The sequence below is a fragment of the Candidatus Binatia bacterium genome (assembly GCA_029248525.1).
Taxonomy (GTDB): domain Bacteria; phylum Desulfobacterota; class Binatia; order UBA12015; family UBA12015; genus UBA12015.
This window is the reverse complement of record JAQWJE010000039.1, coordinates 1-57062: the sequence shown is the minus strand read 5'-3', so window position 1 is coordinate 57062 and position 57062 is coordinate 1. Positions and strand designations below refer to the sequence as shown.

Sequence of the window (57062 nt, the reverse complement as noted above, 5' to 3'; positions counted from 1 at the left end):
GCGTGCTGCCACCCTGCCGAATCCGGCCGGCTTCCCAGTTCACCTTCATCGCTCGCAGCATGGACTTCAGGTTCACTCCGGGATGATCCAGAAAGTGAGCGTCTTCGGCTGCCAGAAGCGCATCCACGACCACAGGCGGCACATCCTGCAGAGGGAGAACCTCTCGCGGCGCCCAATGGCCCGAAAAAACCCCCTCCACCGGCAGTGGCGAAAGAGCGACTTGCTCAAGGCGAGCGCCTGTCCCGACATCTCGAATCAGCCGCAGAAGATCGCCGCGGAAGACCAACCGAAGAAGCTGAGCCGGTCGGTCCGCAAATCGACCCGCCTGCGGACGTGCTCGCAAAAACACATCGAAAAACTCTCGGTCCCCGCGGAATTCTCCAGGTCTTAGTTCAGAAGATTCCGCCTCGACGTAGCCATGCTCCCGCAGCAGCTTCAGAAGGCCTCGGACGCGGAGAGAGGCGCCCGACTGCAGAACCACCGGGGCGGCCCAGAACTGGACCCGTCCAGACCAGGCGCCTTCCGCAAAGCCACGTCGGACACGGAAGTCCAGATAACCTGCGCCACCGACGAAAAGCACTACCAACCAAACGAGCAGGCTTCGTCGCCTTTTCCTGAACCACCCGAACACATCATCCTTTTACGTGGCCGGAACAAACTCTGCGAACGCTGGTGCGACGGGCATAGCGCAGGTTTATCGACGACACCCGAGCACCCGCTCGACAGCGACGGCTCGACTTGCGATTCTCGAGCATGGATATACTCCCCGACCCCTCTCGTTGTGCTGTCCTCGTCGTCGAACTGCAGAACGATATGGTGCATGAATCGCAGGCCGAGCAAAAGGGTTTGGGGGGTGCCCTCGCCGCCCAGATCCAAAGGCGGGGCATTCTGCCCAAAGTGGCAGAATTACTCGCCACAGCGAGGGAATTGGAAGTGCCGGTTTTTTATATCAACGTCGCGAATCGACCTGGGGTCCCCCGCCCTCGCGCACGGATCTATCAGATAGCCGAGAAGCGCGGCCCGACTCTGGTCGCCGGCACCTGGGGCGCCGAAACGCACGTAACCGTCCAGCCCGGCCCCGATGACTTCGTCCTCGAGCGCACACTCTCGGTGGATGGCTCGCACGGAACGCCTCTCTACCCTCTGCTGTCTCGACTGAAGCGCGACCAGCTCATTCTGACCGGAATCTCCACGACCCTGGCCGTCGAAGGTTTGGTGCGAGCGTCCCTGAATCGCGGCCTCGAATGCTGGGTCGCCGAGGATTGCTGTGCGTCCTTTCCCCACGAATGGCATGAGTGGTCGATTCGCAATGTACTCCCCTTGCTGGCCACGATCGGAAGCTCTGCCGAACTGGGCTCCGCCCTCCGGGCGCAACCTCAGCCGGCCCCATGAGCACGCTCAATCTGGCGAAACTCTCCAAAACCGTAGAAAATTCGATCCTTTATCGGCCCCGCCAGAATGCTAGAGTCCTCGTCCATGAAGCACCGTTGCTGGTTCCAATGTATCGCGCCCGAATGTGGGGCCACCTATGATGTATTCGAAGTCGTATACCGTTGTCGCGAGTGCGGAGAACTTCTGGAGGTCGTGCATGACGAGAACGTTCTGGCACGCCAATCCCCGGATACCTGGAAAAAAACCTTTGATCACCGGCTTCGCTCAACGCAATGGCCCTACGGTTCCGGCGTCTGGTCCCGAAAGGAAATGGTCCTTCCGCAGATCTCCGATGACAATGTGGTGAGCATGTACGAAGGCGGCTCGAACCTCTTCTGGGCCGAGCGCTTCGGGGCAGAGATCGGTATTCCGGACCTCTGGGTCAAGCAATGCGGCAACTCGCATACAGGGTCGTTCAAGGATCTGGGAATGACCGTGCTCGTCAGCGTCGTGAAGGAAATGCGCGAACGTGGACTCAACATCCCTGCGGTGGCTTGCGCCTCGACCGGAGATACCTCGGCTGCTCTCGCCGCCTACTGCGCTGCGGCCGACATCCCTTCCGTGGTTCTTTTACCGCGCAACAAGGTCTCGCTTGCACAGCTTGTGCAGCCTATTGCGAACGGAGCCGTGGTGCTCGCGCTCGACACCGACTTCGACGGATGCATGCGGACAGTGCAGGAACTGACCTCCCGCGAAGAGATCTACCTCGCCAACTCGATGAACTCCCTTCGGGTCGAAGGCCAGAAGACTGTCGGCATGGAAATCGTCCAGCAGTTCAATTGGGAAGTGCCGGATTGGATCATCATTCCGGGAGGAAACCTGGGCAATGTCAGCGCACTCGGCAAAGGCCTTCTCCTGATGGAAAAACTTGGCATGATCGACAAAAGGCCGCGCATCGTAGTTGCACAGGCCGAGGCAGCGAACCCTCTCTACCGTGCCTACCTCAACGGGCTCGGGGAACTCGAACCGGTGGAAGCCAAGGAAACCCTCGCGAGCGCCATTCGTATCGGCAACCCCGTGAGCTACCGCAAAGCCGTCCGCGCACTCCGCGATTTCGACGGGATTGTCGAACAGGCCAACGAGGAAGAACTCGCCAATACGGCTGCGTGGGCCGATCGGACGGGGATGTTCAATTGTCCCCATACCGGTGTGGCACTCGCAGCCCTTCTCAAGCTCGCCCAAAAGGGAGAGATCACCAAAGACCAGCGCGTGGTCGTGATCTCGACCGCCCACGGCTTGAAATTCGCGGACCAGAAAGCCGACTACCACGCCGGGAAACTGTCCGATATCGATGGGCGTTGGGCGAATCAGCCCCTCGAACTGGCAAACGATCCCGGAGTCGTTCGCGACGCCCTCCTGCGAGAACTCGACCGTCGCCAAAAGACGAGTCAGAGTGCGGGAGGCATGCCATGAGCAAGTCAGGTGCTCATAAATCGCTTCGACGCAGTCTGGCGACACAGGCTGTACACAGCGGCGAGACGGAGTCTCGCCAGAGCAACGCGATCACGACGCCGATCGTTCAAACCTCGACATACGTTTTCCGCGACACCGCAGAATTGATCGAGCATATGTCCGGCCAGAAGCCTCGCGAGGAGTATGGCAGGTACGGCAACCCGACCCAGAAAGTCGCCGAAACCAAATGCGCCGCGCTCGAAGGTGCCGCGGCCGGTCTCGCATTCTCCTCCGGGATGTCGGCGATCACCACGACTCTGTTTGCCATGCTGCGACAGGGCCAGCATATCGTCATGACGGACGACTGCTATCGCCGCACTCGCCAGTTCTGCCGCGGCACACTCAGCAAATTCGGCATCGAGGTCAGCATCGTCCCAACCGGAGATTATGCCGCTCTCGAAGAGGCGATTCGACCCGGGAGCACGCGGGTCCTCATCAGCGAAACCCCCACGAACCCCTACCTCAAGGTCGTCGATATGGAACGCCTGGCCGATATCGCAAAGAAGCATGGCCTCATCTCCATCATCGACTCTACCTTCGCCACCCCGGTCAATCAGAGACCGCTTGAGCACGGCATTGATCTCGTCTTGCACTCGGCGACCAAATACATGGCTGGCCACAACGACATCATGGCGGGCATCATCCTTGGATCCGAACCTCTGATCGACGCAATCCGCGAATGCCAGGGGGTTCTCGGCGGGGTTCTCGACCCACATGCGGCATACCTGCTGATTCGAGGGCTCAAAACGCTACCGATTCGCGTCGCCCAACAGAACGCATCCGCCTTGCGTATCGCGCATATGCTCGAAGCCCATCCAAACGTCGTGCGAGCCTACTATTGCGGACTGCCGAGCCACGAGGGCCACGAGATTGCGGCACGGCAAATGACCGGGTTCGGAGGTGTCGTCAGCTTCGAATTTGCCGGTGGTCTGGAAGAGACATCCGCTGTGGTCGACAAGGCTCGGATTTTCCAGATTGCGCCTTCTCTCGGAGGCGCGGAATCTCTGATCGAACAACCGGCTTTGATGAGCTTCTTCGAGCTCAGCTCCGAGGAGCGTCTGGCAATCGGCATCAAGGACAATCTGATTCGAATCGCCGTTGGCCTCGAAGATTCCGACGATCTGACCGCCGACCTCCAAGAAGCCCTCGACTGACCCTGCGATCAGTCGCCCACAGTCTCCCAATGCACTTCCCAGAACTCGGGAACAGGCGGGCGCAACTCCAGATGCCCCCCAAAACACTCGAAGCTCGGGCGATGGGTCAACCTCTCGCGAAGCAGGTGCAAATGGTCTTCGAGGGTAGTGCCCGCAGCCGGCGTCCCGATGGGCATGCGTTTTCGTTCCCCGCATTTTCGGCAGCTGATATCGACATTCATGAATAATCCACCCTTTCGAGAAACAAACCCTGCGGCGGGGCCGCAGGAGCGGCATGACTGCGGTCCCGTTCGGCCAATAGCCCGGCCATGGAAGACACCGGAGCTCGTCCCCTGCCAATCTCAACGAGTTGCCCGACAAGGTTACGGACCATCCCCCGGCAGAAGGCGTTCGCGGTGATCTCGACCTCAACCAGGGACAATTCCCGGTGAACCTCGGCGACCATCAATTCACGCACGCTTGGCCGCACGATGTTATCGGCAGTTTGAAAGCTGAAAAAATCATGACGTCCGGGGAGCGCGCGTGCCGCCTCCCGCATGCTGTCGATCTCAAGCAATTCGCGCACGTGCCACGACGTACGCACTTCGAATGGCGAGCTGAACGGTGCGTTCCAGATCCGATACCGATAAGTCCGCCGCACGGCATGACGCCGCGGATCGAAGTCCGGATCCGCTTGCCTGAACTCGTAAACCCGGATTTCGGACGAAAGAATCGAGTTGATCGAATGGAGAGCTCGCGGGACGTCCTCGATTGATTCCGCGTGGTCGAAGGCGATGACCTGTCCGCGAGCATGGACGCCTGTATCGGTGCGTCCGGCTGCCTCGACACGAATCTCTTCTCGCAGCACGGTACTCAAACAGCCTTCGAGTTCCTCCTGAACCGTCCGACCGTTACCGCTTTGAGTCTGCCATCCGACAAAGCCGGTCCCGTCATAAGCCACTACTGCCCGCCAGCGCATTCAGGTCAATACTCCGGGCCGTACCGACCCCAGGCCCGTTCGAACACGCTGGCAACTCCGAGCGCGACCCCCTTGCGCATATCATCGAAGGCAATCCACATTCCGAGACAATCCGAACGCAGCGGATCGAGCCGCAAACGTGCCACATGGACGGCACTCGATCCGGCGACGTCGAGCGGACCGGCCTCCTCATCCGCCAGCACGAGTTGCGCCTCCTCGTCGGTAGCCTCGGGAAGCTCGTCTCCAGCGACCAGAATGCTCGGTGCGCCGCGCAACGCCTCCTGAACTTCCTCGAGCGAAACGTTGCTGTCGAATTCGACCCAAAGTGACTGGGCGGCTCCGACGAAAACCGGCACGCGCGTGATCGTCAGAAAAACGTCGAAAGCGGGTTGCGGGAAAAGCGACTCGATTTCCTGACACACCATCCGCTCATCGAAAGCCCAACCTTCGCCCTCTGGTCCCGCAGCCTGTGGTCGAACATTGAAGGCGAAGGTCTCGGGATGTTTCTCGCGATCGACCCCCTCACCGGAGACCATCGCTACCGACTGCCGTGACAACATTTCGATTCCCGCGGGCCCGCGTTGGGAGGCTGGCTCGAAAACAGTCGCCACCACTCTGCGAATCGCGGCAAATGCGTGTAGAGGGGCCAAAGCGATCGCCAATCCCACCGTCGTCGCCATCGGAAACGCAAAGAGTTGGGAACGACCCTCCGCTCCCAGCAACTCCCCGTTCACTTCGGGTACGACAAGCGTGCCCAGCCCCATGCGACGCGAGTAGGGACTCGCATCCACCACCAGAGTTCCCCGCTCGGCCAGGAGCGGGACAAAATCCTTGGCCAGAAGCCCGTCACCCAGAAAGATAGCCGCTTCTGCCTCTTCCAGGGCTTCTTCGCTCGCAAGCTCCACGCGAAACCTGGTCTCGCCAACGGCAACAAATTCTCCTGCTGTGGCGCTGTCGTGGAGCAACCGGAATTGCTCGGGATCATGGCCACGAGAGAGCAATTCGCCGAGAACCTCGGCCGCGAGATCTTCGCTACCCCCGATAATAAAAATGGAAGCCACAGCGTATCAGCCGATCTGTTCACACACGGCTTGGCCCATTGCCGTCGTCGATATTGGAGATTCGCCCTCGATGGCCATATCGGCTGTCCGGAGACCTGCAGCGAGCACTGCATCCACCGCACCTTCAAGTCGCGCCGCGGCCTCATCCTGCCCCAAAGAGAATCTGAGCATCATGGCCGCCGACAGAATCGCTGCCAACGGATTCGCCAACCCCTTGCCGGCGATGTCCGGCGCACTTCCGTGAATCGGTTCATAAAGTCCGAAAATCGTCGGACGCGTCTCCCCGGCCACCTGAACCTCGCCTCGCCTTGTACCGAGCGAAGCGGATGGCAAAAGTCCCATTGAGCCCGGAAGCATCGCGGCCTCATCCGTCAGAATGTCTCCGAATAGATTCTCCGTCACCACGACATCGAAATCGCGAGGGCGCCGGATCAAATGCATCGCCATCGCATCAACCAGCAGATCCTCGTAATCCACATCCTTGTTTTCCGCAGCGACTTCGTGAGCCACCTCGCGCCACAAACGCGAACTCGAAAGCACGTTCGCCTTGTCGACCGAAGTCACTTTCCCACGGCGCTTGCGAGCGAGATCAAAGGCGACTTCCACCACGCGGCGAACCTCTCCTTCCGTGTAGAAAAGTGTGTCGACGGCTTCGCGTCCGTGGGGACCATCTCGACGTTCACTCGGCTCGCCGAAGTAAATGCCGCCGGTCAGCTCCCGGATCACCAGGAGGTCAACCCCGCGAACAACCTCGGGCTTCAGCGTTGACGCATCGAGGAGGGCCTCGTTCAATGTCACCGGCCGAAGATTCGCGAAAAGCTCCAATTCCTTGCGAATCCCGAGCAAGGCTTGTTCCGGACGCACCTTCGCCCGAGGGTCATCCCATTTCGGCCCACCGACTGCGCCCAGAAGACATGCGTCGGAGTCCTTGGCCAGTGCCACGGTTTCTGGCGGGAGAGGAATCCCCAGAGCATCAATCGCGCAGCCCCCGAGAAGAGCCTCTTCAAATTCGAAACCGATACCGGCTGATTCATCCAGTTTCCGGAGACAGGCCACCGTCTCCCGGGTCACTTCTGGTCCGATGCCATCACCGGGGAATACCGCAATCTTGGCGCTCAATGCTCTCTCCTCAAGTTCTCGGGCCTCGACTTGATCGCTGCCAGCCGACCGTGCCCCTCAAAAAATGACTGTTGCCGCTTGCGCTGTGGGCAGGAACCTCTCAAACTGAAAGAACCTAGGGTTCGCCAATGAAAATCAGCAGTTAGCAGGTAAAACGAACTACGGTGCGGCCAGACGATAGTCAAGATTACCGCCGCATGCGACAAATTGTACCACCGGTGCCCGTCTGGTAGCGAAACAAGGTGCGGCATCGTGCCGGACCGACCGCAAGATGCATTGGTTGCGGCGCTTCAAACTGAATGAACTGCTCCTGTGGCAAAAAACCTGCAATCAGGGGCCGCAGCAAAACGTGAAGCATAGAGCTTCACGCGAAATCGGAAGGATCATTGTGAAGACCACGTTCGGAAAAGCTTTGGGAATCTTCAGTGTTGCCGCCCTCGCGGGCCTCCTCATGCTGCCGCAGGCCTCCAGCGCTGCGGGCAAGGTGGAAGGCAAAGTCACCCTCGATGGAGACGCGCCGAAGCGCAAGAAGCTCCGCATGGATGCCGACCCTCAGTGCGCCAAGCAGCACAGCGCGCCGGTGCTTTCAGAAGAAGTCATCGTCGACGATAACGGCGGCCTCTCCAACGTCTTCGTTTTCGTGAAAACGGGTCTGGAAGGTCAGAAATTCGACGCTCCGACGGAAGCTGTCGAGATCAACCAGGTGGGCTGTCTTTATCAGCCTCATGTCACCGGCGTCATGGTCGGCCAGCCGGTGCGCTTCCTGAACAGCGACAAGACTTTGCACAACGTGCACGGCATGCCCAAGGTCAACACCGGCTTCAACTTCGCCATGCCGAAGTTCGTGAAGAAGAAAGACACCTCGTTCGGCGAGGAAGAGGTTCTGTTCGCAGTCAAATGTGACGTCCACCCGTGGATGAGCGGATACGTCGCCGTCATGACGCACCCCTTCTTCACCGTCACGGCCCCCGATGGCACCTTCAGCATCGACGGGCTTCCCGCGGGCACCTACACGATCGAAGCTTGGCAGGAGAAGCTCGGAACCAAAGAAGGCTCCGTCACCATCGCAGCTGATGGGACCGCCACGATCGACTTCGCCTACTCAACTTCCTGATATCCGTCTCCGGGGATCTGGTCGGTCGATTCCGACCTGATCCTCAGCTTCGGGGAGAACCCCTTGCAAACTAAGATTTTCTGGATTTGTGGCGTTATATTTTTCGCGGTGCAAATCCAGATTCTGCTGAACCTGCTGCGACAGCGGCGACTCGCGGATGCAGCGCGGTCCGAGGCGATCCACGCGGAAATCATCTGGACTCTGGTTCCCGCGGCGCTGGTCACCGCTATAGCCTTGATGGCCTGGCAACAAGGACCACTCGAGCGAGCCGCAAACCCGCCCGTCACGATCACCGTCCCCTCATCGCTCCCGACGCGGGGGTCATGAGGATGGAGACGCAAACACTCCGCAACCAAGCGGTGGACGCAACCCAGACGTGGGCCACCGACCTGATCGAGTTGACCAAACCTCGCATCACCCTGATGGTTCTGATCACGACCGCAGCCGGCTTCTGGCTGGGGGCCTCGACGATCGAGATCCTGCCGTTTTGGGGAACCCTGCTGGGCACGGCATTGATCGCGTCAGGTGCGAGCTGCCTGAATCAGGTGATCGAAGTTCGCACCGATGCCTTGATGGAGCGAACCCGACGCCGCCCGCTCGCCGCCGGGCGAATGGATCGAATGCAAGGTGCCATATTCGGCGTCCTCCTCTCCATAGCCGGCACGGCGCTCCTCGCAGTCGCCGCCAATCAGCTCACCGCGGGTCTCGGCGTCCTGACACTCTTTCTCTACACGGCGGTCTACACCCCGCTCAAGCGCGTCAACTCCCTCTGCACCGTGATCGGCGCCGTACCCGGAGCCATTCCGCCGATGATGGGCTGGACCGCCGCGACGAATCAGCTCTCAATCGAGGCCTGGGTCCTTTTCGGGATTTTATTTTTCTGGCAAATGCCCCACTTTCTCGCGATCGCGTGGATCTATCGAGAGGACTATGAAAAGGGCCTGCAGCCCATGCTGCCTGTGCACGACCAGCAAGGGTCGGCCACCGCCCGACAGATGCTGCTGTACAGTCTGGGATTGCTTCCGGTGAGCCTGCTCCCCTCGATTCTCGGCATGTCTGAACCAGCCTACTTCTGGGGGGCTCTGCTTCTGGGCCTGACCTTCCTCGGCTCGGCGGCCTACACCGCCCAAGTCCGCAACAAAACGGCCGCTCGGATCCTTTTGCGAGTTTCCGTAATCTACCTACCCGCCCTCCTTCTCCTTCTCAGCAGCACCAAAGCATGGAGCGAATGAGATGAACGAGGACAGGAACATGATTCTCGAAGTCCACGAACTGGCGCATCGCTACGGAGACACCGCAGCGCTTCAGGGACTCTCGTTCGGAGTCAAGGCAGGCGAGATCTTCGGGCTCCTCGGGCCTAACGGAGGCGGCAAGACCACCCTGTTCCGGATTCTCTCCACCTTGCTCAAACCAGATGCGGGACGTGCTTCAATCCGGGGGCATTGCGTGGTCTCCGAAAGCGAGGCTGTGCGTCGTCAAATTGGGGTCGTATTCCAATCTCCCAGCCTCGACCTCCAGCTCACCGTGCGCGAAAACATGCGCCATCAGGGGCACCTCTACGGAATTCGCGGCGCGGACCTTGAAACCCGCATCGACGAAATGCTCGATCAAGTCGGCGTCCGTGACCGCGAGGGCGAGCTTGTGCGGAACCTCTCCGGCGGGCTGCAACGACGAATCGATCTGGCGAAGGGATTGATGCACCGTCCCTCGCTCGTCTTGCTCGATGAACCCACTACCGGCCTGGACCCGGGTGCCCGCCTGGACCTCTGGAGCTACCTCGAGAGGGCGCGCAGCGAGCAAGGCCTGAGCGTTCTGATCACAACACACCTGATGGAAGATGCCGACCGCTGCGATCGACTCCTTTTTCTGGATCGCGGTCAGGCGGCAGCGCTCGACAGCCCGGAAGCGCTGCGCCAGAGCCTGGGCGGCGATGTGGTCACCATTCGGGCCGGCGACCTGGACAATCTCGCCTCGGAACTCTCGACCAAGTTCGGACAAAGCTCCGAAAAAGTGGATGACACTCTGCGGGTCCGACGGGCAGGAGGCCCTGAATTTGTCCCGCAACTCTTCGAAGCCTTTCCAGGTCAGATCGATGCCGTCAGCGTCGGTCGACCGACGCTCGAAGATGTCTTCATGCAGAAGACCGGTCATCGACTCTGGGATCGCGACGGCGACTGAGCTAGGACAAGTGTGTGACTCTGGCAATCGCGACTCTCTGGCGACGAGAAATCGTTCGCTTCTACCGACAACGCAGTCGGATCATCGGAGCGCTCGCGACGCCGATCCTGTTTTGGCTGGTGCTCGGTTCAGGCTTCGCCGGCTCCTTTGAGGCCGGAGAAGGCCTCAGCAGCCTCGGGTACTCTGAATATTTCTTCCCGGGTACGATCGTCCTGGTGATTCTCTTCACTGCAATTTTCTCGACCATCTCGGTAATCGAAGACCGCAAGGAAGGTTTTTTACAAGCCGTCCTGGTAGCGCCGGTGCCTCGATCGGCGATCGTTCTCGGAAAAGTCCTCGGAGGCAGCACTCTGGCTCTCGGACAAGCGCTCCTGCTCCTGCTCGCAGCGCCTCTGGCTGGCCTTTCACCGACCCTGGGCGGTTTTCTCGGTGCCGTCCTCATGCTCGCTGTCATTGCCGTCAGCCTGACGACGCTGGGCTTCATGATCGCCTGGAAGATGGAATCCACCCAAGGGTTCCACGCCGTCATGAACCTTCTTCTGATTCCCATGTGGCTCCTTTCCGGGGCATTCTTTCCCGCGGCTGGCGCCTCGCCATGGATGGGATTTCTGATGCGCCTCAATCCGCTAACTTATGGAATGGCCTCGGTTCGCTGGGCACTTGACCCGAACTCGATCGGTCCCGATTCCAGCATACCGTCGATGGCGATCTCCATTGCCCTAACCTTCGCCTTTGCCATCGCCGCCTTTGTTGCAGCGACGCGCATGGCTTCAGCACCTCTGGACCCGGATCTCGTATGAAACAATCTCGCAGCGGCTTTCTCATTATCGCCGGACTCGTCACAGTCGCCGGTCTGGCCGTCGTAGCTGCCCTGTTGGGGGGACGAACGCGCCCTCCCCTCAGCGTGATTGGGAACGTCCCCGAATTCTCTCTGGTGGATACATCAGGCGAGCCCTTCTCGAACCAGAAACTTGCGGGCAACCCCTACGTTGTGGATCTGATCTTCACCCATTGCGCAGCGATTTGCCCGCGGATGACCAGCGCCATGAACAAGCTGGAAAACGAGACTCGCTCCGTTGAAGGCCTGAAGTTCCTGTCCATCAGCGTCGATCCCGAGCGGGACACACCGGAGGTCCTCGACGCATATGCCGACCGGGTGGGCGCAAATCGCGACCGTTGGTTTTTTCTGACCGGCGACAAACCGGAGATCTGGAACCTCGCCAGCGAGGGCTTGCTGCTCCCACTTCTGGAGGGGAATCAGGAACTGGGCGATGATGAGATCATCCACAGCCAGTATTTCGTCCTGGTCGACGGTGAGGCGCAAATTCGGGGCGTCTACGATATGCGAGATGCCGAGGCGATGCTCCGCCTGCGAGGCGACGTTCGCAGCTTGTCGCCCTGATCCGAGCCAGCATCCGGATCCCGGTCGTCCTCAGAGCAGAAGGCGGCGCGGGAACCAGCAGAAGTCCCGGCCCCTAACAGAATAAGGGTCAACCCTCTGGCTGGTCCTCGGACGCCTCTCGCTCAGCGAGCAGCGACTCGTTGCGTTTGACGGAGCGATAGATCGCGAAGCTGGCTCCGAGAACGATCGCCGGGGGCAAGCCGAGCATCACCACGGTCCCCGACACAAAAGCAGCAGTCCACTCGGTCTCTTCCCCGCCAAAACAGACGAAGCAAGCCCGAGCGACCGAGGGAATCAATGCCCAGAATACAACCCCTAGAGTGGCCAAAGCCGTGCTGATTCTAACGATAGTCATCGCTCAGTGCCCACCTTCCGCGGCTCCGGAGTGATCCTGAAAACCACTGTAGTGAGCGTGTGCCGCAGCCTCTCGCTCACGGATACTGGTCAGTTCCTCTTCGACGAGTCCCAGGTCAGGCATCACGAATAAAAGGAGGACCATGACCAACATGACACAGACGCCGAGAGAGAAGTTGATAAACTTCCCTTCGTCTCTCAAATGCATGAAGAAGGCCCCGATCAGGGTTGCCTTGGTCACCGCAATCAGAAGCCCGATGATGACCCCCATGGAACCCGGCAGGTTCATATAGGCCACACCGACAGTCATGCCCGTCAGCACGAGGAGACTTGCAAAAACCGCGAGGTAACCGCGGACTTCCTTATCGTGTTCGTCGCTCATCGTCGCTACTCCAGTTTCTCACAGCAAATAGAGGATCGGGAACAAGATCACCCAAACCAGATCCACGAAGTGCCAATACAGGCCCACGCACTCGACGCGGTCGTAGTTATCGGGACCGTAACGTCCCTTGGAGCCTTCGTAGAGAATGTACAAAAGAACGCCCACCCCACCAATGATATGAATCGCGTGGAGGCCCGTGAGTGTATAGTAAAAGGAGCCGAACAGGTTGCTCGAGATCGTAATACCCTCGTGCCATTTGTGGTTGTACTCGTAACTCTTGATCAAGAGGAAGATGCCCGCGCCACCAATCACGCAGTACATCCATTTCTTGAATTGATCGACGTGATTTTGTTTGATCGCCGACAGAGCCAGAACCATGGCTACCGAACTGGAGATCAGCACGAAGGTGTTGAAGGTGGCCAGAGGGACACCCATCATGGAACGAGGCGGTGTTACCATATGCGCCGAGCCCGTATTCAGGATGACGTAGGCGCTCAGGAGTCCGCCAAAAAGCATTACTTCCGATGCCAGAAAGCTCCAGATTCCAAGTTTGGCATTCGAGATGCCGGTGGCTGTATTCGCAGGTGCGTGGCTGCTCACGATGTTTCTCCTATCCGTTTTCCAGCCGGTTCAGGCTATCTCGTCCTGGCGCCAGAAGTCGCTCTGACGTCCGGGGACGCTGTACTCATAAGGGCCACGATAGACCTGAGGCGGTGCGAGGAAGTTGCCATGTGGAGGCGGAGACGGGCAAGACCATTCCAGCGTCGTCGCTTCCCACGGGTTCTCGCCGGCTTCTTCCCCGTTCCAGATACTGTAGAAAAAGTTGAAGATGAACGGCAGCTGGCCGATCAGGAGCACCAGCGCTGCGGCCGAGATGACATAGTTCCAACCCTGCACGGGAAGGTTGTGCCACTGCAAGGTCGGATCTGCGAGTCGTCGCTGCATCCCCCACATGCCTTGGAAGAGCATCGGGAAGAAAACAAAGTTCATCGGGATGATGGTCATCCAGAAGTGGACCTTTCCGAGCTTCTCGTTCATCCGGCGGCCGAACATTTTCGGGAACCAGAAATAAGTGCCACCCATCAAAGCTGCAAGACTCCCGGGGGCCACAACGTAGTGGAAATGGCCGATAACGTAATAGGTGTCGTGCAGATAAAGATCTGTCGGGGCGAAGCCCAGAGGAAGCCCGGTCAAGCCACCGATGCCGAACATCGGCAGAAAGGCCAGCGCAAAGAGCATGGGCGTATTGAAGCGGATTTGCGCCCCTCGCAAACTGAGCAGCATACAGGTCAGGATCGCTACCGATGGAACTGAAATCGTCAGCGTGGTCGTCACGAATAGATTGGCCAGACTGGTTCGCATCCCGGACACGAACATATGATGCGCCCAGACCACAAAGCTCAAGGCGCCGATCAGAATCATCGAGCCAACGATTTCCTTGTAACCGAAGATCGGCTTACGCGTGTTCGTCGCGATGATTTCGCACACGATGCCCATCGCCGGCAGGAGAAGCACATAAACTTCGGGGTGGGCGAGGAACCAGAACAAATGCTGCCAGAGCAACGGGTTACCACCGCCTGCGGCGGGAAAGACCGTCGACCCGTACATCATGTCCTTGGGAATGTAGAAGCTGGTTCCCGCGACGCGGTCCAGAAGCTGGAAGATGGCTCCCGCTTCAAGGACAGGAAAGGCGAGAAGCAGCAGAACAGCTGTCACCAACTGCGCCCAGCAAAAGATCGGGAGACGGCCGAAGGTCATCCCCTTGGCGCGCATATTCAGGGTGGTCACGATGAAATTGATGGAGCCCAGAAGAGAAGACGTGATGATGATCACCATCGCGATGAGCCAGATTGTCTGTCCCGGGGGTGCAACCACCGAAAGCGGAGCATAAGACGTCCAGCCTGACTGAGCGGCTCCGCCAGGTGCGAGGAAAGCCGACATCATGACGATGCCACCGACCAGATACACCCAGTAGGACATCATGTTCATGCGCGGAAAGGCCATGTCGTCGGCACCGATCTGAATCGGCAGAACGTAGTTACCGAAGGCCGCAACTCCGAGAGGCACAACACCGAGGAAAATCATGACGGTACCGTGCATGGCGCCCAGTTGGTTGTAGAAGTGGGGAGACATGAACCCGTAGGGCATCAAATTCTCACCGAACAACCAGGCAATCGCGCCACGAATCATTCCCAGATTATCCGGGTCAAAATCATCTCCGGGACTCGGCATCGCGAGCTGGTAGCGCATCAGCATCATCATGCCGAAACCCACCAGGAGAAAAAGGAAGGAAGTGATAAGGTATTGAATCCCGATCACCTTATGGTCGACGGAAAATACGTATTTCCGCCAAAAGGTGGTCGGCTCTGCGTGACCGTGGTCGCTCATATACTTTTACTCCGTGGATCCGGGTCCATCAGGACCGCGCCGAATCAGATGCCTCGGCTTCGGCTTCCGCCATCGCCTCCTCGATCTGTTCTTGTTCCCACTCTTTGTAGTCTTCCGGGGTTTCCACCCAGACATTCCCGACCATCTGCGTATGCCCCAAGCCGCAAAGCTGGGCGCAGCCGATCTCGAACTTGCCGGTCCTTTCGGGTTCGAACCAGAGTGTCTGGACCGTACCGGGGAGAATGTCCTGCTTGTTACGGAAATTCGTCACCTGAAAATCGTGGATCACGTCCTTGGACGTCATCCGCAAAATCACCGATTTGTTGACCGGGACGTAGAGATTGTTGATCGTGATGAAATCATCCTTCGCGGCCGGATCCTGCTCATCGAGACCAATCGGGTTCGAGGCCGATACCTGATCAACGTCGCGTTTGCCGAAAACTCCATCCGGGCCGGCGTACTGGAAATTCCACGCGAATTGCTGGGCTACGAGGACGACTTCGAGAGACTCTTCCACAGGAGGGGTCTCCTGCTTGAGTTCCGCCCAGATCGGAATCCCGAACCCGAGAATCAGCCAAAGTTCGAAAGCCAGCACGATTCCGTCGGGGATGAAGGAAGCCTTCTCGCCGGTCTGGTGATACGTCGCCTGCCCACCGGGGCGTGCCCGATAAGCGATGAGGCAATACACGAAATAAATGCCCCAAATAAGAAACATCCCAATCATGGCGATGTGCAATACACCCATCAACCAATCAATCTGCCCGGAGTACGTAGATGCCGGTGGGGACATCCCGATCTCGAATCCGTATTCGGAATTCACTCAATCACCTCTGAGTTTGTAGAAAAGTCCATGATCTTCAACCGCTTTTAAAAGTTAGAATCAAGTATAACAAATAGGGTCGTTACATAAGCGCTACTTATCAAGCGCCCCCGAACCAGGCCCGGGATTCAATCAGACCGCATCCCGTCACGGACTGTCTTGTCCTCGGCCTGCTCGCCCACCTTGCCCTGATCGGGCCTCTGCGTCGGTGCCCGGATCTTGCCTGAGCCAGTCGATGAGCGCCTTGGCCGGTCCCGAGGCGGCGTAACCCAACATGCCGCCGAAGAGCATCACCTGCGGTTCGGCGATGAGCAACATCACCAAAATCACCGCTGCGACCAGCATCGAAAAAGGCTGCCGCGAACGCACATTGATATCCTTGAAGCTGTAATAAGGGACGTTGCTGACCATCAGAAGCGCCAATGAATAGACCAGAACCGGGACCAAAACGTAACGACTGGAGTCTGCGGGGACATCGAAATAATCATACAGCAGAACCGTGGCCGCCAAAAGATCGGCTGCTGCAGGAATCGGCAATCCGATGAAATCATTGGACTTCGAAACCGCCGCCTGGGCATTGAATCGAGCCAGTCGGAGAGCCCCACAGACCACAAAGAGCGACCCCGCAAGCCATCCCCACGCACCGAAAGGCTGAAGCGCCCAGTAATAAATCAGGATTGCCGGGGAGACGCCAAATGCCACGAGATCCGCGAGCGAATCGTACTGAACGCCAAAGGCGCTGGTGGTGTTGGTCAGCCGGGCAATACGACCGTCGAGACCGTCACAGACATGCGCGACCACGATACAAACGGCTGCGCGGAAGAAATGGCCCTGACTCGCCGACAGAATCGCATAGAAGCCGATAAAGATGCTGGCCGTCGTGAACAGGTTCGGCAGAATGTAGACGCCTCTGGGCATGGTCGCCCCGTCGTCTCCGCCATCGCGAATCGGCCGTACCTTTTTATTCCCCCGCCCCGTCATTCCAATTGACCGAGGACCGTCTCGCCAGCGAGTACCCGATCCCCTGCCTCCACCCCCAAGGTAAATGCGCCCGGCACGAAAATGTCAACCCGCGAGCCGAGTTTGATCATCCCCATTCGCTCGCCGCGAACGCAGGAATCACCAGCGGATAAATGACAAACGATTCTTCGCGCCAGAAAGCCCGCAATTTGCACGTACCCGAGCCGTCGACCGTTCGTGGTTCGCAGAACGACGGCATTCTGTTCATTATCCAGCGAGGCCTTGTCGGAATATGCGGCGAAGTACTTTCCGGCGTGATAGCGCACAGCTTCGACTTCGCCGTCGACCGGGTTGCGGTTCACATGAACATCCACCGGGGACATGAAAATACACACACGTGTTCCGACGCCTTCAAAGAAGCGGGCGTCCTCCACATCCGTCTCGACGCGAAGAACGCGGCCGTCGGCGGGAGATACCACACTCTCGGGCCCGCCCGGCGGAACTCGCGCCGGGTCCCGAAAGAACCATAAGAAGAAAAGGCCCAGAACGATTGCCGGGGCTGCTGGCAACCACCACCAGGGCGACACGAGAACGCCCAGCAAGGCCATCAAACACCCCGCGCCCAAAAAGCCGGCAACGGAGGTTTTTCCCTCGGGCGCAATCAGACGTCCGATATCGGCGTCGGAACTCAAACCAGGCCTAGTTCTTCGACTTGTCGACAAGACGGTCGGACTTCATCCATGGCATCAACCCACGCAATCTTGCTCCGACTTCCTCGATTGGATGATGCTCGCCTTCCTTGCGAAGTTCCCGGAAATGAGGCTGGCCGCACCGATGCTCCGTGAGCCATTCGTCCGCAAACTTGCCTTCCTGAATTTCCGCAAGGATTTCCTTCATCGCCTTGCGGGCCTCTGTCCCGATGACGCGCTTGCCGCGGGTCAGATCTCCGTACTCTGCGGTATTGCTGATCGAGTAACGCATGTTCGCGATGCCGCCCTCGTACATCAGATCCACAATCAGCTTCACCTCATGCAGACATTCAAAGTAGGCCATATCCGGATCGTAACCGGCATCGACGAGGGTCTCGTAGCCCGCCCGCACCAATTCGGTGAGACCGCCGCACAGGACTGCCTGCTCGCCAAAGAGATCGGTTTCGGTTTCCTCACGGAAAGTGGTCTCGATAATCGCGGCGCGGCCGCCACCGATTGCGCTGGCGTAAGCGAGAGCAACGTCGCGGGTATCCCCGGTCGGATCCTGGCCGATCGCAATCAAGCAGGGAACACCACGACCACCCTGATACTCACTGCGCACCAGATGCCCCGGGCCCTTGGGCGCGACCATGAACACATTCACACCCGCGGGAGGGACAATCTTTTCGAAATGAAAATTGAAGCCATGACCGAAGGCCAACGAGTTGCCTTCTTCGAGCCCGGCCGCGATCTCGTTTTCGAACGACTCCTGCTGCATCTCGTCGGGCAGCAATACCATCACGACCTCGGCCCATTTGGCCGCCGCTGCCGTATCCAGCACTTTCAAGCCGGCCGATTCGGCCTTCGCACGCGAAGCGCTATCGGGTCGGAGACCGACGCATACCTCCACGCCACTCTCGTGCAGGTTCAGAGCATGAGCGTGCCCCTGTGAGCCGTAGCCCAATACCGCGACCTTGCGGCCTCGGATCAAATCAAGACTCGCGTCCTTGTCGGTATAGACGTTCAATGCCATTGCGCTTCACTCCCTAGACGAAATCGGCTTCCGAGCCATCTCGCTGAATACGACCCTCATGTTCCCCGTCCTGATCCACCTCAGGGGCGACTTCCCGTGGAGCATGCGCCAGGACATCAGCGCCGCGCCGAAGGGCAACAACACCCGTCCGGACAATCTCCAAAACCCCGTAGGGCTCGAGCAGTCTCAAAAGAGCCTCGATTTTATCCTGTGTCCCCGTGACTTCAACCACGTAGGATTCCGCCGCGACGTCAACGATCTTGCCGCGGAAAATATTCACCACCCCGAGAACGTCGCTGCGTGTATTTCCGCTGGCCGCTACCTTGATCAGGACGAGTTCACGTTCGATGGAACTGCCCTCTCGGTGGTCGCTTACCTTTACAACGTTCACCTGCTTGTTGAGTTGCTTGGTGACTTGCTGGAGAACGCTGTCATCGCCCGTGGTCATCAGGGTGATTCGCGAGATCGTCGGGTCGCTGGTTTCCGCAACGCACAGGCTTTCAATGTTGAAGCCGCGCCCCGAAAACAGACCTGAAACCTTCGCGAGAACCCCAAACTCGTTCTCCACGAGCACAGATATAATGTGCCGCATAGGCGTGCATTTAGCTATTGGAGGTGGATAGATCCACTATCGCTGGCGAACGAAACGCAACTTTCCTCGCCACAATCGTAAAATCGTCGATTCCAACCAGCTCGCCGCGCCCTCAGGAGCCCCCAAGAGACTGGATTCCGGGAGGCCTCAGCTCATCTTGGACGCGGGCGAGTGGGCATCGTGACGGGCCACGATGGCCATCATGCGATCCATTCCCGCCAGCTTGCGCTTCTGCAGTTGCTTTCGCAGGGCCTCGTCGGCGGCGGTGAGTGCCGGCCGGCCGTTAAACGCCTTGATCTGTTTTTCCAGATCGGCGTGCTGCCGAAAGGTCTTTCTCAGCTCGAAGTCGTGATCCAAAAGTGACCGGATGGCTTGTTGCTCTCGCTGCTCCATAGACACTCCTCTGGCGCCAGGCGCCTTGATTTTCGTTCGCTTGATCTGGCCCGCAAAGGACCTGTCTCCAGAATACGCGGATCTCCGATCTTGATCAATCCGCTAAACTGAATTTATCGTTTGGCCAACGAAAGCTCGGCTTCGGAGGCCCGGACGTAGAGAGGAGCCAACCGCCGCGGATCATCAAAGTCCCCTGCCAGGGCCCTGGATGCGGCCAGCGAAGCGACCGCGCCTCCCGATGGCGGAAGAGTATCCATCGGCACCTGCTCCAGGCTGGCCAGAGACGAAAAGGCCTCCGTGTAACGCGCAGGGCCATCGCCCAGCAAGCGCACCGTGGAGCCTGCGCCGACCAGCGAGAGCAAACTGTCGGCGCACGCCTCGGGCGCTACCACAGCCTCGGGGAGAATGCGTCGCAACTGGCTTGCCCCGGGGTCGGACGCGAAGGCCGCACGATAAACCTCGCCCTTCCGGGCATCCAGGACGACGCCAATTACCTGATCGGCACCCGCGGCGGCCGTATCGTCGATGGAGATCGCGCGACCCGCCCAGGCCTCCAGGGTCGGCACCCCGATGAGCGGCCGACCGCAGGCCCAGGCCAGCGACTTTGCCGTCGCCATCCCCACCCTCAATCCGGTAAATGAACCCGGGCCGTTGGCCACAGCGAAAACATCGACCTCCGAAAGTTCCAACTCGGCGGTCGCCAACGCAGCGTCCATCTGCTCGAGGATCATCGCCCCGTGCGTACGACCGGCGACTCGCGAATCGTCGGCCAGAATTCGGCTCTCACCATCGCCGGCCCGAACAATCCCCACTCCGCCGGTCGATGTCGCGGTGTCGATCCCCAGCAAAATCATTGTCAGGAAAAGATCAGGCGGGAAATATCGTTATAAAACGCAAAGCCCATCAGCGAGATCAGCAAGAAAAATCCTACCTGCGTCGCCAGCTCCCGAGAACGATCGCCGAGGGGGCGGCGAATGACCGCCTCGATGCCGAGGAACATCAGCTGTCCTCCATCCAGAACCGGAATCGGCATGAGGTTAATGATGCCGAGATTGATGCTGAGGATCGCCATGAACCCGATCAGAGCCTGCGCTCCCTGCTGGGCCTGTTCCCCGGCGAGTTGCATGATCATGATCGGACCACCCAGACTCGAGGCGGGAACCACACGCTGGAAGAGTTTCACAAACGAGACAAGAGTCAGCTTGATGAACTCGCCGGTCTGCGCGAAGCCTTTGCCGATCGATGCCAAAATACCGCTCCGCTCGGTGATTACCTGATCCGCGGGGCCGATCCCGATCACCCAGGTCGGCAGCGGTTCACCGAAAATGGTCTTGCCTTCCATCTCTTCGGGCTGGAGTCGCAGCGTGCGTTCCGTGGCGTCGGCTTCTTCCGACTTCACAGTCACGTCGACAACCCGGCCCTCGCTCGCGCGGATGGCTGCAGAAAGCTCATCCCATCGGCTGACCGGCTCGCCATCCACTGCGACGATCCGGTCTCCGCTGACCATGCCTGCAGCCGCTGCCGGCATGCCTTCCTTCACGTCGCCGACCACCGAGGTCAGGACCGGAACACCTGTCGCAAAGAGGATGCTGTAAAGGAGCCATGCAAAAAGCAGATTAAACCCGGGACCGGCGAGCAAAATAGTTGCCTTCACCCAGGCAGGCTTGTCGGCAAAGGAATCGTCTCGCGCCTGGGCAACCACGGGGATATCTTCCGGATTCTCCTCCCCCCCCTGCAGCCCGTCCTCGGCCTCACCGACCATTTTGACGTAGCCACCCAGAGGAATCGCCGATAATGCATATTCGGTCCCGGCCACGGTGCGCGAAAACAGGACTGGGCCAAATCCAATCGAGAATCGAATCACCCCGACGCCCAATCGCTTGGCTGCGAGAAAATGCCCCAATTCATGAACCGTCACCAAAAGGCCCAGAACAAGAATTGCCGCCAGAATGCTTGTTACCATCGACTCCACCGCCCCGAATTAAAAGAGAACACCTGCAGCTAAATAATAGGTGAAGACCAGAGGTAAAACCAGACTGTCGATCCGATCCAGCACGCCACCATGCCCTGGAATCACCCATCCAGAGTCCTTGGCACCGTATGCTCGCTTGAACATCGACTCAATCAGATCGCCTGCTTGCGACACCACACCGATCAAGGGCCCCGCCAACAATGCGATTTCCCAAGTATATCCGGGAGGAGGCATCAGAATCAGAACCAGAGCGGCGAGGAGGCTGCTGCCGAAAACCGCTCCGACGGCACCCTCGATGGTTTTGTTCGGGCTGATGCTGGGAGCCAGCGGCGTGCGTCCGATCATGCGCCCGGTAAAGTACGCTGCCGTGTCGGCTGCCATGGAACATGCAATGGCGAGAAAGACCCAGCGATCACCCCCCGGCAGGGCTCGCAGGTTTACCGCATGCGGCAGCAGGAAACCCACGTAGGTCGCCGCCAGGAAGCCGTGCGCTGCTTCGCGAACCCCCTCCGCCAGATCCTCGGAATTCAGAGCCAGAAGCAGACCTGCGACTATCGATACGACAAGCACCAGTGAAACAGCATCCGCACGATGCACCACCACCACACCCGCAAAAGCCATCCCGGATATAACCGCATACCCCTGCGGACGCGCCTTGCCAGGAAACGCCATCGAGGCGAACTCTCCGAGGCCGACGGCCGTCAGCCCGACAATGAAACCGGCAAAGAGTCCGATCGGCGCCTCGAAGACCAGCCAGACCAGAGCCGGGATCGCGACCGCTGCCGTCGCGAGCCTAGTGCGCAGCACGCAGTCGAGCCTGCCGAGCCGTCAAGGAAGGGGCCCGCGCATCGCCTTCTCGAGATTCGTCGCCCTCTACTTTGCCGAATCGCCGCTCCCGCACCTGAAATTGCCGCAAGGCCTCCATGAAATCGGGCTCTCGAAAATCAGGCCAAAGGGTTTCGGTGATATAGATTTCCGTATAGGCGACCTGCCAGAGCAGGAAGTTCGAAAGACGCACCTCGCCGCTGGTTCGAATCAGCAAGTCGGGATCCGGAATCCCCGCGGTCCCCAAACTCTGCGCCATAGTATCCTCGGTGATCTCCTCGGGTTCAAGGTCACCACGCTTGACTCGCCGGGCCAGTGCACGCGCGGCAGAAGCGATCTCCTCACGGGCGCTATAGGAAAGCGCCAGCATCACCGTCAGCTCACGATTCTTTCGTGTCGCTTCGATCGTTGTGCGCAGGGCGTCCCTGACATCCCGCGGCAACTTCCGCATATTCCCGATGACCCGCAGTCGAACTCCGTTTTTCATCATGCGGTCGAGTTCGGTGGTCGCGTAGCGCTTGAGCAATCGCATCAGACCCGAGACTTCCGCCCCGGGTCGCTGCCAATTCTCTGTCGAGAATGCGTAGAGCGAGAGATACTCGATACCGATTTGTCGAGCGAACTCGACGATCGCCTTCACCGAGGTCTTGCCTCGCTGATGGCCATAGAGCCGGTCATAACCGCGGGCCGTTGCCCAACGTCCGTTGCCATCCATGATGATGGCGACATGACGCGGGATTCGTTCCGGGTCCACGCCGCGCAATAAAAGCTTGGAACGCGCTGAGTTACTGACCGCCATACCCGCCTCAAACTTCCATGATTTCGGCTTCTTTCGACTTCAAAGCCTTGTCGATGCGGGCAATGCCATCGTCGGTGAGCCTCTGGACTTTTTCCTGCGCGGTCCTGGACTCATCTTCCGCGATTTCCTTTTGCTTGAGAAGATCCTTGAGCATCTCGTTGGCGTCACGCCGGTGGCCTCGGATCGAAATCCGAAAATCCTCCGTCACTTTCTTCACCTGACGCACCAAATCCCGTCGACGCTCCTCGGTCAACTCCGGGATCGGGATCCGGACAATCTTTCCGTCATTAATCGGGTTGAGGCCCAGGTCAGCGACCTTGATCGCCTTCTCGATTGCACCGATCGCCTGCTTGTCGAAGGGTGTGACAACCAGAAGTCGGGCTTCGGGCGCATTAATCGTCGCCATCTGGCCCAGCGGCGTTTGCGCCCCGTAGTACTCGGCAAAGACCCCATCGAGCAGTCCTGTGGTCGCCCTGCCCGTGCGAACACGCGAAAACTCTTTTTGCAGAGCCTCCTCGGTACCCTCGATTTCCAGCTCCAGAGTCTCGACAATATCCTGAATCAAGATTCCGCTCCTCGCACAATGGTTCCGATGGACTCGCCCTGAGCCGCGCGCAAAAAATTTCCCTCCTCGAGCATATTGAACACCAATACAGGAAGGGAGTTCTCCATGCAGAGAGAAATTGCGGTCGAATCCATCACGCCGAGCTTCTGACTCAAAACATCGAGGTAGGAGAGTTCCGAAAAACGTACGGCTGATGGGTTCTTTTCGGGATCCGAATCATAAACGCCATCGACCCGCGTCGCCTTCATCAGGATATCGGCGCCAATCTCGACCGCTCGCAGGCTCGCCGCTGTATCTGTGGTGAAAAAGGGATTGCCGGTTCCAGCCGCAAAGATCACGACCCGATTCTTTTCGAGGTGGCGTGTCGCCCGGCGGCGAATATAGGGCTCCGCGACTTCCTTGATCTCCAAGGCGGACAGGACTCTGGATTTGACGCCCTGCGCCTCCACAGCCGCCTGCAGCGCGAGAGCATTCATGATGGTCGCGAGCATGCCCATATAATCGCGAGTTGCTCTCTCGATACCATGGGTTTGGCCGCGCCCGCCACGGAAGATATTCCCGCCGCCAATCACCACCGAGACCTGAGCGCCGAGAGCATGAACATCACGGATTTCGCGAGCAAACTGGGTCAAACGCGCATCATCGATGCTGTCCCCGTCGCCGCCGGCCAACGCCTCGCCACTGAGTTTCAGGAGAATTCGGCGGTAGGCAGTTCCCTCAGGCATATAGGCTCTCTCAGCTATCGTTCGAAGCTTCACCCAGCTGGAGCCGGGCAAAGCGCTTCAATTGGATCGAAGTTCCAATTCTCTTAGCTTCCTGATCAAGAAGTTTGGCAATCGTCAACTGCCCGTCGCGAATATACTCCTGATCGATCAAACATTCCTGCTGGTAGAACTTCTCCACCTTGCCGGTCACGATCTTCTCGACAACGTTTTCGGGCTTGCCGCTCTGAGCTGCCTGATTCGAGAAAATTTCCTTTTCGCGAGCCAGGTCCTCAGCCGGGACATCCTCTCGGGTGCACCATTGGGGGTTGGCGGCCGCGACCTGCATGGCGATATCCTTCAACACGGCAACGACTTCGGCCGCCTTGTCGCCAGTAGCATCAGTCGACGCTTCGACGAGAACGCCGATTTTACCGCCCCCGTGCACGTATGCGCCGACAGCGCCGGCGGAATCCCCCGGCGCGAAGCGGGCGACTCGACGCACGAGAACATTCTCACCCATCGAGGCAATTGCATCTGCAATGCTGTCGGCGATCGTCTTGCCTTCAACCGTCATATCGGCCAAGCCGACAGCGTCTGCTTCCTGCACGCCTTCTACGGTGGCATTGCCGGGCAGAACCGAAGCCAACCGAGTCGCCAAATCAAGGAACCCGGGGGTCTTGGCAACAAAATCAGTTTCGCAGTTCAGTTCGAGCAGCACGCCCTCGCCCGGGGAAACCAGGTTTGCAACCACCATGCCTTCGGCCGCTGTGCGCCCAGCGCGCTTGGCCGCTGTCGCGAGTCCTTTTTCGCGCAACTGCTTCAGCGCAGCATCGATATCGCCGCCACTGTCGGTCAGTGCGTTTTTACAATCCATCATGCCTGCGCCGGTCTTCTCGCGCAGAGACTTCACCTGTGCCGCTGTAATCGCCACTTCTATATTCCTGCTGTCTTGGACTGTCACGCCTGGCGTGACAGCGAGCTAAACTGAGGGAGCCGACTCTTCGCCGGCGGCCATTTCCTCTTCCATCGAAGTGGCCGCGGGGGCGTCGGTGTCGCCGTCATTGCCAGCGGCAATCTTCTCTTCGAGTTCCGCTTTCCCCTCGAGGGCCGCGTCCGCGATCGAAGAACAGAACAAACGGATCGCGCGGATTGCATCGTCGTTGCCGGGCACCTTGTAGTCGATCACTTCGGGATCGCAGTTGGTGTCGACCACGGCGATCACGGGAATGCCGAGCTTGTTGGCTTCCTTCACCGCAATCTCTTCGCGCTTCGGGTCAATGACAAACAACGCATCGGGAAGCTTGCGCATTTCCTTGATTCCGCCGAGAGACAGTTCCAATTTTTCGCGCTCTCTCTCGAGACCGAGAATTTCCTTCTTCGTATAGGCCTCGATGGTCGTCGGGTCGGCGAGGCTGTCTTCGAGCTTGCGCAAGCGATCGATCGAGGCCTTGATCGTCGGGAAGTTGGTCAACATCCCACCGAGCCAGCGATTGTTCACGAAATACATTTCGCTACGCAGCGCTTCTTCCTTGATGGGCTCCTGAGCCTGCTTCTTGGTGCCCACGAAGAGGAGAGTTCCTCCCGAGGCCGCAAGTTCGCGGACCTGACCATAGACCTCTCGGAACATCCGGACGGTCTGCTGCAAGTCGATGATATAGATCCCGTTTCGGGCGCCGAAGATGTAGCGCTTCATCTTCGGGTTCCATCGACTCGTCTGGTGGCCAAAATGGACTCCAGCCTCCAGAAGCTGCTTCATTGTGGGCTCGGGCATACAATCTCCGTCAGATCCGACCACCGGGCAGGCGAAAAACGCCCCTTATCCGGGGATCGGTTCGATTTGAGTAACAAAGCCCCGCTAGCCCCGCAATGCGTCTTCATCGCGGATTCCGGGGTTTTACGGGCCAAATCGGGGCGATTATCGATTCATTCCCGCGATGAAGTCCTCGTTGGTCGGCGTTTCCGCCAGCTTGTCGAGGAGAAATTCCATTGCTTCCACCGAGTTGAGCTGCGAAAGAAGGCGCCGCAGGATCGCGACGCGACCCTGCACCTCGGCTCCGAGCAACAGTTCCTCCTTGCGCGTACCCGACCGATTCACGTCGATTGACGGGAAAACTCGCTTTTCCACCAGGCGGCGATCGAGATGGACCTCCATATTGCCGGTCCCCTTGAACTCCTCGAAAATCACCTCGTCCATGCGGCTGCCCGTTTCGACAAGGGCTGTGCCAATGATCGTCAACGACCCTCCGTCCTCGATGTTGCGGGCCGCGCCGAAAAACTTCTTCGGTTTATGCAGGGCATTTGAATCCACCCCACCTGACAGCACCTTCCCCGAAGGGGGCGCGACCGTATTGTAGGCCCGGGCCAGTCGAGTGACGGAATCCAGCAAAATCACCACATCGCGACCGTGCTCGACCAATCTCTTGGCCTTCTCGATCACCATCTCGGCGACTTGGACGTGACGTGTCGGGGGCTCGTCAAAAGTCGAACTCACGACCTCTCCCGCTACCGAACGGCGCATATCCGTGACCTCTTCGGGGCGCTCGTCCACGAGCAGTACGATTAAATCGATGTCCGGATGATTGGCGGTAATGCCGCGAGCAATATTCTGCAGCATGATCGTCTTGCCGGTTCGGGGCGGGGCCACCACCAGTGCCCGTTGGCCCTTGCCGATGGGCACCATCAAATCGAGAACCCGCCCCGTCGGTTCCTCGGCACCGCATTCGAGGTGGATCGCATCGTCGGGATAAAGCGGCGTCAAATTATCAAACAGCACTTTCTGCCGAGACTCCGCTGGCGGGTCGTAGTTGATTGCATCCAGCTGCAACAAGGCAAAGTAGCGCTCGTCGTCTTTAGGTGATCGAATCTGCCCGGAAACCACGTCTCCGGTCCGAAGATCAAACCTTTTCACCTGCGACGGCGACACATAGATATCGTCCGGTCCGGCAAGGTAGCTGTAGTCCGGAGATCGTAAAAAACCGAATCCGTCCGGCAGAACTTCCAGAACGCCATCTCCGTGAATCAAGCCCTGCCGGGCTGTCTGCGCCTGCAGGATCGCGAAGATCAGCTCTTGCCGTCGCATCGTCGATGCCCCTTCGGCGTCGACGGAACGGGCCATGCCCGCCAATTCCTGAATATCCTTCCCCTTCAGGTCCGAGAGGTGGATGGGCGGGGGCGCATCCGCCGGAGCGAGCACCTCGGGCTCGCCCTCAACATCAACGACTACCCCGTCGGGCGTGGGGGTCGAATCTCCCGGGTTGGATTCCTCACGTCTGGAAGCAGCTCGTCTTGGACTCATCTGGTTGGACCGAATCTATTTCCTCTCGACAAACTTCAAGGGGCAAAAGTAAAGGGCAATCTATTTGGGAAATCAGCGATGAAGGGAAAGCTCCTGCGGCCACCCGCAACCGGAAAAGCGGATGCGAAGAAACCGTCGGAGTCGTTCCTGCTTACGCTGAGCCTCGGGGAAGAGCAAACCAAAACCGGAGCGCCAGCCGAGGTTGACCACTGTCTTCTCGCTTGACACCGACAAGTCGATTTAGTTCCACTCTGGCATGCAAAATTTTCCCTTCCTCAGCACGATCACTCTCCCAGCGCGACTCGCCGTCTTCGGGCTCCTTGGGGCGCTGGCGCTGGCGGCGCCGCAGGCCGCAGAAGCGATCGACTCGCTGGATGCTGGCCAGTCAACTCTGACCGGGGAGCTTGTCGACATTGTTGACGACAAAGCCAATTTCGCCATCGACGGGACCGACAGCAGCGTGGCGGTTGCGACTGACGAATTGAAAAATCTCACCACGACCGAGCCCCGATTGATCATCTTCGGCGAACACGAATCTGTGCTGGGTCGTCTCGACGGCATCAGGGAAGGAAACCTCGAGATCCGCACAGAGAACGGCCGCTCGGTACAAGTCCCGCTGTCGGAGATCGTATCCCTCGGTAGCCCCGCGGCAGGCGAGTTCGACCAATGGACCCGCGACAATCTGCGGTTTTGGAGCGGCTCCCTCGACCTTTCCGCTTCCACATCGCAGGCGACCACAGATACGACGCAAATTCTTTTCGGCGCTGCGGCGCAACGAGATTCCGAGAAATCTCAATTGAAGGTCGGGGTCAGCTACCGCTACGGGACGCAAAAAGAGGACAATGCGCCCAAGCAGACCAATCTCGACGAAGCGGTGGGCACCCTCAATCTTCGCTACACCGTTTGGGACCATATCTTCGTTTTTGGGGATATGGCCGCGACGTATAACGCGATTCAGAAACTCAGCCTCCGCGCCCAACCGAGCGCCGGTGCTGGCTGGGATTTCATTGATAATGACCAGGGCCGGGTAAGCGCCAAGGCTGGCTTTGGTTGGGTTTTCGAAAGTTATTTCGGCGGCGATGAAAATGAATATGCCGCCCTGGCGCTGGGTCTCGATACCCAATGGGATCTGCCTCTCGACAGCACGCTCACGGCCGAGTTGAACTACCTCCCCGCCCTGAATGCGTTTGCCGATAATTACCTTCTACAAGCCCGTGTAAGCTACACGGTTCCCGTGATCTCGATTCTGAACTTCAAGGTACAAATCACCGACGATTATAATAATCGTCCAGCAGCGGGGACGCAGCCCAATAGCTTCTACTTCAACGTCGGGCTCTCGGTCAGCTTGTAAGAGGGTCGAACTAGCGAAGCTGCAGCAGCAGGTTGTGCATATCCTCGGGCAGTGGCGCCTCGAACCGCAGGGGGCGTCCGCCAACCGGGTGATTGATCTCGAGCCGATAAGCGTGCAGCGCGTGTCTCGGAAATTCGAGCAATGCCGCGCGCATCGCGCCGCTGGCTCCCGCCGGCACGCGACGAGATCCATAAACCTCGTCGCCAATCAGTGGATGGCCGAGGCACGCCATATGAACGCGAATCTGATGCGTGCGCCCTGTGCGAGGCTTGCACTCCACGAGCGCCGCGGCCGGACGCTGCCCACCGAAGCGCTCGAGGACGGCCCACGGAGTCACCGCCTCGCGCTTCTGCCCGGTCACAGCTTGCATCCGCTTGCGATTTTGCGGGTCTCGGCCGATCGGCAAATCGACGGATCCTGATGTTTCGCGGGGAACGCCCCGAACAATCGCGAGGTAGGATTTGCGCACGGTGCGCTCCTGAAACTGCACGGCAAGTCCCTGCAACGCTTCGGGTGTCTTGGCGACCACCATCACACCGGTCGTATCCTTGTCGAGACGATGCACGATTCCCGGTCGTTGGGGATCCGGCCACCCCTCTCCGAGTGACCAGCGATGCAACAAGGCCGCAACCAGCGTTCCATGGCGAGTCCCGGGCGCCGGGTGTGATGCCATCCCCGCGGGCTTGCTGATCACCACGATCGACTCATCTTCAAACAGGACGTCGAGCGGGATATCTTCAGGCTCCACCCAGGACGGTTCCTCGGGCGGCAAGACAACTTCGACCACGTTGCCCACGCTCACCGGATAACTGGTCTTTCGAGCGACGCCATCGACGGATACATGCCCACCGCGAATCAGAAAAGCGATACGTGAGCGGGTCGGGAGGAAACTCTGTGCGGCGAGAAAGCGGTCCAACCTTTGCCCCGCGCCCTCCGGGCCGACAACGCAATGGACAATCTGGCTCTCCGGTGTCGCGCGCGTCACGAGCCTCCGAGCAGCAGATTCCGTGCTTCTGCCGCATCGGCCTCGATCTGTGCCACCAGTTCGGCCACCGATGGGAACCGAATCTCCCCCCGCAATCGGTGGGCAAATCCAACCTCGATCGCACGTCCATAAAGGTCGCGATTGAAATCGAAGAGGTGGGCTTCCAATCGCCGCCCCACCCCCCCGAAGGTCGGATTCGTGCCAAGATTTGCCACGGCCGGGAAGAAGGTGTCGTCGCCCTCGATCCGAACTCGCACCGCGTAAACGCCATCGGGGGGCAGCAGCCCTCCGTGGGGCAGGATATTGGCTGTCGGGAAGCCGATCGTCGCACCACGACGATCCCCTTCGCGAACGGTTCCAAAAACGCGATGCGGTCGCCCAAGCAATTGCCCTGCCTCAGCCACATTGCCTGCGGCCAATGCCCGGCGGATCGCACTGGAGCTCACCTTGCCCGAGTCCTCGGCCACTGGCGAAACAATCCCCACGCGCAAGCCCAACTCCGGGCCCAGACTTTCGAGAAGCGCCGGGTTTCCGCGCCGGTCGTGACCGAAAGTCACGTCAAACCCGGCAACGATTCCCGAGGCGCCCAACTCGCCCGCAATCACGTCCCGAAGAAACGCCTCGGCCTCGATAGCCGCGAAGGCCGGTGTAAATCGTTGCAGGACGACTCCCGCCGCACCCAACGAACGAAGACCCCGCATCCGCTCGGACAGACTGGTAATTTGCGGCGGCGCCCGGTCAGGCGCGACCACGGAGATCGGGTGCGGGAAGAACGTAAAGACGACAGGTTCCCCGCCGGTCTCGGCGGCCAACTCGACTGTTCGGGCGACGATAGCCTCGTGACCGCGGTGCAGACCATCGAAGTTTCCGAGTGCCACAACCGGCGAACGGAAGGGTTTATCTCTCTGATGGCGGAGAATACGCATAGCGCTACGAGGCGTTGACTAGCAAAACCTCTCGCCAGACGCTCACCTTCAAAGCGAGCGTAATCTTTGCTGTGCCTCGGCCGCCTCGGGAGTCCCGGGATACTTCTCGATCAACTCCTTCAGGTAGATTCGCGCATCCTGGACGTCGCCCGACGCCGCGAAGGCCTCGGCCTGACGCAGTTTGGCCGCAGGGACACGATCGTTGTCCGGCCAACTGGTCGGGATCTCGTTATACGCCAAGATCGCCTCGTAGTACTTGCCCTGTGAAAAATAGGCCTCTCCGATCCAATAGTGCGCATATGGCGCGAGCGAGCTGCCGCGGTTTCGACTGACGTAATTGCGCAAAGACTGCACCGAGCGTGGATAGTCCCCGCGCTGGTAGGCTTCGAGACCTCCGCGATAGTCTGCCTCCTCGGGACCACGCGCCAGATCACCACGCAAATCAATGCCCAAGGGTGCCGCCCCGGATGCCGCTCCGGCAACAGCGACCTGTGTCGGAGGGGTCTCCCATCCCGCGTTACCGGTATTTTCTCCCATGGGTCGAGGCGCGGCAGCAGCCCCGCCCGCGGGCCAACGAGCCCCGGCAGGGTTGGCCGCGACTGCGCCCACCGCGCCTGAGGCAGCGCTCCCAGCCATCCCGACTGCGCCCGGGGTTGCGTAGAGGGAGCCAGCGCCACGCACCCCGACAGCATCCCCGGTAGCCCCTGAGGCAGCGCCCCGCTGGGGCTCGGGCAGCACCGGAGCAAACCCGGCACTCTGCATCTGTCCCCGGATCCGGGCCATCTCCGTTCGCAGACTGTCCACGTCGGCGCGGGTGTCCGCGAGCCGGCGAGCCAGGATTCGTTGATCCCGCCGAACACCGCTCACTTCAGCTGCGCCGCAACCAGAAAGCGCAAAGGCGGCGAGCAGCAACCCGCCACAAATTGGTCGAAAGAAACTCAAATCCGTGCCCGCCATCAGTTGATCAAAACGAAATGCGCGCGACGGTTTTTTTGCCAGCACGATGCGGTTTCAGCGTGGCATGCGGGAAGTTCCTTGCCGTAACTGATGGTGGTAATCCGCGAAGCGGGAATGCCCAGACTGACCAGATAGTCTCGAACCGAGGTCGCCCGCCGTGCACCCAAAGCCAGGTTGTACTCGATGGTGCCGCGGCTATCGCAATGGCCTTCGATCTCCACCCGGCTCGAGGGATTGGCCTGCATCCATTCGGCGTTCGACGAGAGCCGCTCGCGTGCTTCGGCGCTTAGGTCATAGGCGTCGTAGCCAAAGAAAATATCATCCAGAGGCCCGGCAGCTTCAGCACCGAGAGTGCCACTACGAAACTGCGCCAGGCTCGAGCCCTCCGGCAACGAGCCTGCGAGCTCGCTTTCGGTCAGCGCTCCCGTGCTTCCGGAGGCACCACCCAACGAACTCGCTCCAGTGGTCTTCTTGGCCGCACAACCGGCTGCCAAAAGAGCCACCATCATCAGCAATACGAGACTTCGGGAGCGATTCCCCGCCCTGCCTCTCCCTGCATGCACCACCTGCACCACCTCCTCGTGCTCTCTCACTTTTCGGACCCGGCCGAAAGCCTCGGAGACCACGCCGGACTGCTATCATCGCCCGCGGTGGCGATCAATCGCCTCTGCACGCGCCCCTGCGCGTCCGAAAGATAAATCTCACCACGTCCCCGTCGCGTGGAGGCAAAAACCATATACCGACCATCCGGCGACCAGCTCGCACCCGTGGAATCCCCCGCTGCCGTCGTGATCTGACGAGTAGCCCCGGAAGCCAGATCGAGCACGAAGATCTGGAACTGGCCGTTTACCCGGCCCGTGAAAGCGATCTGTCCGCCCGCAGGCGACCAACTCGGCGAAGTATTATACGTCCCCCCGAAGGTCACTCGCCTGACCTCTCCTGAGGCCAGGGTCGCTACGTAAATCTGCGGTGTTCCGTCGCGAGAGGAACAGAAGGCAACCTGCTTTCCATCCGGCGACCAGGTCGGACTGACGTCGATCCCGCGATCGTCCGTCAACAAGCGTAAACCATCGCCCCGCGGGCTCAGTAGAAGGATCTCGGAGTTTCCTCTTTGTTCCTCTCGCGCCACCGCGATCTGTTGACCGTCGGGGGAATAGCGCCCACCCACGACCAGTCCCGGACCCCCCAGAACCTGACGGAGCTGCAAGGTCTGCGTGGAGAGCTCATAGAGCCGGGGGCGCCCGTCGCGGTAGGAAGTCAGCAGCAACCTCTCGGCATCCGGTGCCCAACCCGGAGACAAGTTGATCGTCCGATTGCGCGTCATCTGTCGAGCGCCGCTGCCGTCGGCACGCGCCACCCAAAGTTCCTTGAACCCGCCCTCTCTGGTTGAAATAAAGGCGATACGCGAATCGAAGGGGCCCTGCTCCCCGGTCAGGAGGAATAGAATGCGGTCGGCAAACCGGTCGGCCATTTGCGTCAGGTCACCCAGACGACCGATGTATTTCTTGCCGCCCACCTGCTGACGTTCGCGCACATCGAACAGTCGAACGGCGAGCACCAGCTCGCCGTTCTGCGAACCGATCGCACCCTTGACCAGGAGTCGCGCACCGAGCCCCTCCCATGCAGCGAAGTCGATTTGCTCACGCTGAACGCCGGAGTCTCGCGGCTGCCGGTCCGTAGGCGGGTTTGGCAACACCCGAAAAAGCCCCGACAAGTCCAGATCACGCCCAAGGGTTTCGGCAAACTCGATCCCCAATCGATCCAGTCCACCGCCCTGCGGCGCCACGATGGCGATCGGAAAGGTCGCATGGCCCGGCCCCGCAATGGTCCCGCGGACCTGAGCGCCGGCCAGCGATGGCAAAAACGCCGGCAACACAAGGACCACCCAGCTCGCCAATATCCAGCATTGACCGATTTTTCTCCAATTATGCATGCCCCACCTCATCACCGCGTCCTCCCAAGGTCTGCTGGACGGAATACCAGTTCCACGTCCCCGAAGTCACGGCGAAACGCTATCGGTGGGGGTGGGAGCATCCGGACGGCTCGCAGAGCCCGCAAGACCGACGCATCATACCCTGCATCCGATGAGGGTTTTACGACTCGAATCTGCGACAGAACGCCTTTATCCGACACCCCGAACCCGACAGTGACCGAAAGATCAGGCCGACGGCCAGCCCAAACCCAGGCGTCGCGAATACGATCCAGCATCAAGCTGTAATAGGCGAGAAATTCGGGCGGTCTCGCGGAAGCGGTCCCACCGCCACTGCCTCCTGCACCACTGCCGCCTGCGCCACTACCCGGCCGCGTCGTGCCCGGACCAGTCCCACGAGCCCCCTCGGTCCCGGCCGCGCGGGCTCGCGCCTTGTCGAGAGAACGCGACATCTGCGCTGCGCGACGCGCCTCCGCGGCTGTCGCCGTCTCCGGCTCCTCGGGAGCTGCGGGCTTGCTCTTTGCAGCGTCCTTGCGCGCGGAGCGATCCGCCTCGGCGGCCTCGCGCGAAGCCCCTGCCCCGGCAGCGAAACTGCCTGCGGAGGGAGCCACCGGCGAGGCGGACGGGGCTGGCTGGGCGCCTGCCTTGGGTGTCGCTGCCGCGGTCGGCACCGGTGTCGCCGACGGCCTCTGCGGCGCGACCGTCAGTGTCGGCCGGGGTGTCGGCCTGGCAGTAGGCTTGGGCGTCGGCTTGGGTGTGGGCCTGGGTGTGGGCTTGGGAGAAGGCTTGGGAGTGGGCTTGGGCGATGGAGTCGCTGTGGGCTTGCCCGGGAGGATCACGTCGGGGTCGCCCTGCGTTTTTTTCTGCGCTGAAATCTCGCTCGCCAACGCGGATCGCGAACGCCGCGGTGCCGGGGTCGTGATCGGCGGCGGAGGCGCCGCGCCGCCTCCGACCAAAGCCACCTCAATCACCGTCGGCCCCATCGGAGCATCGGTCGACTCGGGGAGCGAAAAATAGCCGATCACGCCCAAGTGGAGAGCGAAGGAAAGAGCCACCACAAAAATCAGCAGCCAACTCCGACGGCGATCCATGAGGATCGGCGGCCGTTTGCCCATCGCCGTCTAGAGACGCTCGGCGCTACCGAGCTCCTCCAGCTCCAGTGCATTCTCGCCGGCCTCTGTCACCAGACCGACTTTGCGAAATCCCGCGTCGTGGATTCGGGCCATGATCTCCATCACGACCCCGTAGGACAGACGCCGATCGGCACGGACAAAAATCGGCGCGCTCGCCGCCTCCTGACCCGCTCGGGCCTGCAACGCCGCACCCAACGATTCCGGATCCACCAGATCCTCATCGACGAAGATCTCGCCAGCGCGAACGATCGATACGATAATCTGATCCTCGTCTCCTGTCAGAACGCCGACGTCGACCTGCGGGAGGTCGACCGGAACTCCCTGCTGCAAAATCGGAGCAGTCACCATGAAGATCACCAGCAGCACCAACATGACATCCACCAGCGGCGTCACGTTGATCTGCGACATCGAGCCGCCACTGCCTCGATCAAAAGCCATCAGTTGAGGAAGTGGCGTTCCGCAATATTCAGGAACTCGGAAGAGAAATTGTCCATATCAGCGTGCAGTACATTCACCTCACGCATGAAATGGTTATACGCGACCACCGACGGGATCGCCGCCGCGAGCCCCACCGCTGTGGCCACAAGCGCCTCCGAGATCCCCGGAGCGACTGCCTGAATCGTCGAGACTTGCTCGGTCGAGAGGCTTTGAAACGCATTCATGATTCCCCATACGGTGCCAAAAAGACCGATAAAAGGGGCTGTCGAGGCCGTCGTTGCCAGGAATGTGAGGTTCTTCTCGAGCCGGGTCAGTTCCAGATTGGTCGCCCGGCGCATCGCTCGCTCGACATTTGCGGAACCCGCCAGCTCGATCTCCGAGTCGCCTTCTTCGCGACGTTTTCCCCGCGTGAGGCGCATCAATTCCTGATAGCCGGCGCGAAAAACCTGGGCGACGGGGCTCTGCTCGTAATCGAGACTGGCTGTCTGGATCTGGCCCAAGCTCTTGGATTCCCAAAAGATTTTCACGAAACGAATGGACTGGCGCCGCGCCCGGCGCAATTGGCCCAGTTTGAAGGCCGTAATGCCCCAACTTCCGGCCGAACAGCCCAGCAGGATCCAGAGAACCCCCATCACCACGGGCCCAGTCCCCGCAAACAGATGCTCGATCACCCCACAGCCCCCTTGCCTCGTTCTTCACGACCATGGCGGGAATACCCCCCGCCCCACCTGCTCAATAATCCTGTTGGGACCGCCCGCGTCAACTCCTCCCGGGCCCCAAAATATCTTCGGGTTGTGCGCGGGCGCTCCGATGTCTAGGATTTGCGGGAATTTTCCCAACGCGGGGCACCGGGCCAGGAACCCGTCCCGCATGCGTCAGAAGGAGAGAAAATGGCAACTCGTGTCGGCATCAATGGATTTGGACGAATCGGGCGTAATGTATTCCGCGCCTCCCTGGAACAACCCGAAGTCGAGGTCGTTGCGGTCAATGACCTCACAGACGCGGCAACGCTTGCCTACCTGCTCAAATACGACTCCATCCACGGTCGACTGGAAGGTGTTTCTCACGATGGCGATACGCTGATCGTCGGTGACCGCAAAATCAAGGTCCTGTCGGAAAGAGATCCCGCCAAGTTGCCCTGGGGCGATCTGGGAATCGATATCGCCGTCGAATCCACCGGATTCTTTGCCAGCAAGGAAAAGGCATCCGCTCATATCGCTGCCGGTGCCAAGAAAGTGATTATCTCCGCCCCCGCAGGCGGCGTGGATCTCACGGTCGTCTACGGTGTGAACCACACCGACTACGATCCAGCGGCCCACCATGTCATCTCCAACGCCTCTTGTACGACCAACTGCCTGGCTCCGTTCGCCAAGGTCCTGAACGATAACTTCGGCATCAAGCGCGGCCTGATGACCACCGTGCATTCCTACACCAACGATCAGCAAATCCTCGACCTGCCGCACAGCGACTTGCGTCGCGCGCGTGCCGCGGCCCTCTCGATGATCCCGACCACAACGGGCGCCGCCCGGGCGGTGGCTCTGGTCTTGCCGGAACTCAAGGGCAAGCTCGATGGAATGGCTGTCCGGGTTCCGACGCCGAATACCTCCGTGGTCGACCTCACTTGCGAATTCGAGAAGTCGGCAACCGCAGAGGACATCAACGCCGCGATCAAGGCTGCGGCCGACGGCCCGATGGCTGGCGTTCTCGCCTACTCGGACGAGCCCATCGTGTCGATCGACATCAACCACACGAGTTACTCGTCCGTTTTCGATGCCCCTTTGACCAAGGTGATGGATAATAACTTCGTGAAGGTTCTTTCGTGGTACGACAACGAGTGGGGCTTCTCGAACCGCATGGTCGATGTGATGAAATATATCGGCGCACGTCTCTAAGGCGGCGCACTCTTCATGAAAACGATCGATCAATTGGACCTGGCGGGTCGCCAGGTGCTGATCCGTGTGGATTATAACGTCCCCCTCGACAAGAGCGGGGACGTTTCACGCATTACCGACGACTCTCGAATCCGGGCCGGACTGGAAACCGTGAGACATGCCGTGGCCGCTGGAGCCAAAGTCATTCTCACCTCGCATATGGGCCGTCCCAAAGGGAGACCCGAAGCATCCCTCAGCCTCCAACCTGCCGCCCATCGCCTCGGCGAATTATTGGAACTACCGGTCGATTTCGTGGGCGACTGTATCGGCCAGGAGGTCGAACAACGCGTGGCTTCCATGAAGAACGGCGAGATCCTGGTTCTCGAGAACCTGCGCTTCCATGCGGGAGAAGAAGCGAACGACCCTGATTTCGCTCAGGCCCTCGCCGCTTTGGCCGACGTCTATGTGAACGATGCTTTCGGCGCCGCACACAGGGCCCATGCTTCGACAGCAGGCGTCCCCGCCCGGGCGCGAGAGCGTGCCGCCGGACTTCTTTTGGCCAAGGAACTTTCCAGCCTCGGGACGCTTCTCGGCAGCGCAGAGAACCCTTTTGTCGCCATCATCGGAGGCGCGAAGGTCTCGGATAAAATCACTGTCATCCAGAATCTGATGGAGCGCGCCGATGCCATTCTGATCGGCGGCGCGATGGCCTACACCTTCCTCCGCGCGCAGGGCTTCACTACGGGCAATTCCCTGGTGGAGGAAGACAAACTCGAGCTTGCCACGGCAACGTTGGCGGCGGCAACCGACAAGGGAGTCCGACTGCTCCTGCCGACCGACCATATTATCGCGGATGCCCCGTCCGCGGGCGCATCCACAGAGATCTGTGGCCTCGAGATACCCGCTGAATGGCTGGGCGTGGACATCGGACCCGAGACCCGGACAGCCTATGCAGCCGAGATTGCGGGTGCGAAGACCATCCTCTGGAATGGTCCGATGGGCATCTTCGAGATTGATGAGTTTGCCGGCGGGACGATCGCGGTCGCAGAGGCGATGGCCGACGCGGCCGAAGCCATGACCGTCGTCGGAGGCGGAGATTCCGTTGCCGCGCTGGGCCGTGCCGGAGTTGCCGATCAGGTCTCGCACGTCTCGACCGGTGGCGGCGCCTCGCTGGAATTTCTCGAAGGAAAAACACTACCGGGCGTAGCTGCTCTCGATTGATCGAGGAGGAAGAAATGGCAAGAACTCCGATTCTCGCAGGAAACTGGAAAATGCACGGCACTCTCGCCGAGGCCGATGAGCTCGTGGGGGGACTTCGCCAGGCCGCAGACAGCCATGCCGATCGCTCCGTAATCGTAGCCCCACCCTATACCGCGCTGGCCGCTGTCTGCGCGCAAACGCGCGACAGCCGGATTCAGGTCGCAGCCCAGAACATGCATCACGAAGCCAAAGGCGCCTTCACCGGAGAGATCTCTCCGCATATGCTCCTGGAGATCGGCGTGACCTCGGTCATCCTGGGACATTCAGAACGGCGCGAGTTGTTCGGCGAAAGCGATTCCCTGATTCATGAAAAAGTCAAAAGTGCTCTCGCTCACGGCCTCGATGTCATCCTCTGTGTCGGCGAGACTCTCGCGCAACGTGATGCCGGAGAGACCCTGAGCGTCGTCTCCGGTCAGGCGCGAGCCGCGCTCGATGGAGTCTCGATTCCCGAACCGGAGCGGGTCACCGTTGCCTACGAGCCGATCTGGGCGATCGGCACAGGCCGGGTCGCCACCCGAGAGCAGGCCCAAGAGGTCCACGCGGAACTGCGAGCCGCGCTGGCGGGGATGGATCTGGACGCCGCCCGCATGAGAATTCTCTACGGCGGCAGCGTGAAACCGGACAATGTCGACGGCTTGATGGCCGAGCCTGATATCGACGGCGCATTGGTTGGGGGCGCCAGCCTGCAAATTGATTCGTTTTCCCGTATCATCTCTTTTGAGGGGTAAGATTTATGGATATGGCAATCACAATCGTGCACATTCTATCGTGCTTTTTCCTGATCGGCGTGGTGCTGCTGCAGACCGGGAAAGGTGCTGATGCAGGAGCCGCTTTTGGCGGCGGTTCGAGTCAAACGGTTTTCGGCTCCTCGGGCGCCGGCAACCTTCTGACCCGACTGACCACTGGCACCGCGATCCTCTTCATGGTGACGTCATTGGGCCTGACCTGGCTATCGACCCGAAGCCTCACGGTATCGGTGACAGACAGTGCGCCGGTCGAAGCACCGCCGCTGGCCCAGCCGATCGACCCGCTGCCTCTGGAAGTAGCTCCGGCGGAACCCGCCGATCAAGTAGCGCCCGGGTCCGCGCCCGCAGCCGTCGCCAAGCCGATCGCGGAAGCAGGAAGCCCTGCCGCGCAGAGAGCCGAAGACGCGCCGCTGGAGGCAGAGGCAGCCAACTAGGAGAAGGATCCCCCGGCCTGCGGCCGCGGAGGGCTCAGGAGATTTCGGGATTCAAGCTCCTTCGGAAACTTTGCTCCCTCCCCGCCCGTCAGCCGATCGGGGCGCGTGGAGATCAAAGAACTTCCGGACCTCGGCAATCGCCTCGTTCGCCTCTGGCAGATCCGGCACAAATGCCTGAAAGACGTGGACGAGTCCCGGCCAGCATTGCAGGGTTGCGTCTGTTCCTTCCGCGCTCGCCTTGTTCACCCAACGCCGACCGTCGTCAAGTAAAACTTCTGCGGTGCTCGCCTGCACCAGCACGGGCGGCAGGCCGGCGAGCGAGCCAAACACCGGAGATACGCGAGGGTCCTGTGGACGCACTCGCATGAGGAGAAAGCTTCCCCAAAGCAGGAGAGAACGGGGCAACCTCTGCACCTGTCGGAAGGTCTCGGCCAACATTGGATCCGTTGCGAGATTCGAGCGCAGGCTTGGTGCGCTGTAGGTAGAGTCGGTGAGCGGCGAAAAGGCCACCGCTGCGTCTGCCGGACGGAGGCCTTCATCGCGCGCCCAGGCGATCACCGCGAGAGCGAGATTCCCGCCGGCCGAATCACCACCCACAAAAAGTGTGTCGAGCGGCGCTTTACCCCCTGGACCATTTTCGAGAATCCAGCGGTAGGCGGCGGCGCAATCCGCGAGACAATCCAGCCGCCGGTTTTCGGGCATCAAGCGATAATCGACCGACAATACAGCCGCACCGTTCTCGGCCGACAGGCGCGCCGTCAACGGGCGGTGGCTTTTCGGACTCCCGGCCATGAAGGCGCCACCGTGAAGGTAGAGCATCCGACGGTTCGGATCCGCGCCGGAGGACAACACCCATTCGGCCGGAACTCCGCCTGCGCTCATCGGACAGATTTCGGCATCGACCTCGGTCTGGCCAAAAGCCTGCTCCAGAGCATCGCGCATGCGACGGATACGCTCTGACTGACCGACGCGCCCTCGTGCGCCTGCGCCGAGCTTGAGGATCCGTTCCACAACGGCTGCATGTTCGGGACTTGCCGCGACCCTTCCGCCGAAAGTCGCCGGACGGGGCTCGTCAAAAACGCCAAGATCCTGCCCCGCCAATTTGAACCGAGCCAGCAGCCAGAAAATCACCACGCCAACGATCAAGGAAACGAAAATCATCATCATTTTGAGAGATGACGGTTTGCTCGACGCACCGCAACTGAGGTGGTATTTTTACACTGGCGATGCCACAAGATCCGAGTCCGGATCTTTCAGGAGATCTCGGCGATCTCGCCCAACAGCAATCAGGAGTTGAGAAGATGGAACCTTTCGAAGAATTCCGACAGGAAGTGCGAGGCTGGCTCGACGAAAACTGCCCTCCTGGAATGCGTCTGCCGCAGAAGGGTGTCGAGGGTCCCGCCTGGGGATCCCCCGAATTCGATGAGGCCGCCGACGTCTGGCGTGTCCGCATGTCCGAAAAAGGTTGGACCTGCCCTACCTGGCCGGTGGCCTTTGGCGGAGGCGGACTCGACGCCGACCACACCAAAATCCTTCAGCAGGAAATGGGACGTATCGGGACCTCCAATCCTGTGATGAGCTTTGGCACTCATATGCTCGGGCCTGTGCTTCTCGAATACGCGAGCGACGAACAGAAGAAACGCTTCCTTCCCGATATTACCGCCGGAAACGTCGTCTGGGCGCAGGGCTATAGCGAGCCGGGCTCCGGCTCGGACCTGGCAAGCCTGCAGACACGCGCCATCCGCGATGGCGACGAATTTGTCATCAACGGCCAAAAGATCTGGACCACCAACGCCGATCAAGCCGACTGGATGTTCTGCCTCGTTCGAACTGATCCCGAAGCCCCCAAACACGAAGGCATCAGCTTTATCCTTTTCGATCTGAAAAGTGATGGCGTCACGATCGCGCCGATCGAACTGATCAGCGGTCGCTCAGAATTCTGCGAGGTTTTCTTCGACAGCGTCCGCGCCCGGGCGGACAATCTCGTCGGCAAGCCGGGCGACGGCTGGACCATCGCCAAGCGACTCCTCCAACATGAGCGCAGCATGATCTCCGGCACTGGTGGCGGTGGCGGGCGAGACAAGCAACGCCCCCAGCGCGAGGAACCCGCGCACCCGATCCGCAGTCTCGCCGACCTCGCGCTACCTTATATCGGCGAGGAAAATGGCAAGCTGGCCGACCCCTTTATCAGGGCACGAGCAACACAGGCGGAGATGGACAATATCTGTTTGGGCCTGACCGCCCGACGGACCAGTCAGGAATCCCGGCAAGCAAAGGGACCGGGCAACGCCTCGTCCATGTTCAAATGGTACGCCACCGAGCTGAACAAACGCCGCGAAGAGCTGAAGATGGACTTCCGTGGCTCTCAGGCGCTGGGTTGGGACGGCGACGGCTTCACCCAGCCCGAGCTGCAAAGCACCCGCCAATGGCTTCGCTCGAAAGGCAATTCGATCGAGGGCGGCACCTCCGAGGTGCAGATGAATGTGATCGCCAAGCGCGTGCTCGGCCTCCCCGATTGAGCAGGAGTAAATAGTGGCTTTGGTTTTGACAGAAGAACAGCAAATCCTGCAAAAAACAGCGCAGGAATTCATCGCGGCAAACGCCCCGCTCACCCAGTTGCGCAAGCTCCGGGACAGCAACGACGATCTCGGATTCTCGAGAGAGCTCTGGAAGGAAATGGCACAGCTGGGCTGGGTTGGCCTTGCCGAGGAAGAAGCCTACGGCGGTAGCGGTCTCGGTGCCGCGGAACTGGGGATTCTTTTCGAGGAATGTGGTCGCACCCTTGCCGCTACCCCGATGCTGTCCACGGCCGTGCTCGGCGCGGGCTGTATTCGGCTGGGTGGGTCGAGCGAAATCAAATCCGAAATTCTCCCGGCCGTCGCCTTGGGAGACAAGCTCCTGGCTCTCGCCATGGACGAGGGCCCACGATTCTCTCCATACTCGATCGAGACAACCGCCACCAAAGCGGAAGATGGTTATACGGTCAGCGGGCGCAAGGCATTCGTGCTCGACGGACATACAGCCGATCATATCGTGGTCGTTGCGCGCTCATCGGGGGCGAGCGGCGATCGGGATGGTCTTACCCTCCTCCTCGTGGACCGAGCGGCTCCGGGGCTCAAGATCCAGCGGACGACGATGATCGACACCCGCAACGCCGCCATTGTGGAGCTTGCCGAGGTTTCGGTGCCGGCGTCCCGAGTCCTGGGCGAGGTGGGCCACGGGGCCGATATCCTGGACCTCGTGATCGAGACGGGCACGGCATGCCTTTGTGCCGAAATGCTGGGGGCGATGTCCTACAGTTTCGATACGACCGTTTCGTATTTGAAGACCCGTGAACAATTCGGAGTGAAAATCGGCTCCTTTCAGGGCCTGAAGCACCGAGCCGCTCATATGTTTGCCGAATTGGAACTGGCACGTTCCGTCTCGCTCGAGGTCCTGCGAGCCATCGACGAAAACGGGAATGACGTGCCGACTCTCGTATCGGTCGCCAAGGCGAGGTGCTCGGATGCCGCCAACCTGCTCAGTCGCGAGATGCTTCAAATGCACGGGGGAATCGGGATGACCGATGAGGCGGATATTGGATTCTTCCTCAAACGCGCGCAGGTAACCGAGCAAACACTTGGCAACGGCGACTATCACCGGGATCGGTTTGCCAGCCTTCAGGGGTACTGATTCCCGTGAGAGCCCCGCGCTCTCGGAGCAGTCTCGAAGGATCCTACACCTGCAGCAACTCTGCGGTTCAAGCTCTCGATTACGAAGATGGCAAAGAACCCTCCAATCGCTTCAGGCCACTGGACAGAGCCGAAATCTGGGTTAAACTCATTTCGGTGAGCAACTCACTGCGCCCCCCACCCCGCAACGAAGTCCCGTCGATATGATCATGCTCCGAAAACTTTTCGCTTACGCGCCGCCAGCTAAAACCCTGCCTGTGATGCTCCTTTTTCTCATTCCAGGCTCATCAGCGATCGCGGCTGACCCCAGGATCCCTCCGGCGACAGCGCAAGCGACCGAGGAATCGTTGGCTGGACACGCAGGCGGGCTCCGCGTATTTACTGATCCCGTTTCGGGAGAGTTCAGAGCGCCCCAACCGGCAGAGAAAACCTCTCAGGGACCATCGGTCGGGAGCAAGCGAAAGCCGTCTGCCACGCGGCTGGTTGAGCGCTCTCACCCCAACAAGGCCATTCGAGGCGTGGTGGAAGTTCCCCGGGATCTCTATCCCCTGCTGACCGAGAAATCCGTCCGTGGAGACGTCGAGGTGGGTTGTGATTAGCTCTCGTCTCGGAATTCCCCCCGGCGCAGCGGCCGGCCGGAGCGGACTCATCGGCATTGCCACGGTCCTGCTGATCCTGCTCGCGCCTGGCGCGACCGCAGCACAAAATATAATCATCCAGAACGACGATGCGCCCGGCGAGGGCCTCAATGACTCCACCGCCGCTGCGCCCGTGGGAGGAAATACGGCAACGACCCTCGGCGCTCAGAGGCTGGCCGCCTTTAATCAAGGAGCTCAGGTCGTTGCGAGCCGGCTCCAACTCACAGTCGATGTCGTAGTCAGTGCCGAGTTCGACCCTCTCTACTGCGACGGGAACGGCGCCGTTCTCGGCTCTGCCGGTCCTAAGGCGGCCTACCGCCTCGAGGGCGATGTCTACTACACGGCTGCACAAGCCAACCACATTTTTGGCTACGATCTTTCCCCCGGGGAACATGAGATCAACGCACGGTTCAACGCAGACTACGGCGTCAGCTGCCCGACGGCCAACACGCAAAACGGAAACGGCTGGTACTACGGCCTCGACGGAAACCCCGGCTCGGGACAGATTGATTTTATCACAATCGTCAGCCACGAAATCCTGCACGGGCTCGGGTTTCTCTCGCTGGCCAACGCCAGCACAGGCGCGAAGTTCAATGGCTACGACGACGCCTACATGCGGCTTCTGGAGGACGGGAGCACCGGCACAAGCTGGAGCGTGATGACCAATGCCGAACGGCAGGCTTCTGCGACCGATACTGGCGACCTCCTCTGGACGGGTTCCGCGGTCACTTCCGCCGCGGGCACCTTCTCCGCTGGAGTATCCGGCGGCCTGGTGCAAATGTTTGCTCCCGCGACCTTGCAAGGCGGTTCGAGTGTCTCGCACTTCGACACGGCTGCCAGTCCAAATCAGTTGATGGAGCCCTACTACACGGGCCCCGACCAAAACCTCGGAGCCGCTGCAGAGCTTTTGGCCGATCTTGGATGGACCATTGTCGGAGAATGCGCGGCGCCGAACTGCGACTATTGCACAGGTAATACCTGCTCCGGTTGTTCGTCAGGCTATATTCTCGATTCTGGCGGCACCTGTGTCACCGCGTGCCCCGAGGGCGAACAAGGCGTCGTCGACCAGGACGTGCAATGCCAAATTATTTCCGGTTGCGGCGACGGCATCGTCGACTCGAACGAAGAGTGTGATGACAACAACCAGCAGGACCGGGATGGTTGTTCGCGAAGGTGCCAAACCGAGGAGTCTCAGGACGCCGACCAGCAGAAATGCCTCGCACTACAACTTTCCTATTTGGGCAAAGCTGCCAAAACTCAGGGCAATGAAAACCGCCTCTGCATCAAGACGGATGGCAAGGCTAAATTGGCGCCGATGTCCGCTGAGGAATGTCTATCCGCGGATCGCAAAAACAAGATCCTGAAGTTGAAGGTCAAACTAGTGCAATCGCAGTCGGATCCGGACAAGGGTCGCTGCCTCGTTGAACCGGAGTTCGGCTACAAATCCGGCGACGGACTGATCGACGCGGTAACACCCGAAGGCATAGAGTTTCTTCACGAAAGTCTGGCCTCTGCAACCGACTTGGCGGCAACGATCGTCGATGCCACGCAGCCAGAAAACAAAGGCCTCGCCCTCTGTCAGGCAACGATCCTCAAGGCCAGCGACAAGATCGTGGATACGTATATCAAAAACTTCGCCACCTGTGCCAAGAAGGGCCTGCGCGCGAAGCTCGCCAGCGATCGAATCGTCTCGGCTACGACCCTTGAGTCGTGCTGGGGTTACGGTGCCGACAAGATTTTCAAGGCCGTCGAAAAACATGCGCTGCTCAATGGCAAAAAGTGCGCTGACAAGGGCGCCGACTGGCGCGACGCTGTCGCCGGCGATTGTCGGAACGCCAGCAATGAGGAGGATTTCGCGTCCTGCGTGCAGAGGTTGGCGGCCTGTCGAAGCTGCCGCATGCTGAATGGGGGGCTCGAATTGGGGATGGATTGCGACCTCGCGGACGATGCCTCGGCAAATTCCAGTTGCACCAACGACTGAACGCCGGTTGATCGAATTCCCTGCCGATCTTCCGAGACTTCCGGGGAATGCGCTGCCAGAGGGTTAGCGCCTTCTCTCTGCAGTGCACAAACTTTCGGGGGCAGAGAGACTTGTGAATCCCTGTTCGCATGGCAGGTTAAGGGATGCAGATTTCGACAAGAGGGGCGCAGGCCTCGGACGCCGCCTTCATTGCCTGGGTGCAATTGGCTGCGGGACGAGGACACTGCGAAAGAGGTTTTTTTGACCTCGCATTCACCGCGACCGGCTCCGAACTTCTGGACGATATCGAGGCACTGGTGGTCGCCCCGGCCCTCTCCTTTCACCATTGGTCCAGATTCCTGATCGCCGAGGTAGATGGTCAGCCCGCGGCGGCACTTTCCGGCTATGAACCCGCAAAAACCGGCGACGAAGAACTTTTGCTGGCCTACGGCGATGCGGCAAAGCAGCGGGGTTGGGAAGAGGACTTTTTTGCGGGCATGGAGCCGCGCATTGCCCCTCTTCTGGAATGCATGACACCCACCCCGGAAGATCATTGGGTCGTGGAGTGGGTCGCGACCCTTCCCGAATACCGAGGTCGTGGTCTCGTAGCCGGGTTGCTGCAGGAGATGCTGGAACGCGGGCGTGGTCTGGATTACAAGGCGGCGCAGATCAGCATCATGATCGGCAACGATGCGGCCCAGCGAGCATACGAATCAGCGGGCTTTACGGTCGTCGATGAAAAGACCTCACCCCAGCTGGACGACCTCCTCGGCACACCCGGATTTCGGCGCCTCCGCCAGACAATCTGACGACTTTCGAAAGGATATTTCAATGAGTGAGAAGTGGCCGACTGAAAAAGATGTGCCGGTCGAAACCGATCCGATCACTTTCGAGGTCGATATGGCAGGCGACCCCGAGAGCAAAAAACTCGCACTCCTCCTGCACGGATTCCCGGAGTCCAAGTTCTCCTGGCGGTATCAGATGCCGCTGCTGGCCGATCAAGGCTACCGCGTCTGGGCACCCAACCAACGTGGCTACGGGCACACGACTCGGCCTAAAGGCGTCAAGAACTATACAATTGATCACCTCGTGAGCGACGTGGAGAAATTGATGGCGGCCTCGGGCTGCGAAGAGATCCTGCTTGTCGGCCACGATTGGGGCGGCGCCGTTGCCTGGGCCTTCGCCCTCAATCCCCCACGCCCCATCGACCGACTGGTCATCATGAACCTGCCTCACCCCACCATCTTCGGTCGATCGCTGCGCACCCGCAAACAGTTCATGCGCTCGTGGTACACCATCTTCTTTCAAATCCCAGGATTGCCGGAGAAACTGCTCTCCCTGCGCGATGCGGAACCGATCGGACGTGCGTTCACGGAAATGGCCATCGACAAAAGCCGCTTTCCCACCGAGGTAACCGACGTCTATCGCCGAAACGCCCTGCTACCCGGTGCCCTGACGGGCATGGTCAATTGGTACCGGGGAGCCCGCAAGACGCCGCCGGAGTGGCGCGAGGTCTTTCAGAATCCACCCGTGCTGGAGACGCCCACTCTGATGATCTGGGGCGAAGAGGATACCGCGCTCGGCATCGAGACCACCTATGGCACCGAGAAACTTGTACGGGACTTTACACTGCGCTACCTCCCGCAGGTATCCCATTGGGTGCAGCAGGAAGCACCCGAAGTCGTCAACCGCATGCTGGAGGCCTGGCTGTCAGGCCAACCGGTCCCGGAAGCAGAAGCAGAAAAGAGAATCGCACCATGAGTTTCAATCTGGCCAATAAAGAAGGAAGAGCGGTACTGGTCCACGACGGCGGGATCTTCGACCTCGAGCGCCATACCGACGGAAAGTGGTCGTCCGACCCCATGGCGGCGCTCGCGCGTCACGGCGAACTGCATGCGATTGCTGCCGGCCTGCCAGCCTCTCCCGACGGACCACTCGTGCCCGGAGATCTTGGCCCGTGCGTTACCCGTCCGTCGAAGATCTTCGGCATCGGCCTGAATTACCGCGCCCACGCCGAGGAATCCGGCATGGAGATCGGCGACCATCCGCCGACTTTTGCCAAGTTCCCCAACTGCATCACCGGACCGATGAATGATGTGATCGTCTTCGGCCCGACGACCGACTGGGAGGCCGAGTTGGTGGTCGTTATGGGCAGCCACGCGCGCGATATCGCCGCCGCGGACGCCTGGGACCATATCGCAGGCCTGACCTGCGGGCAGGATATCTCCGAGCGCGTGACGCAATTCCATGCCAAGCCACCGCATTTCGATCTGGGTAAATCCTTTGACACCTTTGGCCCGATCGGGCCGGCGGTCGTTTCGCTGGATCAATTCAGCAATCCGGCTGATCTCAAGATCACCTGCGACATCAACGGCACGCGCAAACAGGATAGCCGCACCAGCGACCTGATCTTCGATATCCCGGCTCTGGTGGAATACCTCTCGGGAATCTGCTCGCTGGAACCCGGCGACCTGATCTTTACCGGCACGCCGTCGGGCGTGGGTGTCGCCAGCGGCGAGTTCCTCAAGCCAGGCGACGTGATCACCACCGAGATCGAAGGCATCGGCACCATGACCAATCGCTGCGTGGCGCGGTAGCCCGCCAGCAAACCCTGCGATCGCCCGCTTTCCTTCCGGCGCGGATCGCAGTAGACTCCCGCGGTGGCAGAGATTTCCCAGAGCGATCGCAATGCGGCCTATTGGCGGCGTAACCTTCAATATCTGGGTGGCCTGCTCGCCGTCTGGTTTCTGGTCTCGTTCGGGTTCGGAATCCTCCTGCGCGAACCACTCGACGCGATTCAGCTCGGCGGCTTCAAGCTGGGCTTCTGGTTTGCCCAGCAAGGCTCGATTATCGTCTTTGTCCTCCTGATCTTCGTGTACGTCGGTCTGATGAACCGCCTGGACCGAGAATTCGCGCCGGCCGACAAGGACGTGGCCTGATGGGCATTCAGGGCTGGACCTATCTGCTCGTCGGACTCTCGTTCGCGCTGTATATCGGCGTGGCTCTCTGGGCACGCGCTCGCTCGACCGCTGACTTCTTTGTCGCCTCGGGGGATGTGCCGCCGGTGATGAACGGCATGGCGACCGCGGCCGACTGGATGTCGGCGGCGTCGTTTATCTCGATGGCCGGGCTGATCTCGTTTATGGGCTATGATGGATCGGTCTATTTGATGGGCTGGACGGGTGGCTATGTATTGCTGGCCCTGCTGGTGGCGCCTTACCTGCGTAAATTCGACCAATTCACCGTGCCGGACTTCATCGGGGATCGCTACGCGTCCAAGGCGGCGCGCATTGTGGCCGTGGCATGTGCCATCTTTATCTCGTTTACTTATGTCGCGGGCCAGATGCGTGGTGTCGGCATCGTTTTCTCGCGCTTTCTGGATGTCGAGATCGAAACCGGCGTGGTCGTCGGGATGGCGATTGTGTTTTTCTATGCCGTGCTGGGCGGCATGAAGGGCATCACCTACACCCAAGTCGCCCAATATTGCGTGCTGATCTTCTCGTATCTGGTGCCCGCAATCTTTATCTCGATGCTGATGACCGGGAACCTGGTCCCGCAGATCGGGTTCGGCTCGACGCTCTCGGACGGCTCGGGGGTTGCCCTGCTCGATCGCCTCGACAGTCTCAGTACCGAACTCGGATTTGTCGCCTTCACGCAGGGAACGAAAACAACCTTCGACGTCTTTTGCATCACCGCGGCTCTGATGATCGGGACGGCCGGACTGCCGCACGTGATCGTGCGGTTCTATACCGTGCCCAAGGTCGCTGCCGCGCGCTCGTCTGCAGGCTGGGCGCTGTTGTTCATCGCTATCCTCTATACAACTGCGCCAGCGGTCGCGGCGTTTGCACGCACGAACCTTTTGGAAACCATCCCCGGTCGCGCCTACACCGAGCTGCCGGCATGGGTGCATAATTGGGAAAAGATCGGCCTGGTCAAATTCGAGGACCATGACGGCGACGGGATCGTGACTTACGCCGGGCCTGCCAGTGACAAGAAAAACGAGCTGACTATTGACCCCGACATCATGGTGCTGGCCAACCCCGAAATTGCCAACTTGCCGGCCTGGGTGGTGGGCCTGGTGGCCGCCGGCGCGCTTGCGGCAGCTTTGTCCACCGCAGCCGGGTTACTGCTGGTGATCTCGAGTTCCGTGGCGCACGATTTGATGAAAAAAAGTCTCACGCCGGACATGGACGAGAAGACCGAGCTGCGCTGGGCGCGCGTGGCCTCGGGCGTGGCGGTCCTGATCGCCGGCTGGTTCGGGATCCACCCACCAGGATTTGTGGCCCAAGTCGTAGCCTTTGCTTTCGGACTGGCGGCCGCCTCGATCTTCCCGGCTGTCACGATGGGCATTTTCTCCAAGCGCATGAACCAGGCGGGGGCGATCGCCGGCATGGTCGCCGGGCTGACGTTTACCGCAGGCTACATCATCTACTTCAAATTCATCGTACCGGAGGCCAACACCAGTGAGCATTGGCTCTGGGGCATTTCGCCCGAAGGAATCGGCGCACTCGGCATGGTGATCAATTTTGCCATCGCCTACCTTGTGACTGCCTTTACCGCGCCTCCGCCAGCGAGCTCCATCGCTCTTGTCGAGCGCATCCGACAGCCCTGAAACGAAGGCAGCAACGCAGACGAAACCAAAATGTCGCCTCCTCGGAGGCGACTAGTTCACGCCACGCCCGGTATCGCCCCAATAAAGCTTTCGCAGTTCCTTCTTGTCCGGCTTGCCGACCGCCGACAGCGGAATCGCCTCGCTGAAGTCCACGGACTTCGGCGTCTGTACGCTACCCTTGGCTGCCTTGACGGCCTCCATCAATTCAGTGGCCAGACTGTCCGAGCCCTCCACCTCCGGGCGCAAGACCACAACCGCCTTGACCGATTCACCCCAGCGTTCGTCCGGCACACCGATCACCGCCACCTGAGCAACTGACGGATGCGACGAGATCACATCTTCAACTTCCTTGGGGAAGACATTAAAGCCGCCGGTCACGATCATGTCCTTTTTGCGGTCAACGATATAGAGGAATCCCTCTTCGTCGAATCGGCCGACGTCGCCTGTGTGCAGCCAGCCGCCATCGAAGGCCTCGGCCGTTGCCTCGGGGCGATTGTGATAGCCCTTCATGACCAGCGGTCCGCGCACGCAGATCTCACCCGGTTCCCCTTCGGCCACGCGCTGGTTCTGATCATCAAGCAGAGCGACCTGCACCCAGGGAGAAGGCCTGCCGCACGAGGCCAGACGTTCGGGCTTGGACAGATCATGGTCGGCACGCTTCAGGTGGCTCACCACCATCGGCGCTTCGGCTTGTCCATAGATCTGGTAGAAGACCGGTCCCCATTTCTCGATGCCTTCGGCCAGGCGCGTGGGGCTCATCGGGGAGGCACCGTAGAAGATCGTCTCCATACTCGACATGTCCGCTGTGGCCGCTCGCGGGGAATCCAGTAAATAATAGATCATCACCGGCACCAAAAAGGTGGAGGTGATCTTGTGTTCCTCGATGGTGTCGAAAAACAGATCCGGGGTGAATCCCTGCATCACATAAAGCGCCCCACCACGCTGCAGGGTCGGCACAAACAGAGCGGCACCGGCATGCGAGAGCGGCGTAGGAATCAGCACGCGGCTTTCTTCCGGCCACTCCCATTCCGCCATCTGTGCCATGGTCATGGCCGCCGACGAACGATAGGTCGCCAATACGCCCTTGGGCTTGCCGGTGGTCCCGCCGGTAAACGCGATCGACCCCACGTCGTCAGCTGACACGTCGGGTGCCACCAGACGCCGCGGCGTAAAGGTATCAGCCAGCGCGGAGTAATCATCGCCAGCATCCGAGGGCCCGAAGGCCAGCAGGTTTTTCAGCCCCGGTACACGCGCCGCCAGTTCGGCGGCGCGATCGCCGAAAACGTCGGGATCGTAGACGAGAGTCTCGACTTCGGCGTCCTCGAGCACGAAGGCATGGTCTTCCACAGACCCCATCGGATGCAGCGCGGTGCCGCAGCAACCCGTCACCTGCATCGCGATAATATTATAGAGCACCTCGGGCCGGTTGGCCGAGATCACCGCGACGCGCGACCCGACCCCGAGCCCCCGCGAAGCCAAAGCCTGCTGGTATTGGCTGGCGCGAGCACGCACTTCGGCATAGGTCGCGGTTGTATCGCCCAAATGCATGCACGGGCGATCATCATATCGTTCGAGGCCGCTGATAATCAGATGCGGCATCAAGGCGGGATCATACAACTCGGGTGCGCTCATCTGCGAAACTCTGGCAAAAAGAACCCGGCGATTCCAGCTACTGCGGCAACTGAGCGGGCGGTGCGGGCTCGGGGACCGTACCCGTCAGCGCCAACATGAAGGACTCCAGGTCCTTGCGCTCCTGGGCGGTCAGGTTGAGCTTCTTGATCTTGGTGGACAGGTGAGGATTGGCATTGCCGCCCTTGTCGTAGAACTCGATGACGTCCGCCAACGTGGCCTCCGAACCATCGTGCATATAAGGTGCCGTCAACGCCACGTCACGCAAAGTCGGCGTCTTGAAGGCACCAATATCCACATCCGCCTTGGTCACATCATTGCGGCCCTTGTCCGCCATAGTCTTCGAAGCGGCATCCCAGCCAACTCCCAGATTATGATAGTTCTCGTCGGTGAAGTTGAACGACACATGACAGGTCTGGCAATCAGCCTTGCCGGCAAAGAGTTCCATACCGCGGACCTGCTGGGCGCTGAGCGCCGCCTTGTCGCCAGCTTGGTAGCGATCGTAGGGGCTGTCCCCCGTGAGCACCGTTCGCTCATAGGTCGCAATTGCCTTCGCAATGCGATCGATATTCACACCGGAGTCGCCATAGGCTGCCGTGAACAATGGGCCGTAGCCGGGGATCGCAGCAATTTTCGTTACCGCCACGTCGTGCGACGGCATCCCCATTTCGATTGGGTTGGTAATCGGACCGATGGCCTGCGCTTCAAGATCCTCGGCACGCCCGTCCCAGAATTGCTCTGCAGAGAAGAGGCGATTCAATACTGTCGGGCTATTGCGCCCGCCTCGGGCAAAGCCCACTCCCGGCGACGTTGGTTCCGGGTCCGCGAACCCGTGATAGGGATTATGACATCCCGAACAGGGCACGTTTCCATCCGCAGAAAGACGGCCGTCAAAATAGAGCATTTTGCCCAGCTTGATCTTTGCTTTGGAGAGCGGATTATCCTCGGGGATATAGGCGGAGTCCGCCTGCAATCCCAAAGGAAGGACCAACACGACATCCCCGGATGTCACTTTTTGCGGCTCCGCCCCCTGCGCCAAATTGCTACCGAATGCGCAGAAAGCGAGGACTGCACCCCCGGCGACCATTAACGATTTCGAAGTCGACATGCTCGCATCATAAACCCAACCAGCTAAGAATAAAACCATGCAACGCTCAATCGACCGATCAAATTCGGGCACCCGAGACCTCCGAGGCGACGGCGGTATCCAGCAAAATTTCATCACCTGGGAAGGCGACGGCAAGCTCGTACTTTTTGCCCATGCCGCGAGCCTCTGTGCTGGCGTCTGGCAGCCGGTCGTCGATCGCCTGCCCGTGGTCGCCCCGGTCGCCTTTGACCAACGCGGCCACGGCGACACCGAAGCCCCCGAGCTCCCCGAGGCCTACGCATGGGAGGCATTTGGCGCCGACTTTCGACGCGCCGTGCTATCGGCAACCGAGCAATACGGTCGGGCCCCTGACGCGTGCGTCACCCACTCCTTTGCCGGAGATTGTGCCCTGATGGAGCTGGCCGAGCGCCCACTGGCGACCGGCCGCATGATCCTGCTGGACCCGGTGCTGGCCGATGCCGAGGGCGCCACCGTCGGCGCCGAGCGCCTCGCGAAAGGAACCCGGCGCCTGGGCGAGAAGGAGAGCGAGGGCTTCGCTTCCGAAAAAGAGGTCGAAGCCGGACTGGAAAAAGTGCTGCGCGCACAACTCGCACGAGACGGCCTGAACGATGAGGCCAAAAGCGCCTTTGCGACCCATGGCAGTGCGCCCGATTCAGACGGGCGCTGGCGTCTCAAATGTAATCGCCAACATGAGGCCGAGGTGTACGCCCACCGGGTCGCTCTCGCCGACCACCTCGAATCTCGGCACGTGGACGCCGAGGTTCACCTCGGGTTTGCCAGCAAGAGAAGAGGACGCCCCGAAGATCAGGACGCCTCCTATGCGCGCGACCTGCGCGAGGCCCAACGCGTGGTCGCTCGTTGCCGCACGGGCCAAGTGCATCTACTGCCCGATGTCGGCCACTTCATCGTCCTCGAAGCGCCTGAGGATGCGGCCCGTTTTATCGAGCAGATTCTCGCGGGTTGAGCCCCTCGCCGATCTATCTGCCCGCCCATGCCCGACTTCATCATCAAGGACGACTGGAACGGCACGACCGGCCCGGACAGCCAAGCCCTCCACATCACAGTGTCGGGCGGCCCGGCTCGCAGGTCCGAACTGGCCCCGCCCACCCGCGCGGCCGAAGACTCGGCACAGAGGTCGTCCGCGCCGTTGGTGGTGCGGATCGATGCCCCCTTCTTCGGAGACCCCGCCCCCGCAGGTCGCGCCGGCGTCTGCGACGGCCTATGGGACTACGAGGTATGCGAGATCTTTCTTGTCGGTTCCGACAATCAATATCTCGAGCTCGAGTTCGGACCCCATGGCCATTACCTGGCTCTCTTGCTGAACGGACCGCGCAACGTCCTGTCCCGCGACAACTGCCTCCAGTACCGCTCGGAGATCCATGGCGGACGTTGGTCGGGCCACGCCGTGGTGCCCGCGGGCCTGGTTCCTGACCCCATCCACCGACTGAACCTCTTTGCCATCCACGGCACGGACGCCGATCGCCGCTATCTGGCCTGGAGCGCCGTGCCCGGAAACCAGCCTGACTTCCACCAGCCCGAGAGCTTTCCGCGGTGGCCGAATCCGCGATCTCATCTGGCCTGATCGCCTAATCGACCGGAATCGGACCGACCGAAACAAAGCCGTTGGTCAACGCCTCGATATCCGTCTGCGGATTGTCCATGTCCGAGAGGCAGTCCTGCTCGTCGAGAGCCCTGGGGCAATCGGTCGCCAGAGGCATGTCCCGGGCAACGCCACGAATCTCGCCCTCCTCGCAGGACGGGATATTCATACTCGTAGCCGAAGCCGGCATCTCGCGTCGCATCAGGACCGGTTCGTGCTCCTGAACCCACGCCACCACGGCGGCCACACCGGAAGCAAAATCCGGATGCCCGCCCAGAAGGGAAAGCGGAAAGGCCTGCGACGCCGCCAGACCCGGCACTCCCAAGCGCGCGGCGGTCCGCGCCGCCCCTGCAGTCCCGGAAACTGCCGCGAGTTGATCGCAAAGATTCGGCCCCTTATTCAAACCAGCAATGACCAGATGCGGTCGGCAGCCTGGAAAAAGCTCTGCGAGACCATAGGCCACCGCATCCGCCGGACAACCATCGATCGAGGTTGCCGGATACCCGCTGCGCGTAGTCGCCGTGCCCACCGAGAGGTCGCCGCAGAATTCGGACGGTCCGCGCCAATCCGAGGCCCCGCTGCGGTTTCCTTCCGGGGCCGAGACAACGACCTGATATCCCTCTCCTCGCAAGGCCTCGACCAGAAGATCGAGGCCCTCTGCCCCCACCCCATCGTCATTGCTGACCAGAATCCTCATGGCGTCGTCCGAGCCGCCCGAACACGCCGCCGCCGAACACACAACGAGAGTGCCGATCAGGGAAGCTGCAAATCGTCTTTTCCAACCACTGACCACAACCCCCAGCACTATCCCATCCGCGGGGCTCTCGGCAACAGCTTCGAGCCGAGGGGCCGGGTTGTACGCCCGAAAATGCCTGCTAAAACCCTTGGGCCTGCGAGAGTGGCGGAATGGCAGACGCGCTAGCTTGAGGGGCTAGTGCCCGCAAGGGCGTGGGGGTTCAAGTCCCCCCTCTCGCATTTTACCTCTCCTGCTGTCCCCTGCACTTTTCGTGCTCCTGGTCTGCCGGGGTACCGGTCTGGGTGCCGGTTTTTTCTGCCGGCAAGCCAAAACCCCCATGTGGTAAGTCGTGGCTTTGACCAAAACCCCCACGGGCCAGGTCGGCACCGGTACCCGTTTGGGTCCCGGTCGCGCTAGCTGGTTTGTGGTCCTGGTCACCTGCGGAGAAAGGCTGCGACGCGGGCCGTCCATGCTGGGGGCGCCATGGATTGCCGCGGTGGTCTAGCGTGCACGGCCTGGGTGGATATCGAGATGTTTCACCCGCTGCACCAAACCTCCTGCCAAACCCGCCTGCAGGCGGTCGTTGAGAATCGCGGAGTCGTGTTCGCGGGGCGGGGTTTACCCTAGTCGCCGCCGAATCGGGGCAGGCCGGATCTACCCGCAAACGACAACCGAGGCCAATTTTGCGGGTGCGGTGGCTTTAAGCATTTTGTGTTGACGGTCACGGTCATTCAAGGCTACTGCTTGTAGTCCACGATCCACAAGCCACGAACGGAGCAGATCCCATGAAAACCACAATCCTCACGCTAGCCATCGCGCTGGCTTTCTCGTTCACCGCGGTCCCGGCTGATGCCGCGCCGACCGAAGAAGACCGTTGCAAAGCGCAAGTCGTCAAGGCTGACCGCAAATACTCCATGTGCGTCGCAGGGGTCTCCGCAAGGGACCTCCGCTTTGGGCAACAGACGGGTGGCCAGGCGACGACCATCAATGACTGTGACAGTCGCCGCACCAAGGCTTATAACAAGATCGATTCGAAGTTCCCCGGCGATGATTTCCCCGGATGTGGGCTGGATGCCGCGAGCAAGGCGGCCCGCGCGCAAGCGGCTCTCGTCACCGCGGGCCTGGCCGAAGCGGCCGCCGATATCACCTCGGACAACCCAGCGGTTTGCGAAGCTGCGGGCGGGACGTGGAACAACGACGCGTGTACGCCGGGCTACAACTGTACGAATGGTTCGATTTGTAGTTATTTGGCAACTAAGTACCCCAACGATAATTATTACACCAATGTTTACGCTGGCGACACAGCAGCTTTGACTGGCTGCGACCCAAGCCAATGGGAATATCCCTATACTAATTTCGAGATTTACTTCCCACAATTTTCGTCCAGTCCCATTATTGCGATAGGCGACGCTCTTTGTGCTGATTGAGCGCACCCCG

General features: G+C 60.2%; 62 protein-coding genes, 1 tRNA gene and 2 pseudogenes (1 of these 65 running past the window's edge). 29 read left to right on the top strand and 36 right to left on the bottom strand.

Features of this window, described 5'->3' with window-relative positions:
• Window positions 1-580, bottom strand: partial view of a transglycosylase domain-containing protein gene (locus tag P8K07_08400; GenBank protein MDG1958544.1) — the 5' portion only. Its footprint begins 1493 nt before the window's first position; 580 of the gene's 2073 nt are visible here — the first part of the coding sequence; the start codon lies at window positions 578-580; the stop codon falls past the left edge of the window.
• A 173-nt stretch (window positions 581-753) separates the two neighbouring features.
• On the opposite strand from P8K07_08400, the gene P8K07_08395 reads away from it, so the two are divergent.
• The 3 genes from P8K07_08395 to P8K07_08385 all read left to right on the top strand — a co-directional run bounded on the left by P8K07_08395 (window position 754) and on the right by P8K07_08385 (window position 4037).
• Window positions 754-1392 (top strand): cysteine hydrolase, encoded by a 639-nt coding sequence (locus P8K07_08395; GenBank protein MDG1958543.1) that lies wholly within the window; start codon window positions 754-756, stop codon window positions 1390-1392.
• Between the two features lie 84 nt (window positions 1393-1476).
• A complete protein-coding gene (thrC, locus tag P8K07_08390; GenBank protein MDG1958542.1) occupies window positions 1477-2844 on the top strand; it encodes a threonine synthase in 1368 nt (455 codons plus the stop codon).
• Window positions 2841-4037: an aminotransferase class I/II-fold pyridoxal phosphate-dependent enzyme gene (locus tag P8K07_08385; GenBank protein ID MDG1958541.1), complete on the top strand. Its 1197-nt coding sequence runs from the start codon at window positions 2841-2843 to the stop codon at window positions 4035-4037. The genes thrC and P8K07_08385 overlap by 4 nt, the downstream gene beginning before the upstream one ends.
• An 8-nt stretch (window positions 4038-4045) precedes the next feature.
• Here P8K07_08385 and P8K07_08380 read toward each other — a convergent pair whose 3' ends face one another.
• The 4 genes from P8K07_08380 to leuB are packed head-to-tail and all read right to left on the bottom strand — an operon-like array spanning window position 4046 to window position 7175.
• The gene (locus tag P8K07_08380) at window positions 4046-4258 is read right to left on the bottom strand and encodes a hypothetical protein (GenBank protein MDG1958540.1); all 213 of its coding nucleotides are present in this window, start codon (window positions 4256-4258) and stop codon (window positions 4046-4048) included.
• Window positions 4255-4995 (bottom strand): tRNA pseudouridine(38-40) synthase TruA, encoded by a 741-nt coding sequence (gene truA, locus P8K07_08375; GenBank protein MDG1958539.1) that lies wholly within the window; start codon window positions 4993-4995, stop codon window positions 4255-4257. Before truA ends, P8K07_08380 begins: the two co-directional genes overlap by 4 nt.
• Window positions 4996-5000: 5 nt before the next feature.
• Window positions 5001-6056: an Asd/ArgC dimerization domain-containing protein gene (locus tag P8K07_08370; GenBank protein ID MDG1958538.1), complete on the bottom strand. Its 1056-nt coding sequence runs from the start codon at window positions 6054-6056 to the stop codon at window positions 5001-5003.
• A gap of 6 nt (window positions 6057-6062) precedes the next feature.
• A complete protein-coding gene (leuB, locus tag P8K07_08365) occupies window positions 6063-7175 on the bottom strand; it encodes a 3-isopropylmalate dehydrogenase (protein MDG1958537.1) in 1113 nt (370 codons plus the stop codon).
• 280 nt (window positions 7176-7455) lie between these two features.
• Here leuB and P8K07_08360 point away from each other — a divergent pair, with 280 nt between their 5' ends.
• From P8K07_08360 to P8K07_08335, 6 genes are all read left to right on the top strand, one after another.
• Window positions 7456-8289 carry a carboxypeptidase regulatory-like domain-containing protein gene (locus P8K07_08360; GenBank protein MDG1958536.1) on the top strand — a complete coding sequence of 278 codons (834 nt, stop codon included), beginning with the start codon at window positions 7456-7458 and terminating at the stop codon, window positions 8287-8289.
• Between the two features lie 63 nt (window positions 8290-8352).
• Window positions 8353-8616, top strand: a complete 264-nt coding sequence (locus P8K07_08355) for a cytochrome c oxidase subunit II transmembrane domain-containing protein (protein MDG1958535.1) — start codon at window positions 8353-8355, stop codon at window positions 8614-8616.
• Window positions 8617-8618: 2 nt separating this feature from the next.
• The gene (gene cyoE / locus P8K07_08350; protein ID MDG1958534.1) at window positions 8619-9521 is read left to right on the top strand and encodes a heme o synthase; all 903 of its coding nucleotides are present in this window, start codon (window positions 8619-8621) and stop codon (window positions 9519-9521) included.
• Window position 9522: 1 nt separating this feature from the next.
• Window positions 9523-10467, top strand: a complete 945-nt coding sequence (locus P8K07_08345; protein MDG1958533.1) for an ATP-binding cassette domain-containing protein — start codon at window positions 9523-9525, stop codon at window positions 10465-10467.
• A gap of 14 nt (window positions 10468-10481) precedes the next feature.
• On the top strand, window positions 10482-11267 hold the full coding sequence (locus P8K07_08340) for an ABC transporter permease (protein MDG1958532.1): 786 nt from the start codon (window positions 10482-10484) through the stop codon (window positions 11265-11267).
• A complete protein-coding gene (locus P8K07_08335; protein MDG1958531.1) occupies window positions 11264-11869 on the top strand; it encodes an SCO family protein in 606 nt (201 codons plus the stop codon). The genes P8K07_08340 and P8K07_08335 overlap by 4 nt, the downstream gene beginning before the upstream one ends.
• A gap of 88 nt (window positions 11870-11957) precedes the next feature.
• Here the strand turns inward: P8K07_08335 and P8K07_08330 are convergent, their stop codons facing one another.
• The 19 genes and pseudogenes from P8K07_08330 to rho form a co-directional block, all read right to left on the bottom strand.
• A complete protein-coding gene (locus tag P8K07_08330) occupies window positions 11958-12224 on the bottom strand; it encodes a hypothetical protein (protein MDG1958530.1) in 267 nt (88 codons plus the stop codon).
• 3 nt (window positions 12225-12227) lie between these two features.
• Entirely contained in the window at window positions 12228-12605 is a 378-nt protein-coding gene (locus P8K07_08325) for a cytochrome C oxidase subunit IV family protein (protein MDG1958529.1), read from the bottom strand.
• An 18-nt stretch (window positions 12606-12623) separates the two neighbouring features.
• Window positions 12624-13205 (bottom strand): cytochrome c oxidase subunit 3, encoded by a 582-nt coding sequence (locus tag P8K07_08320; protein MDG1958528.1) that lies wholly within the window; start codon window positions 13203-13205, stop codon window positions 12624-12626.
• A 30-nt stretch (window positions 13206-13235) separates the two neighbouring features.
• Window positions 13236-14993, bottom strand: a complete 1758-nt coding sequence (locus P8K07_08315; protein MDG1958527.1) for a cbb3-type cytochrome c oxidase subunit I — start codon at window positions 14991-14993, stop codon at window positions 13236-13238.
• A gap of 28 nt (window positions 14994-15021) precedes the next feature.
• Complete coding sequence (locus tag P8K07_08310; protein ID MDG1958526.1) at window positions 15022-15813, bottom strand: hypothetical protein; 792 nt, start codon at window positions 15811-15813, stop codon at window positions 15022-15024.
• A 147-nt stretch (window positions 15814-15960) separates the two neighbouring features.
• Window positions 15961-16794 carry a CDP-diacylglycerol--serine O-phosphatidyltransferase gene (gene pssA, locus P8K07_08305; GenBank protein ID MDG1958525.1) on the bottom strand — a complete coding sequence of 278 codons (834 nt, stop codon included), beginning with the start codon at window positions 16792-16794 and terminating at the stop codon, window positions 15961-15963.
• Entirely contained in the window at window positions 16791-17465 is a 675-nt protein-coding gene (locus tag P8K07_08300; protein ID MDG1958524.1) for a phosphatidylserine decarboxylase family protein, read from the bottom strand. Before P8K07_08300 ends, pssA begins: the two co-directional genes overlap by 4 nt.
• Before the next feature lie 7 nt (window positions 17466-17472).
• On the bottom strand, window positions 17473-18489 hold the full coding sequence (gene ilvC, locus P8K07_08295) for a ketol-acid reductoisomerase (protein MDG1958523.1): 1017 nt from the start codon (window positions 18487-18489) through the stop codon (window positions 17473-17475).
• A 124-nt stretch (window positions 18490-18613) separates the two neighbouring features.
• Window positions 18614-19087 (bottom strand): annotated as a pseudogene (gene ilvN, locus P8K07_08290) (acetolactate synthase small subunit).
• A gap of 147 nt (window positions 19088-19234) precedes the next feature.
• Window positions 19235-19480 (bottom strand): DUF465 domain-containing protein, encoded by a 246-nt coding sequence (locus tag P8K07_08285; GenBank protein ID MDG1958522.1) that lies wholly within the window; start codon window positions 19478-19480, stop codon window positions 19235-19237.
• Between the two features lie 113 nt (window positions 19481-19593).
• The gene (gene tsaB, locus P8K07_08280; protein ID MDG1958521.1) at window positions 19594-20334 is read right to left on the bottom strand and encodes a tRNA (adenosine(37)-N6)-threonylcarbamoyltransferase complex dimerization subunit type 1 TsaB; all 741 of its coding nucleotides are present in this window, start codon (window positions 20332-20334) and stop codon (window positions 19594-19596) included.
• Between the two features lie 2 nt (window positions 20335-20336).
• Window positions 20337-21443 (bottom strand): RIP metalloprotease RseP, encoded by a 1107-nt coding sequence (rseP, locus tag P8K07_08275; protein MDG1958520.1) that lies wholly within the window; start codon window positions 21441-21443, stop codon window positions 20337-20339.
• A gap of 18 nt (window positions 21444-21461) precedes the next feature.
• Window positions 21462-22259, bottom strand: coding sequence for a phosphatidate cytidylyltransferase (locus P8K07_08270; GenBank protein ID MDG1958519.1), 798 nt, complete (start codon window positions 22257-22259; stop codon window positions 21462-21464).
• Entirely contained in the window at window positions 22246-23076 is an 831-nt protein-coding gene (locus P8K07_08265; protein MDG1958518.1) for an isoprenyl transferase, read from the bottom strand. The genes P8K07_08270 and P8K07_08265 overlap by 14 nt, the downstream gene beginning before the upstream one ends.
• 7 nt (window positions 23077-23083) lie before the next feature.
• Entirely contained in the window at window positions 23084-23641 is a 558-nt protein-coding gene (frr, locus tag P8K07_08260) for a ribosome recycling factor (protein MDG1958517.1), read from the bottom strand.
• Entirely contained in the window at window positions 23638-24366 is a 729-nt protein-coding gene (gene pyrH, locus P8K07_08255; protein ID MDG1958516.1) for a UMP kinase, read from the bottom strand. Before pyrH ends, frr begins: the two co-directional genes overlap by 4 nt.
• Before the next feature lie 10 nt (window positions 24367-24376).
• A complete protein-coding gene (gene tsf / locus P8K07_08250) occupies window positions 24377-25276 on the bottom strand; it encodes a translation elongation factor Ts (protein MDG1958515.1) in 900 nt (299 codons plus the stop codon).
• A 165-nt stretch (window positions 25277-25441) separates the two neighbouring features.
• A pseudogene (rpsB, locus tag P8K07_08245) lies at window positions 25442-26116 on the bottom strand (30S ribosomal protein S2).
• Between the two features lie 144 nt (window positions 26117-26260).
• Window positions 26261-27508: a transcription termination factor Rho gene (rho, locus tag P8K07_08240; GenBank protein MDG1958514.1), complete on the bottom strand. Its 1248-nt coding sequence runs from the start codon at window positions 27506-27508 to the stop codon at window positions 26261-26263.
• Window positions 27509-27718: 210 nt separating this feature from the next.
• On the opposite strand from rho, the gene P8K07_08235 reads away from it, so the two are divergent.
• On the top strand, window positions 27719-27865 hold the full coding sequence (locus tag P8K07_08235; GenBank protein ID MDG1958513.1) for a hypothetical protein: 147 nt from the start codon (window positions 27719-27721) through the stop codon (window positions 27863-27865).
• Window positions 27866-27896: 31 nt separating this feature from the next.
• Window positions 27897-28991 (top strand): DUF481 domain-containing protein, encoded by a 1095-nt coding sequence (locus P8K07_08230; GenBank protein ID MDG1958512.1) that lies wholly within the window; start codon window positions 27897-27899, stop codon window positions 28989-28991.
• Between the two features lie 10 nt (window positions 28992-29001).
• On the opposite strand, the gene P8K07_08225 is transcribed toward P8K07_08230, so the two are convergent.
• The 8 genes from P8K07_08225 to tolQ are packed head-to-tail and all read right to left on the bottom strand — an operon-like array spanning window position 29002 to window position 36028.
• Window positions 29002-29976 (bottom strand): RluA family pseudouridine synthase, encoded by a 975-nt coding sequence (locus P8K07_08225; protein ID MDG1958511.1) that lies wholly within the window; start codon window positions 29974-29976, stop codon window positions 29002-29004.
• A complete protein-coding gene (locus tag P8K07_08220) occupies window positions 29973-30902 on the bottom strand; it encodes a bifunctional riboflavin kinase/FAD synthetase (GenBank protein MDG1958510.1) in 930 nt (309 codons plus the stop codon). The genes P8K07_08225 and P8K07_08220 overlap by 4 nt, the downstream gene beginning before the upstream one ends.
• Window positions 30903-30950: 48 nt before the next feature.
• Window positions 30951-31859 carry a tol-pal system protein YbgF gene (gene ybgF / locus P8K07_08215; GenBank protein MDG1958509.1) on the bottom strand — a complete coding sequence of 303 codons (909 nt, stop codon included), beginning with the start codon at window positions 31857-31859 and terminating at the stop codon, window positions 30951-30953.
• A complete protein-coding gene (gene pal, locus P8K07_08210) occupies window positions 31859-32452 on the bottom strand; it encodes a peptidoglycan-associated lipoprotein Pal (GenBank protein ID MDG1958508.1) in 594 nt (197 codons plus the stop codon). Before pal ends, ybgF begins: the two co-directional genes overlap by 1 nt.
• Window positions 32449-33804: a Tol-Pal system beta propeller repeat protein TolB gene (gene tolB / locus P8K07_08205; GenBank protein MDG1958507.1), complete on the bottom strand. Its 1356-nt coding sequence runs from the start codon at window positions 33802-33804 to the stop codon at window positions 32449-32451. Before tolB ends, pal begins: the two co-directional genes overlap by 4 nt.
• Complete coding sequence (locus P8K07_08200; GenBank protein ID MDG1958506.1) at window positions 33804-34904, bottom strand: cell envelope integrity protein TolA; 1101 nt, start codon at window positions 34902-34904, stop codon at window positions 33804-33806. The genes tolB and P8K07_08200 overlap by 1 nt, the downstream gene beginning before the upstream one ends.
• 6 nt (window positions 34905-34910) lie before the next feature.
• Window positions 34911-35360, bottom strand: coding sequence for a protein TolR (tolR, locus tag P8K07_08195; GenBank protein ID MDG1958505.1), 450 nt, complete (start codon window positions 35358-35360; stop codon window positions 34911-34913).
• Complete coding sequence (tolQ, locus tag P8K07_08190) at window positions 35360-36028, bottom strand: protein TolQ (protein MDG1958504.1); 669 nt, start codon at window positions 36026-36028, stop codon at window positions 35360-35362. Before tolQ ends, tolR begins: the two co-directional genes overlap by 1 nt.
• Before the next feature lie 222 nt (window positions 36029-36250).
• Here tolQ and gap point away from each other — a divergent pair, with 222 nt between their 5' ends.
• Genes gap through secG form a run of 4 tightly spaced genes read left to right on the top strand, consistent with a single transcriptional unit; the run spans window position 36251 to window position 39671 of the window.
• The gene (gap, locus tag P8K07_08185) at window positions 36251-37252 is read left to right on the top strand and encodes a type I glyceraldehyde-3-phosphate dehydrogenase (protein ID MDG1958503.1); all 1002 of its coding nucleotides are present in this window, start codon (window positions 36251-36253) and stop codon (window positions 37250-37252) included.
• Window positions 37253-37267: 15 nt separating this feature from the next.
• Window positions 37268-38452, top strand: coding sequence for a phosphoglycerate kinase (locus tag P8K07_08180; GenBank protein ID MDG1958502.1), 1185 nt, complete (start codon window positions 37268-37270; stop codon window positions 38450-38452).
• A gap of 14 nt (window positions 38453-38466) precedes the next feature.
• Complete coding sequence (gene tpiA / locus P8K07_08175; GenBank protein MDG1958501.1) at window positions 38467-39219, top strand: triose-phosphate isomerase; 753 nt, start codon at window positions 38467-38469, stop codon at window positions 39217-39219.
• An 11-nt stretch (window positions 39220-39230) separates the two neighbouring features.
• Window positions 39231-39671, top strand: a complete 441-nt coding sequence (gene secG / locus P8K07_08170; protein MDG1958500.1) for a preprotein translocase subunit SecG — start codon at window positions 39231-39233, stop codon at window positions 39669-39671.
• 51 nt (window positions 39672-39722) lie between these two features.
• Here the strand turns inward: secG and P8K07_08165 are convergent, their stop codons facing one another.
• Window positions 39723-40838, bottom strand: coding sequence for an alpha/beta hydrolase (locus P8K07_08165; GenBank protein ID MDG1958499.1), 1116 nt, complete (start codon window positions 40836-40838; stop codon window positions 39723-39725).
• 134 nt (window positions 40839-40972) lie between these two features.
• Between P8K07_08165 and P8K07_08160 the strand changes: the two genes are divergently transcribed.
• The 9 genes from P8K07_08160 to P8K07_08120 all read left to right on the top strand — a co-directional run bounded on the left by P8K07_08160 (window position 40973) and on the right by P8K07_08120 (window position 50552).
• Window positions 40973-42190, top strand: a complete 1218-nt coding sequence (locus tag P8K07_08160; protein MDG1958498.1) for an acyl-CoA dehydrogenase family protein — start codon at window positions 40973-40975, stop codon at window positions 42188-42190.
• A 13-nt stretch (window positions 42191-42203) separates the two neighbouring features.
• The gene (locus P8K07_08155; protein MDG1958497.1) at window positions 42204-43343 is read left to right on the top strand and encodes an acyl-CoA dehydrogenase; all 1140 of its coding nucleotides are present in this window, start codon (window positions 42204-42206) and stop codon (window positions 43341-43343) included.
• 256 nt (window positions 43344-43599) lie between these two features.
• Window positions 43600-43941 (top strand): hypothetical protein, encoded by a 342-nt coding sequence (locus P8K07_08150; protein MDG1958496.1) that lies wholly within the window; start codon window positions 43600-43602, stop codon window positions 43939-43941.
• Window positions 43934-45961: a DUF4215 domain-containing protein gene (locus P8K07_08145; GenBank protein ID MDG1958495.1), complete on the top strand. Its 2028-nt coding sequence runs from the start codon at window positions 43934-43936 to the stop codon at window positions 45959-45961. Before P8K07_08150 ends, P8K07_08145 begins: the two co-directional genes overlap by 8 nt.
• A 143-nt stretch (window positions 45962-46104) precedes the next feature.
• Window positions 46105-46749, top strand: a complete 645-nt coding sequence (locus P8K07_08140; protein MDG1958494.1) for a GNAT family N-acetyltransferase — start codon at window positions 46105-46107, stop codon at window positions 46747-46749.
• 22 nt (window positions 46750-46771) lie between these two features.
• On the top strand, window positions 46772-47701 hold the full coding sequence (locus P8K07_08135) for an alpha/beta hydrolase (protein MDG1958493.1): 930 nt from the start codon (window positions 46772-46774) through the stop codon (window positions 47699-47701).
• Window positions 47698-48537: a fumarylacetoacetate hydrolase family protein gene (locus tag P8K07_08130; GenBank protein ID MDG1958492.1), complete on the top strand. Its 840-nt coding sequence runs from the start codon at window positions 47698-47700 to the stop codon at window positions 48535-48537. The genes P8K07_08135 and P8K07_08130 overlap by 4 nt, the downstream gene beginning before the upstream one ends.
• A gap of 72 nt (window positions 48538-48609) precedes the next feature.
• Complete coding sequence (locus P8K07_08125) at window positions 48610-48879, top strand: DUF4212 domain-containing protein (GenBank protein MDG1958491.1); 270 nt, start codon at window positions 48610-48612, stop codon at window positions 48877-48879.
• Window positions 48879-50552: a cation acetate symporter gene (locus P8K07_08120; protein ID MDG1958490.1), complete on the top strand. Its 1674-nt coding sequence runs from the start codon at window positions 48879-48881 to the stop codon at window positions 50550-50552. Before P8K07_08125 ends, P8K07_08120 begins: the two co-directional genes overlap by 1 nt.
• A gap of 51 nt (window positions 50553-50603) precedes the next feature.
• Here P8K07_08120 and P8K07_08115 read toward each other — a convergent pair whose 3' ends face one another.
• Window positions 50604-52184 (bottom strand): AMP-binding protein, encoded by a 1581-nt coding sequence (locus P8K07_08115; protein MDG1958489.1) that lies wholly within the window; start codon window positions 52182-52184, stop codon window positions 50604-50606.
• A 37-nt stretch (window positions 52185-52221) separates the two neighbouring features.
• Window positions 52222-53289 (bottom strand): cytochrome c peroxidase, encoded by a 1068-nt coding sequence (locus tag P8K07_08110; protein MDG1958488.1) that lies wholly within the window; start codon window positions 53287-53289, stop codon window positions 52222-52224.
• Between the two features lie 37 nt (window positions 53290-53326).
• Here P8K07_08110 and P8K07_08105 point away from each other — a divergent pair, with 37 nt between their 5' ends.
• Together P8K07_08105 and P8K07_08100 are read left to right on the top strand one after the other, a co-directional pair.
• Window positions 53327-54253: an alpha/beta hydrolase gene (locus P8K07_08105; GenBank protein ID MDG1958487.1), complete on the top strand. Its 927-nt coding sequence runs from the start codon at window positions 53327-53329 to the stop codon at window positions 54251-54253.
• 27 nt (window positions 54254-54280) lie between these two features.
• On the top strand, window positions 54281-54871 hold the full coding sequence (locus tag P8K07_08100) for a hypothetical protein (protein MDG1958486.1): 591 nt from the start codon (window positions 54281-54283) through the stop codon (window positions 54869-54871).
• A 4-nt stretch (window positions 54872-54875) separates the two neighbouring features.
• On the opposite strand, the gene P8K07_08095 is transcribed toward P8K07_08100, so the two are convergent.
• On the bottom strand, window positions 54876-55586 hold the full coding sequence (locus P8K07_08095) for a 5'/3'-nucleotidase SurE (protein MDG1958485.1): 711 nt from the start codon (window positions 55584-55586) through the stop codon (window positions 54876-54878).
• 195 nt (window positions 55587-55781) lie between these two features.
• On the opposite strand from P8K07_08095, the gene P8K07_08090 reads away from it, so the two are divergent.
• From P8K07_08090 to P8K07_08080, 3 genes are all read left to right on the top strand, one after another.
• Window positions 55782-55864, top strand: a tRNA-Leu gene (locus P8K07_08090).
• A gap of 110 nt (window positions 55865-55974) precedes the next feature.
• Complete coding sequence (locus tag P8K07_08085) at window positions 55975-56130, top strand: hypothetical protein (protein MDG1958484.1); 156 nt, start codon at window positions 55975-55977, stop codon at window positions 56128-56130.
• A gap of 280 nt (window positions 56131-56410) precedes the next feature.
• Complete coding sequence (locus P8K07_08080) at window positions 56411-57052, top strand: hypothetical protein (protein MDG1958483.1); 642 nt, start codon at window positions 56411-56413, stop codon at window positions 57050-57052.
• Window positions 57053-57062: the final 10 nt, after the last annotated feature.

Bases quoted from the DNA above. Each gene is read 5' to 3' on its own strand.
- P8K07_08395 (MDG1958543.1), top strand. From the start codon at position 754: ATGGATATACTCCCCGACCCCTCTCGTTGTGCTGTCCTCGTCGTCGAA.
- thrC (MDG1958542.1), top strand. From the start codon at position 1,477: ATGAAGCACCGTTGCTGGTTCCAATGTATCGCGCCCGAATGTGGGGCC.
- P8K07_08385 (MDG1958541.1), top strand. From the start codon at position 2,841: ATGAGCAAGTCAGGTGCTCATAAATCGCTTCGACGCAGTCTGGCGACA.
- P8K07_08380 (MDG1958540.1), bottom strand. From the start codon at position 4,258: ATGAATGTCGATATCAGCTGCCGAAAATGCGGGGAACGAAAACGCATG.
- truA (MDG1958539.1), bottom strand. From the start codon at position 4,995: ATGCGCTGGCGGGCAGTAGTGGCTTATGACGGGACCGGCTTTGTCGGA.
- cyoE (MDG1958534.1), top strand. From the start codon at position 8,619: ATGGAGACGCAAACACTCCGCAACCAAGCGGTGGACGCAACCCAGACG.
- P8K07_08345 (MDG1958533.1), top strand. From the start codon at position 9,523: ATGAACGAGGACAGGAACATGATTCTCGAAGTCCACGAACTGGCGCAT.
- P8K07_08335 (MDG1958531.1), top strand. From the start codon at position 11,264: ATGAAACAATCTCGCAGCGGCTTTCTCATTATCGCCGGACTCGTCACA.
- P8K07_08330 (MDG1958530.1), bottom strand. From the start codon at position 12,224: ATGACTATCGTTAGAATCAGCACGGCTTTGGCCACTCTAGGGGTTGTA.
- P8K07_08325 (MDG1958529.1), bottom strand. From the start codon at position 12,605: ATGAGCGACGAACACGATAAGGAAGTCCGCGGTTACCTCGCGGTTTTT.
- P8K07_08315 (MDG1958527.1), bottom strand. From the start codon at position 14,993: ATGAGCGACCACGGTCACGCAGAGCCGACCACCTTTTGGCGGAAATAC.
- pssA (MDG1958525.1), bottom strand. From the start codon at position 16,794: ATGACGGGGCGGGGGAATAAAAAGGTACGGCCGATTCGCGATGGCGGA.
- P8K07_08285 (MDG1958522.1), bottom strand. From the start codon at position 19,480: ATGGAGCAGCGAGAGCAACAAGCCATCCGGTCACTTTTGGATCACGAC.
- tsaB (MDG1958521.1), bottom strand. From the start codon at position 20,334: ATGATTTTGCTGGGGATCGACACCGCGACATCGACCGGCGGAGTGGGG.
- rseP (MDG1958520.1), bottom strand. From the start codon at position 21,443: ATGGTAACAAGCATTCTGGCGGCAATTCTTGTTCTGGGCCTTTTGGTG.
- P8K07_08265 (MDG1958518.1), bottom strand. From the start codon at position 23,076: ATGGCGGTCAGTAACTCAGCGCGTTCCAAGCTTTTATTGCGCGGCGTG.
- pyrH (MDG1958516.1), bottom strand. From the start codon at position 24,366: ATGCCTGAGGGAACTGCCTACCGCCGAATTCTCCTGAAACTCAGTGGC.
- P8K07_08235 (MDG1958513.1), top strand. From the start codon at position 27,719: ATGAAGGGAAAGCTCCTGCGGCCACCCGCAACCGGAAAAGCGGATGCG.
- P8K07_08230 (MDG1958512.1), top strand. From the start codon at position 27,897: ATGCAAAATTTTCCCTTCCTCAGCACGATCACTCTCCCAGCGCGACTC.
- P8K07_08220 (MDG1958510.1), bottom strand. From the start codon at position 30,902: ATGCGTATTCTCCGCCATCAGAGAGATAAACCCTTCCGTTCGCCGGTT.
- ybgF (MDG1958509.1), bottom strand. From the start codon at position 31,859: ATGGCGGGCACGGATTTGAGTTTCTTTCGACCAATTTGTGGCGGGTTG.
- tolB (MDG1958507.1), bottom strand. From the start codon at position 33,804: ATGAGGTGGGGCATGCATAATTGGAGAAAAATCGGTCAATGCTGGATA.
- P8K07_08200 (MDG1958506.1), bottom strand. From the start codon at position 34,904: ATGGGCAAACGGCCGCCGATCCTCATGGATCGCCGTCGGAGTTGGCTG.
- tolR (MDG1958505.1), bottom strand. From the start codon at position 35,360: ATGGCTTTTGATCGAGGCAGTGGCGGCTCGATGTCGCAGATCAACGTG.
- gap (MDG1958503.1), top strand. From the start codon at position 36,251: ATGGCAACTCGTGTCGGCATCAATGGATTTGGACGAATCGGGCGTAAT.
- P8K07_08180 (MDG1958502.1), top strand. From the start codon at position 37,268: ATGAAAACGATCGATCAATTGGACCTGGCGGGTCGCCAGGTGCTGATC.
- tpiA (MDG1958501.1), top strand. From the start codon at position 38,467: ATGGCAAGAACTCCGATTCTCGCAGGAAACTGGAAAATGCACGGCACT.
- secG (MDG1958500.1), top strand. From the start codon at position 39,231: ATGGCAATCACAATCGTGCACATTCTATCGTGCTTTTTCCTGATCGGC.
- P8K07_08165 (MDG1958499.1), bottom strand. From the start codon at position 40,838: ATGATGATGATTTTCGTTTCCTTGATCGTTGGCGTGGTGATTTTCTGG.
- P8K07_08160 (MDG1958498.1), top strand. From the start codon at position 40,973: ATGGAACCTTTCGAAGAATTCCGACAGGAAGTGCGAGGCTGGCTCGAC.
- P8K07_08140 (MDG1958494.1), top strand. From the start codon at position 46,105: ATGCAGATTTCGACAAGAGGGGCGCAGGCCTCGGACGCCGCCTTCATT.
- P8K07_08135 (MDG1958493.1), top strand. From the start codon at position 46,772: ATGAGTGAGAAGTGGCCGACTGAAAAAGATGTGCCGGTCGAAACCGAT.
- P8K07_08130 (MDG1958492.1), top strand. From the start codon at position 47,698: ATGAGTTTCAATCTGGCCAATAAAGAAGGAAGAGCGGTACTGGTCCAC.
- P8K07_08120 (MDG1958490.1), top strand. From the start codon at position 48,879: ATGGGCATTCAGGGCTGGACCTATCTGCTCGTCGGACTCTCGTTCGCG.
- P8K07_08115 (MDG1958489.1), bottom strand. From the start codon at position 52,184: ATGAGCGCACCCGAGTTGTATGATCCCGCCTTGATGCCGCATCTGATT.
- P8K07_08110 (MDG1958488.1), bottom strand. From the start codon at position 53,289: ATGTCGACTTCGAAATCGTTAATGGTCGCCGGGGGTGCAGTCCTCGCT.
- P8K07_08105 (MDG1958487.1), top strand. From the start codon at position 53,327: ATGCAACGCTCAATCGACCGATCAAATTCGGGCACCCGAGACCTCCGA.
- P8K07_08100 (MDG1958486.1), top strand. From the start codon at position 54,281: ATGCCCGACTTCATCATCAAGGACGACTGGAACGGCACGACCGGCCCG.
- P8K07_08095 (MDG1958485.1), bottom strand. From the start codon at position 55,586: ATGAGGATTCTGGTCAGCAATGACGATGGGGTGGGGGCAGAGGGCCTC.
- P8K07_08080 (MDG1958483.1), top strand. From the start codon at position 56,411: ATGAAAACCACAATCCTCACGCTAGCCATCGCGCTGGCTTTCTCGTTC.